General features: G+C 70.7%; 54 protein-coding genes and 1 tRNA gene (1 of these 55 cut by a window edge). 41 read left to right on the top strand and 14 right to left on the bottom strand.

What is annotated here, in order from left to right; translation table 11 throughout:
* Together AB0O53_RS20060 and AB0O53_RS20055 are read left to right on the top strand one after the other, a co-directional pair.
* Nucleotides 1–471: the final stretch of an FtsW/RodA/SpoVE family cell cycle protein gene (locus tag AB0O53_RS20060; protein WP_365197099.1), read on the top strand. Its footprint begins 900 nt before the window's first position; only the last 471 of its 1371 coding nucleotides appear in the window; the start codon falls outside the window, past its left edge; its stop codon occupies nt 469–471.
* On the top strand, nt 468–1937 hold the full coding sequence (locus tag AB0O53_RS20055; RefSeq protein WP_350987914.1) for a penicillin-binding transpeptidase domain-containing protein: 1470 nt from the start codon (nt 468–470) through the stop codon (nt 1935–1937). The genes AB0O53_RS20060 and AB0O53_RS20055 overlap by 4 nt, the downstream gene beginning before the upstream one ends.
* Before the next feature lie 20 nt (nt 1938–1957).
* On the opposite strand, the gene AB0O53_RS20050 is transcribed toward AB0O53_RS20055, so the two are convergent.
* A complete protein-coding gene (locus AB0O53_RS20050) occupies nt 1958–3070 on the bottom strand; it encodes a ferritin-like domain-containing protein (protein WP_365197095.1) in 1113 nt (370 codons plus the stop codon).
* 168 nt (nt 3071–3238) lie between these two features.
* Here AB0O53_RS20050 and AB0O53_RS20045 point away from each other — a divergent pair, with 168 nt between their 5' ends.
* The 3 genes from AB0O53_RS20045 to AB0O53_RS20035 all read left to right on the top strand — a co-directional run bounded on the left by AB0O53_RS20045 (nt 3239) and on the right by AB0O53_RS20035 (nt 5312).
* Nucleotides 3239–4168 carry an AurF N-oxygenase family protein gene (locus AB0O53_RS20045; protein ID WP_365197092.1) on the top strand — a complete coding sequence of 310 codons (930 nt, stop codon included), beginning with the start codon at nt 3239–3241 and terminating at the stop codon, nt 4166–4168.
* Nucleotides 4169–4315: 147 nt separating this feature from the next.
* Nucleotides 4316–5029 carry a TetR/AcrR family transcriptional regulator gene (locus tag AB0O53_RS20040; RefSeq protein ID WP_030854022.1) on the top strand — a complete coding sequence of 238 codons (714 nt, stop codon included), beginning with the start codon at nt 4316–4318 and terminating at the stop codon, nt 5027–5029.
* A gap of 10 nt (nt 5030–5039) precedes the next feature.
* Nucleotides 5040–5312 (top strand): DUF8847 domain-containing protein, encoded by a 273-nt coding sequence (locus AB0O53_RS20035; protein ID WP_350987911.1) that lies wholly within the window; start codon nt 5040–5042, stop codon nt 5310–5312.
* A 286-nt stretch (nt 5313–5598) separates the two neighbouring features.
* Here AB0O53_RS20035 and AB0O53_RS20030 read toward each other — a convergent pair whose 3' ends face one another.
* From AB0O53_RS20030 to AB0O53_RS20020, 3 genes are all read right to left on the bottom strand, one after another.
* Nucleotides 5599–6837, bottom strand: coding sequence for a histidine kinase dimerization/phospho-acceptor domain-containing protein (locus tag AB0O53_RS20030; RefSeq protein ID WP_403140061.1), 1239 nt, complete (start codon nt 6835–6837; stop codon nt 5599–5601).
* 119 nt (nt 6838–6956) lie between these two features.
* Complete coding sequence (locus AB0O53_RS20025) at nt 6957–7787, bottom strand: hypothetical protein (RefSeq protein WP_350987910.1); 831 nt, start codon at nt 7785–7787, stop codon at nt 6957–6959.
* Between the two features lie 178 nt (nt 7788–7965).
* The gene (locus AB0O53_RS20020; RefSeq protein WP_365197088.1) at nt 7966–8598 is read right to left on the bottom strand and encodes a hypothetical protein; all 633 of its coding nucleotides are present in this window, start codon (nt 8596–8598) and stop codon (nt 7966–7968) included.
* Between the two features lie 201 nt (nt 8599–8799).
* Here AB0O53_RS20020 and AB0O53_RS20015 point away from each other — a divergent pair, with 201 nt between their 5' ends.
* On the top strand, nt 8800–9726 hold the full coding sequence (locus tag AB0O53_RS20015; protein ID WP_365197085.1) for a nuclease-related domain-containing protein: 927 nt from the start codon (nt 8800–8802) through the stop codon (nt 9724–9726).
* A 95-nt stretch (nt 9727–9821) separates the two neighbouring features.
* Here the strand turns inward: AB0O53_RS20015 and ku are convergent, their stop codons facing one another.
* Complete coding sequence (ku, locus tag AB0O53_RS20010; protein WP_350987907.1) at nt 9822–11030, bottom strand: non-homologous end joining protein Ku; 1209 nt, start codon at nt 11028–11030, stop codon at nt 9822–9824.
* Nucleotides 11031–11061: 31 nt separating this feature from the next.
* On the opposite strand from ku, the gene ligD reads away from it, so the two are divergent.
* Both ligD and AB0O53_RS20000 read left to right on the top strand, forming a co-directional pair.
* A complete protein-coding gene (ligD, locus tag AB0O53_RS20005) occupies nt 11062–11958 on the top strand; it encodes a non-homologous end-joining DNA ligase (RefSeq protein WP_350987906.1) in 897 nt (298 codons plus the stop codon).
* Nucleotides 11958–12893, top strand: coding sequence for an ATP-dependent DNA ligase (locus AB0O53_RS20000; RefSeq protein ID WP_350988412.1), 936 nt, complete (start codon nt 11958–11960; stop codon nt 12891–12893). The genes ligD and AB0O53_RS20000 overlap by 1 nt, the downstream gene beginning before the upstream one ends.
* A 78-nt stretch (nt 12894–12971) precedes the next feature.
* Here AB0O53_RS20000 and AB0O53_RS19995 read toward each other — a convergent pair whose 3' ends face one another.
* Nucleotides 12972–13367, bottom strand: coding sequence for a DUF6479 family protein (locus AB0O53_RS19995; protein ID WP_350987905.1), 396 nt, complete (start codon nt 13365–13367; stop codon nt 12972–12974).
* A 76-nt stretch (nt 13368–13443) separates the two neighbouring features.
* Complete coding sequence (locus AB0O53_RS19990) at nt 13444–14427, bottom strand: XdhC family protein (RefSeq protein ID WP_365197081.1); 984 nt, start codon at nt 14425–14427, stop codon at nt 13444–13446.
* Nucleotides 14428–14791: 364 nt separating this feature from the next.
* Between AB0O53_RS19990 and AB0O53_RS19985 the strand changes: the two genes are divergently transcribed.
* The 3 genes from AB0O53_RS19985 to AB0O53_RS19975 are packed head-to-tail and all read left to right on the top strand — an operon-like array spanning nt 14792 to nt 17288.
* Nucleotides 14792–15202: a hypothetical protein gene (locus AB0O53_RS19985; protein ID WP_365197078.1), complete on the top strand. Its 411-nt coding sequence runs from the start codon at nt 14792–14794 to the stop codon at nt 15200–15202.
* A complete protein-coding gene (locus AB0O53_RS19980; protein ID WP_365197075.1) occupies nt 15199–16677 on the top strand; it encodes a hypothetical protein in 1479 nt (492 codons plus the stop codon). Before AB0O53_RS19985 ends, AB0O53_RS19980 begins: the two co-directional genes overlap by 4 nt.
* Nucleotides 16674–17288 (top strand): hypothetical protein, encoded by a 615-nt coding sequence (locus AB0O53_RS19975; RefSeq protein ID WP_350987901.1) that lies wholly within the window; start codon nt 16674–16676, stop codon nt 17286–17288. The genes AB0O53_RS19980 and AB0O53_RS19975 overlap by 4 nt, the downstream gene beginning before the upstream one ends.
* A 529-nt stretch (nt 17289–17817) precedes the next feature.
* Here AB0O53_RS19975 and AB0O53_RS19970 read toward each other — a convergent pair.
* The 6 genes from AB0O53_RS19970 to AB0O53_RS19945 all read right to left on the bottom strand — a co-directional run bounded on the left by AB0O53_RS19970 (nt 17818) and on the right by AB0O53_RS19945 (nt 26485).
* Nucleotides 17818–19974: an AIPR family protein gene (locus AB0O53_RS19970; protein ID WP_350987900.1), complete on the bottom strand. Its 2157-nt coding sequence runs from the start codon at nt 19972–19974 to the stop codon at nt 17818–17820.
* A 1210-nt stretch (nt 19975–21184) separates the two neighbouring features.
* Nucleotides 21185–22933 (bottom strand): ATP-dependent nuclease, encoded by a 1749-nt coding sequence (locus AB0O53_RS19965; protein ID WP_365197070.1) that lies wholly within the window; start codon nt 22931–22933, stop codon nt 21185–21187.
* A 350-nt stretch (nt 22934–23283) separates the two neighbouring features.
* Nucleotides 23284–23736, bottom strand: coding sequence for a cytidine/deoxycytidylate deaminase family protein (locus tag AB0O53_RS19960; RefSeq protein ID WP_365197067.1), 453 nt, complete (start codon nt 23734–23736; stop codon nt 23284–23286).
* Nucleotides 23733–24416: a RibD family protein gene (locus tag AB0O53_RS19955; RefSeq protein ID WP_365197065.1), complete on the bottom strand. Its 684-nt coding sequence runs from the start codon at nt 24414–24416 to the stop codon at nt 23733–23735. Before AB0O53_RS19955 ends, AB0O53_RS19960 begins: the two co-directional genes overlap by 4 nt.
* A gap of 41 nt (nt 24417–24457) precedes the next feature.
* Nucleotides 24458–25876 (bottom strand): helix-turn-helix domain-containing protein, encoded by a 1419-nt coding sequence (locus AB0O53_RS19950; protein ID WP_365197063.1) that lies wholly within the window; start codon nt 25874–25876, stop codon nt 24458–24460.
* A 231-nt stretch (nt 25877–26107) separates the two neighbouring features.
* The gene (locus AB0O53_RS19945; protein ID WP_158754300.1) at nt 26108–26485 is read right to left on the bottom strand and encodes a winged helix-turn-helix domain-containing protein; all 378 of its coding nucleotides are present in this window, start codon (nt 26483–26485) and stop codon (nt 26108–26110) included.
* A 786-nt stretch (nt 26486–27271) separates the two neighbouring features.
* Between AB0O53_RS19945 and AB0O53_RS19940 the strand changes: the two genes are divergently transcribed.
* The 14 genes from AB0O53_RS19940 to AB0O53_RS19875 all read left to right on the top strand — a co-directional run bounded on the left by AB0O53_RS19940 (nt 27272) and on the right by AB0O53_RS19875 (nt 38643).
* A complete protein-coding gene (locus tag AB0O53_RS19940; protein WP_365197060.1) occupies nt 27272–27574 on the top strand; it encodes a hypothetical protein in 303 nt (100 codons plus the stop codon).
* Nucleotides 27571–28215: a GGDEF domain-containing protein gene (locus tag AB0O53_RS19935; RefSeq protein WP_365197057.1), complete on the top strand. Its 645-nt coding sequence runs from the start codon at nt 27571–27573 to the stop codon at nt 28213–28215. Before AB0O53_RS19940 ends, AB0O53_RS19935 begins: the two co-directional genes overlap by 4 nt.
* Nucleotides 28215–29303 carry a conjugal transfer protein gene (locus AB0O53_RS19930; RefSeq protein ID WP_365197054.1) on the top strand — a complete coding sequence of 363 codons (1089 nt, stop codon included), beginning with the start codon at nt 28215–28217 and terminating at the stop codon, nt 29301–29303. Before AB0O53_RS19935 ends, AB0O53_RS19930 begins: the two co-directional genes overlap by 1 nt.
* Nucleotides 29303–29686: an RRQRL motif-containing zinc-binding protein gene (locus AB0O53_RS19925; RefSeq protein WP_365197050.1), complete on the top strand. Its 384-nt coding sequence runs from the start codon at nt 29303–29305 to the stop codon at nt 29684–29686. Before AB0O53_RS19930 ends, AB0O53_RS19925 begins: the two co-directional genes overlap by 1 nt.
* Before the next feature lie 28 nt (nt 29687–29714).
* Nucleotides 29715–29990 (top strand): hypothetical protein, encoded by a 276-nt coding sequence (locus AB0O53_RS19920; RefSeq protein ID WP_365197047.1) that lies wholly within the window; start codon nt 29715–29717, stop codon nt 29988–29990.
* 97 nt (nt 29991–30087) lie between these two features.
* Nucleotides 30088–32313, top strand: a complete 2226-nt coding sequence (locus AB0O53_RS19915; protein ID WP_365197044.1) for a cell division protein FtsK — start codon at nt 30088–30090, stop codon at nt 32311–32313.
* A 140-nt stretch (nt 32314–32453) separates the two neighbouring features.
* Entirely contained in the window at nt 32454–32705 is a 252-nt protein-coding gene (locus AB0O53_RS19910; RefSeq protein ID WP_365197041.1) for a hypothetical protein, read from the top strand.
* A 23-nt stretch (nt 32706–32728) separates the two neighbouring features.
* Entirely contained in the window at nt 32729–32923 is a 195-nt protein-coding gene (locus tag AB0O53_RS19905) for a hypothetical protein (RefSeq protein ID WP_030768821.1), read from the top strand.
* A gap of 11 nt (nt 32924–32934) precedes the next feature.
* The gene (locus AB0O53_RS19900; RefSeq protein ID WP_365197038.1) at nt 32935–33384 is read left to right on the top strand and encodes a hypothetical protein; all 450 of its coding nucleotides are present in this window, start codon (nt 32935–32937) and stop codon (nt 33382–33384) included.
* A gap of 11 nt (nt 33385–33395) precedes the next feature.
* Nucleotides 33396–33902: a hypothetical protein gene (locus tag AB0O53_RS19895; protein WP_365197035.1), complete on the top strand. Its 507-nt coding sequence runs from the start codon at nt 33396–33398 to the stop codon at nt 33900–33902.
* Nucleotides 33903–33986: 84 nt separating this feature from the next.
* The gene (locus AB0O53_RS19890; protein ID WP_365197032.1) at nt 33987–35969 is read left to right on the top strand and encodes a DUF3987 domain-containing protein; all 1983 of its coding nucleotides are present in this window, start codon (nt 33987–33989) and stop codon (nt 35967–35969) included.
* Between the two features lie 336 nt (nt 35970–36305).
* Nucleotides 36306–36497, top strand: a complete 192-nt coding sequence (locus tag AB0O53_RS19885; RefSeq protein ID WP_078892742.1) for a helix-turn-helix transcriptional regulator — start codon at nt 36306–36308, stop codon at nt 36495–36497.
* The gene (locus tag AB0O53_RS19880) at nt 36494–37960 is read left to right on the top strand and encodes a tyrosine-type recombinase/integrase (RefSeq protein ID WP_435886662.1); all 1467 of its coding nucleotides are present in this window, start codon (nt 36494–36496) and stop codon (nt 37958–37960) included. Before AB0O53_RS19885 ends, AB0O53_RS19880 begins: the two co-directional genes overlap by 4 nt.
* Nucleotides 37961–37992: 32 nt before the next feature.
* Nucleotides 37993–38643 (top strand): hypothetical protein, encoded by a 651-nt coding sequence (locus AB0O53_RS19875; protein ID WP_365197029.1) that lies wholly within the window; start codon nt 37993–37995, stop codon nt 38641–38643.
* A gap of 136 nt (nt 38644–38779) precedes the next feature.
* Here the strand turns inward: AB0O53_RS19875 and AB0O53_RS19870 are convergent.
* A tRNA-Arg gene (locus tag AB0O53_RS19870) sits at nt 38780–38851 on the bottom strand.
* Between the two features lie 82 nt (nt 38852–38933).
* Here AB0O53_RS19870 and AB0O53_RS19865 point away from each other — a divergent pair.
* The 16 genes from AB0O53_RS19865 to AB0O53_RS19790 all read left to right on the top strand — a co-directional run bounded on the left by AB0O53_RS19865 (nt 38934) and on the right by AB0O53_RS19790 (nt 57337).
* Entirely contained in the window at nt 38934–39431 is a 498-nt protein-coding gene (locus AB0O53_RS19865; protein ID WP_350988410.1) for a response regulator, read from the top strand.
* A 73-nt stretch (nt 39432–39504) separates the two neighbouring features.
* Nucleotides 39505–40482, top strand: coding sequence for an ArgS-related anticodon-binding protein NrtL (nrtL, locus tag AB0O53_RS19860; RefSeq protein ID WP_365197026.1), 978 nt, complete (start codon nt 39505–39507; stop codon nt 40480–40482).
* Nucleotides 40483–40501: 19 nt separating this feature from the next.
* Nucleotides 40502–41893: a diaminopimelate decarboxylase gene (gene lysA, locus AB0O53_RS19855; protein WP_350987898.1), complete on the top strand. Its 1392-nt coding sequence runs from the start codon at nt 40502–40504 to the stop codon at nt 41891–41893.
* 127 nt (nt 41894–42020) lie between these two features.
* On the top strand, nt 42021–43310 hold the full coding sequence (locus tag AB0O53_RS19850) for a homoserine dehydrogenase (RefSeq protein WP_350988408.1): 1290 nt from the start codon (nt 42021–42023) through the stop codon (nt 43308–43310).
* 6 nt (nt 43311–43316) lie between these two features.
* Nucleotides 43317–44387 carry a threonine synthase gene (gene thrC / locus AB0O53_RS19845; protein WP_350987897.1) on the top strand — a complete coding sequence of 357 codons (1071 nt, stop codon included), beginning with the start codon at nt 43317–43319 and terminating at the stop codon, nt 44385–44387.
* A gap of 337 nt (nt 44388–44724) precedes the next feature.
* Nucleotides 44725–45651, top strand: a complete 927-nt coding sequence (thrB, locus tag AB0O53_RS19840) for a homoserine kinase (RefSeq protein ID WP_350987896.1) — start codon at nt 44725–44727, stop codon at nt 45649–45651.
* 432 nt (nt 45652–46083) lie between these two features.
* A complete protein-coding gene (rho, locus tag AB0O53_RS19835) occupies nt 46084–48168 on the top strand; it encodes a transcription termination factor Rho (RefSeq protein WP_365197021.1) in 2085 nt (694 codons plus the stop codon).
* Nucleotides 48169–48530: 362 nt separating this feature from the next.
* Nucleotides 48531–49637 (top strand): LCP family protein, encoded by a 1107-nt coding sequence (locus AB0O53_RS19830; protein WP_365197019.1) that lies wholly within the window; start codon nt 48531–48533, stop codon nt 49635–49637.
* A gap of 217 nt (nt 49638–49854) precedes the next feature.
* Nucleotides 49855–50073, top strand: a complete 219-nt coding sequence (rpmE, locus tag AB0O53_RS19825) for a 50S ribosomal protein L31 (protein WP_030008686.1) — start codon at nt 49855–49857, stop codon at nt 50071–50073.
* A 127-nt stretch (nt 50074–50200) separates the two neighbouring features.
* Entirely contained in the window at nt 50201–51280 is a 1080-nt protein-coding gene (prfA, locus tag AB0O53_RS19820; RefSeq protein WP_350987893.1) for a peptide chain release factor 1, read from the top strand.
* A gap of 47 nt (nt 51281–51327) precedes the next feature.
* Nucleotides 51328–52173, top strand: a complete 846-nt coding sequence (gene prmC, locus AB0O53_RS19815) for a peptide chain release factor N(5)-glutamine methyltransferase (RefSeq protein WP_046776165.1) — start codon at nt 51328–51330, stop codon at nt 52171–52173.
* A gap of 49 nt (nt 52174–52222) precedes the next feature.
* Nucleotides 52223–52870, top strand: a complete 648-nt coding sequence (locus tag AB0O53_RS19810; RefSeq protein ID WP_030853587.1) for an L-threonylcarbamoyladenylate synthase — start codon at nt 52223–52225, stop codon at nt 52868–52870.
* Entirely contained in the window at nt 52867–53499 is a 633-nt protein-coding gene (locus AB0O53_RS19805) for an arsenate reductase/protein-tyrosine-phosphatase family protein (RefSeq protein ID WP_136232545.1), read from the top strand. Before AB0O53_RS19810 ends, AB0O53_RS19805 begins: the two co-directional genes overlap by 4 nt.
* A gap of 262 nt (nt 53500–53761) precedes the next feature.
* A complete protein-coding gene (gene glyA, locus AB0O53_RS19800) occupies nt 53762–54991 on the top strand; it encodes a serine hydroxymethyltransferase (protein ID WP_365197014.1) in 1230 nt (409 codons plus the stop codon).
* Between the two features lie 104 nt (nt 54992–55095).
* Entirely contained in the window at nt 55096–56442 is a 1347-nt protein-coding gene (locus tag AB0O53_RS19795; protein WP_209441480.1) for an MraY family glycosyltransferase, read from the top strand.
* Between the two features lie 457 nt (nt 56443–56899).
* The gene (locus tag AB0O53_RS19790) at nt 56900–57337 is read left to right on the top strand and encodes a Cg1360 family ATP-synthase-associated protein (RefSeq protein ID WP_350987891.1); all 438 of its coding nucleotides are present in this window, start codon (nt 56900–56902) and stop codon (nt 57335–57337) included.
* The last annotated feature ends 72 nt before the right edge of the window (nt 57338–57409 follow it).

Raw genomic sequence — 57409 nt, 5'->3', positions numbered from 1 at the left:
GCCTCCATCGAGCGCGGCGAGGGCCCCGGCCAGCTCGCCCAGTCCCTCTTCGCCTTCGGCGCCGGCGGCCTCCTCGGATCCGGCCTCGGCCACGGCCAGTCCTTCCTCATCGGGTTCGCCGCCAAGTCGGACTTCATCCTCGCCACCGCCGGCGAGGAGCTCGGGCTTGTCGGCCTCACCGCGATCCTGCTCCTCTACGGGCTCCTCGTCGCCCGCGGATTCCGCGCCGGCCTCAACCTGCGCGACCCCTTCGGCAGGCTGCTCGCCACCGGCCTCGCCTCGATCGTCGCGCTCCAGGTGTTCGTCATCGCGGGCGGCGTCACCGGGCTGATCCCGCTCACCGGCATGGCCATGCCCTTCCTGGCCCAGGGCGGCTCCTCCGTCGTCACCAACTGGATCATCGTCGCCCTGCTGGTCCGGCTCAGCGACAGCGCGCGCCGGCCCCGTCCCGCGCAGGAGGCGGCCGAGTGATCCGCTACATCCGCTGGTGCGCGTACTTCTGCGCCCTGCTGCTCCTCGCCCTGCTGGTCAACGTCGCCCGCGTGCAGGTCTGGGAGTCCGCGTCCTACGGTGCGAACCCGGCCAACAAGCGCACCGCGATCGAGCGCTACGCCGAGCCGCGCGGGGACATCCTCGTCGACGGGCGCCCCGTCACGGGCTCCCGCGACAGCGGGCAGCTGCTGCGCTACGAGCGGACCTACGCCGACGGCCCGCTCTACGCGCCCGTCACCGGCTTCTCCTCGCAGACCTACGGGACCAGCTTCGTCGAGCGCGCCGAGGACGCCGTCCTGTCGGGCACGGACCCGGGGCTGTCGGTGTTCCCGCTCTGGTACGACCTGGCCCGCGGCCGCCCGGCCGGCGGGAACGCCGCCACCACCGTCCGCGCCGCCGTGCAGCGGGCCGCGTACGCCGGACTCGGCGGCAAGCGCGGGGCGGTGGCCGCCCTCGAACCGGCCACCGGGAGGATCCTCGCGCTCGTCAGCAGCCCCTCGTACGACCCCTCCGTGCTCTCGGGGACGGGTACGAGGACGAAGGCGGCCTGGACGGCGCTGAACGAGGACCCCGCCCGGCCGATGCTCAACCGGGCACTGCGCGAGACGTACCCGCCCGGCTCCACCTTCAAGATCGTGACGGCGGCGGCGGCCCTCGACGCGGGCGTGGTCACCGACGTGGACGCGCCCACCCGGACCCCGGACCCCTACCCGCTGCCCGGGACCAGCACCCTGCTGCCGAACGCGGCCACGGGCTGCGAGGACGCCTCCATGGCCGAGGCCGTGCAGTGGTCGTGCAACACGGTGATGGCGAAGATCGGGGTGCAGGTCGGGCTGCGCGGCATGGTGGACGCGGCGCGCCGCTTCGGCTTCAACACGGAGGGACTGCGGGTGCCCTCGTGGGTGTCCCGGTCGAACTTCGACACCGACATGAGCCGGGACCAGCTGGCCCTTTCCTCGATCGGCCAGTTCAACACCACGGCGACACCGCTGCAGATGGCGATGGTGGCCGCGGCCGTCGCGAACGGCGGTGAGATCGCCTCCCCGTACCTGGTGGAACGGACCACCCAGGACGACGGTTCCCCGGTCCGGCGCGGGGACCGGCGCAGTCTCGGACGGGCGATGAACCCGGCCACCGCGCTGCGGATGCAGGAGCTGATGGTGAAGGTGGTGGAGAACGGCACCGGCAGGAACGCGGCGATCCCGGGCGCGGTGGTCGGCGGCAAGACCGGCACCGCCCAGCACGGCGTCGGCAACGCGGGGACCCCGTACGCCTGGTTCATCTCCTGGGCCCGCACCGAGGGCGCGGCGCTGCCGGCGGTGGCGGTCGCGGTGGTGGTGGAGGACGCGGCGGCGAACCGGGGCGACATCAGCGGCAACGGCGCCGCGGCCCCCATCGCGCGGGCGGTGATGGAGGCCGCACTGCGCGCGAAGCCCTCGGAGTAGGGCGGTCCGGCGGGGCGGGTTCAGCGGGAGGTGTCGGTGCCCTCCCGGATGGCGGCCTCCACCTCGGCGACCCGCTCCGACTCCTCGGCCGCGAAGCGCTCGCGGTCCAGGGCCTCGGCGATCTCCTCGTCCTGGCTCATCAGCAGGTCCAGGTTGGAGTCGCCCATGTGGAAGACGCCCAGGTCCACGTAGGCCCGCTGGAGCCGCTCGCCCCACAGCCCGATGTCCTTCACGCACGGCACGATCCGGCTGAACAGCAGCTTGCGGAACAGCTGCAGGAACTCGGACTGTTCGCTGAGCCGCGCCGCCTCCTTCGCCGGGACGCCGAAGTTCTCCAGCACCTCCACCCCGAGCAGCCGGTCCCGCATCAGGTAGCAGCCCTCGATCACGAACTCCTCGCGCTCGCGCAGCTCCGCGTCCGTCAGCTGCCGGTAGTAGTCGCGCAGCGCCATCCGCCCGAACGCCACGTGCCGGGCCTCGTCCTGCATCACGTACGCCAGGAGCTGCTTGGGCAGCGGCTTGGTGGTCGTGTCCCGGATCAGGCCGAAGGAGGCCAGCGCCAGCCCCTCGATGAGCACCTGCATGCCCAGGTACGGCATGTCCCAGCGGGAGTCGCGCAGGGTGTCGCCGAGCAGCCCCTGGAGGCTGTCGTTGACCGGGTACAGCATCCCGACCTTCTCGTGCAGGAAGCGCCCGAAGATCTCGGCGTGCCGGGCCTCGTCCATGGTCTGCGTGGCCGAGTAGAACTTCGCGTCGAGGTCCGGGACGGATTCGACGATGCGGGCCGCGCACACCATCGCGCCCTGCTCGCCGTGGAGGAACTGGCTGAAGTTCCAGGCGGTGTAGTGCCGGCGCAGCTCGCCCCTGTCCTTCTCGGTGAGCCCGGCCCAGTGGCGCGTCCCGTACAGCGGCAGGGCCTCGTCGGGGGTGCCGAGCGGATCGTGCGGGTCCACCTCGATGTCCCAGTCGATGCGCTTGGCGCCGTCCCACTGCTTGTCCTTGCCCTTCTGGTAGAGGGCCAGGAGCCGCTCGCGGCCGTCGTCGTACTCCCAGGTGAAGCGGGCGGAGCCGGAGGCGGGGATCTGCCACACGGCCTCGCCCGGGTCCTCGGTGTAGAGCTCGTGCGTCGACACTGACGCCCCCTCGTCTCGCGTACTGCCGTGCAGGACCGGACAGTTGGCAGCGTCACACGTTGGTAGACGCGGGGTCAACAAGTCGTGCGCGGGGGATTGACGACCTTGCTGACAAGCAGTCTCATAAGTGGTGACCGCCGGTAACTCGACGACGAGGTGTCCGAAGCCATGACGACCGTGACCGAACGAGCCGCGCTCAGGGACGCCCTCGGCCTCCTCAAGGACCGGGAGCAGATCGCCGAGCGCCTGCTCGAATCCTCGGCCAAGCACTCCTTCGACCCCGACAAGGAACTCGACTGGGACGCCCCCATGATCGAGGGGAAGTACTACTGGCCGCCCGAGCTGCTCTCCCTCTACGACACCCCGATGTGGAAGACGATGGGCGAGGAGCAGCGCATCGACCTCTCCCGTCACGAGGCGGCCGCGCTCGGCTCGCTCGGCATCTGGTTCGAGATCATCCTCATGCAGCTGATGGTCCGCCACATCTACGACAAGTCGCTGACCAGCAAGCACGTGCGCTACGCGCTCACCGAGATCGCCGACGAGTGCCGCCACTCCATGATGTTCGCCCGCATGATCCAGAAGAGCGGCAGCCCCGCGTACCCGGTCTCCCGCCTCAACCACAACCTCGCGCGGATCCTCAAGACCGTCTCCACCACCCCCGGCTCCTTCGCCTGCACCCTCCTCGGCGAGGAGATCCTCGACTGGATGCAGCGCCTGACCTTCCCGGACGAGCGCATCCAGCCGCTGGTCCGCGGCGTCACCCGGATCCACGTCATCGAGGAGGCCCGGCACGTCCGGTACGCCCGTGAGGAACTGCGCCGCCAGATGCTGACGGCCCCGCGCTGGGAGCAGGAGCTCACCCGGATCAGCTGCGGCGAGGCCGCGCGCGTCTTCTCCCTCGCCTTCGTGAACCCGGCCGTCTACGACAACGTGGGGCTCGACCGCCGCGAAGCGGTCGCCCAGGTCCGGGCCAGCGGCCACCGCCGCGAGGTCATGCAGACCGGAGCCAAGCGGCTCACCGACTTCCTCGACGACATCGGCGTACTGCGCGGCGTCGGCCGGAAGCTGTGGCAGAGCTCGGGGCTGCTGGCGTAGGAGACGGGGACGGTACACGAGCCGGGGATGGCGCACGAGCCGCGGATGGCACAGGAGCCGGGGATGGCGCAGGACGGGCCCGGGGGATCGGGCCGGGACTTCGCGGACGGCGGCCGCGGGCGGCCGCCCGCGGGCTACCCTGCGGTCATGACCGTACGCGCGTACCGCCGGCTGAGCGTCGAGGAGCGGCGGGCCCAACTCCTCGACGCGGCCCTCTCGCTGTTCGCGCACCGGGCCCCGGAGGAGGTCTCGCTCGACGACGTCGCGGAGGCCGCCGGGGTCTCGCGCCCGCTCGTCTACCGCTACTTCCCCGGCGGCAAGCAGCAGCTCTACGAGGCGGCCCTGCGCTCGGCGGCCGACCTCCTCGAACTCTGCTTCGCCGAACCCCAGCAGGGCCCCCTGACCCGGCGGCTGTCCCGGGCCCTCGACCGCTACCTCGCGTTCGTCGACGAGCACGACACCGGCTTCGCCGCCCTCCTGCAGGGCGGCAGCGTCGTGGAGACCTCCCGCACGACGGCGACCGTCGACGGCATCCGGCGGGCCGCGGCCGAGCAGATCCTCCTCCACCTGGGTGTTCCGGCGCCCGGGCCCCGGCTGCGCATGATGGTGCGCACCTGGATCACGGCGGTCGAGGCCGCCTCCCTCATATGGATCGACGAGGGCAAGCAGCCCGAGGTCGACACCCTCCGCGACTGGCTGCTCGACCAGTTCATCGCCCTGCTGACCGCCACCGCGGCCACGGATCCGGAGACCGCGGCGGCCGCCCGGGCCGCCCTGGCCATGGAATCGGCGGACGGGCCGGTGGGGGACCTGGCCCGGCGCGTGATGCCGGTGGTCTCCGAGGCCGCCCACCTGCTGTGACACTGGTGGGGTGAGAAGCGAACCGACCCCGTTCGAGGGCGGCCCGATGGACGGCCGGGTCCTCCCGGTCCTGACCGGCCCGACCGGACACCCGCCGAAGTGGTACGAGATCCCCGTCCCGACGCCGGACGGCCCGCCGACGGTGCTGCTGTACGAACGCGTCCCGGCCGGCTACTCGAAGCGGCTGGGCCTGCAGAAGGGCTGGAAGTACGCGTTCCGTCCCTCGGGAACCAAGCCGCGACCCCGCTGGCCCTGGACCAGGACCCCCCGCCCCCAGGACTGACCCCGAAGCCCCGCCCCGCGCCCCAGGGCCTGACCGGGTACCCGGGCCCCGTGACCCTGGAGGTCGGGGCCCGGCTCCGGGATCAGGCCCCGTACCTCGGCCGCGGCTCGGGCTCCGGCCCCCGCCCCGACCCCTGGGGGGGGGCAGGCCCCGGCCTCGTGGTCAGGCCCCGTGCCCCAGTGCCCGGCCCCAGTGCCCGGCCCGGCCGCGGCTCCGGGCCTTGGCCCCGGCTCCGGGCCTTGGCCCCCGCCCGACCCCCAGGGGTCGGGCGGCGCCGAACCCTCCGCTAGGAGCCGGGCAGGGTGAGGACCGCCAGGCCGCCGCCACCCTCCGCGGAGCGGAAGCGCAGCGTCGCGCCGATCGCCTCCGCCTGGCCCACGGCGATCGTCAGGCCCAGCCCGTGCCCCTTCCCCCCGCTGCGGAAGCGCTGCGGGCCGTGCGCCAGCAGGTAGTCCGGGAAGCCGTCCCCGTGGTCCCGTACCGTCACCACCTGCCCGTCCACCGTCATCACCACCGGCTGCCGGCCGTGCTGATGGGCGTTGGCCACCAGGTTCCCCAGGACCCGCTCCAGCCGGCGCCGGTCCGTCTCCACGTGGGCGTCCCGCAGGACGACCACCTCCGTGTCCGTCCCCGAGGCCCGCACCACGCGCCGGGCCAGCCGCCCCAGCTGGTGCAGGTCCGTCTCCACCGCCTCGCTGCCCGAGTCCAGCCGGGAGATCTCCAGCAGGTCCTCCGTCAGCTGCCGCATCGTCCGGACCCGTTCGCGCACCAGCTCGGTCGGCCGGCCCTCCGGCAGCAGCTCCGACGCCGCCTGCAGTCCGGTCAGCGGCGTGCGCAGCTCGTGCGCCACGTCGGCCGTGAACCGCCGCTCGCTCTCCAGCTTCGACTGCAGGCTCCCCGCCATCGTGTCCAGCGCCCCGGCCACCGTCGCCACCTCGTCCTGGCGCCGCGACGGGTCCTTCGTCCGCGGGTCGTCCACGCGGGCGTCGAGGTCGCCCTGCGTGATCCGCCGGGCCACGGTCGCCGTCTGGTGCAGCCGCCGCGTCACCCGCGTCACCGCGAAGGCGCCCACGAGCAGCGTCCCGCCGATCGCCAGCACCGACGACCCGATGATCGCGTTGTCCAGTCCGCTGATGGTGCGGGCGCTCTGCCCGTAGTCGATGCCGGTCGCCAGGGCCCGGCCGTCCGCCGGGCCGGCCGCCCACATCGTCGGGCGGCCGCGGTACTCCGCCACGACCGTCCCCCGCTGCCCGCCGGCCGCGAGCGCCCGCAGCTCCGGCGGCAGGCCCACCGGGTCCAGTCCGGAACCGGGCGGCAGGGGCTCGCCCGCCTCGTACCGGTCCGTGACCTCGCTCAGCCTGCCCAGCGCCTTCTCCCGCGCCGTGGCCACGGTCTGGCGGGTCACCTCCACGTGCACGAGCGCGCCGAGCACCGCTGCCAGGGAGCAGCACATCACCGCGATGAAGCAGGCCGACTTCCAGGTCAGCGTGGCCGTCCAGGAGGGCAGCCGCGGTCGCAGCCGCAGGAGCCGCACCAGCCGTGACCGCCGCCCGGTCCGCCCCAGGTGCCCGCCCTCGCTTCCGCTGTCGTTGTCGCTCCCGCTCCCGTTTGCGTTCCCGTTTGCGCTCCCGCCCCCGCGCACGGTCACGGCCGGTCCGCCCGGGGGCCGTCGCCGGGCCCGGCACCCGTCCCGGGCCCCGGACCGCCCCCGCTCCCCGCGCCGGGTCCGGGACCGCGGTCCTCCGGACCCCGGGGGCCCGCGGGCACCCGTACGATCTGCTCCCGCGTCGGCAGCATGGTGCGCTGCTTCTCCTCCCAGGACCAGGCGGTGATCAGCTCGTAGCCGCGGTTCCCGCTGGGCACCCGCAGCACGACGTCCCGCCCGGCCAGCTCCACCGAGACGACGGTCTGCGTGGTCGCCATGATGCGGTTGAGCCGCCCGTCGCGGTCCGCCGTGTAGACCCGTACGGACATCATCTTGTCCGGGAACTCGATGCCCACGATCAGCTCGTCCTTGCCGTTGCCCGTGAGGTCCCGGTAGTACGGCGCCAGCACCGGGCACGACTCGGGCTCGGCGGCCCCCTTCGTACAGGTGTTGATCGCGGCCGCCGTCTCGGCCGGTATCCCGTCCGCCCCGGTCCTGGCCTTCGGATGGGCCCGCAGCTCCGCCTGGACGAGGGCCACCGGGTCGACCGCGTGCACGTCCTCGTCGCGGACGGGCGGGATCCCCTTCACGTACTCGGGCGGGGCGCCGGCCGGATCGGCCGGCGGTACGGTCGCCCCCAGGCGGTCCGGCCACAGGTGTACGGGCCCGCTCGCGGTCGCGGTCGCCCCGGCGCCGACCAGCCCGCCGGTGTCGCCGCAGCCCGCGAGCAGCGGAAGCGCGGCGATGGCCAGCAGCGGGGCGAGGACGGGACCCGGACCCGGGGAGCGGGAGCGGCGGCGCGCGCAGCCGCCGGAAACGAACCTCTTCACGGCCCCCCTGTTCACAGCCCCCGTGCCCTTCTGCGCGCGTTACGACGACGGTCGATCGCATCCACCATATGCGGAGATGCGCCCCTTTTGCCCCGGCCGACCGGCGAGGGCCGGAGTGCGGGCGGGCACGGGCCGTCCGTACGCACGGCCCACGGGCCGGCGGGCGGGCGGACGTCGGTCAGCCGTCCGTGCGTCCTCGGCGGAGCATGGCGAAGCCGAGCCCGGCCGCACCCACGGCGGCGATCCCGCCGCCCGCGGCGAGCAGCAGCATGCCGTCGCCCGGCCCGTCGGCCAGAGTACTCAGCCGCCGGCCCTCGGCGGACGTGGCCTCCAGAACGCGGGTGTCGCCGGCGGCGGCCCGCCGCTCGGCCGAGACCGGGACGATCTGCCCGTCGCGCGTGCCGGTCTTGTGCCCGTCGCCCGCGACGGCGTGGCCACCGTCCTGCGCGGGGGCGTCGCCCGCCCAGGACGTCAGGCGCCCCGCAGAGTCCAGGGCCGCGTGCAGGTCGCCGGAGCCGCCGACGTCGGTGACCCCGTCACGGCTGGTCAGGGTGGTCGCCCTGGCGCCGTCCGCGGCCAGGATGTCGGCCTGGTAGGCACCCTTGGCCGTCCGGTAGACCTTCGCCGTGGACACCCCGTCGGCCAGCGAGAGGCTCTTGACCAGGGTCCGCTGCGGGGCCGAGGAGTGCGCGGACGAGGCCGCCGGCACCCCTTCGGCCAGCGCGGCGGCGGTGGGCAGCGCCAGCAGGCTTCCGGCACAGGCGGTCACGGCGGCGGCGCGAACGAGAGTGCGGCGGCGGACGGTGCTCACGGGGAGTCCTTCTGGCTGGTGTGTCGGTGTCCCGGTCGGGGCCTGGTGTCTCCAGGTGCGACAAACCTAGGGGGCGGCCGTTGCGGCGACACCCCGTTCATGTAACAGCGAAGTCGCAAGGTTCCGTCGGAGTCGTTACACAACCGAGGGATTGCCGTGCGGCGCCCCGGCTGCTCACATGGACGGCGGGGGTGAGGGTGAATGCGCGGACTCAAGGTACTGCCCAGCGGCCGGCCCGGCCGCGGCCGACTGTACGTCAACTTGCCCGACGGGCGGGCGGTCGCCTGGTACGACCGCCAGGCCAACCGGATCAGCGTTCTCGCGGACGACCACCGCGAGGCCGTCCTGGCCGCGCTGCGGCCCTACTTGAGCGGCACGGTGTCCATCGGGCCGCCACCGGTCCCCACGGCGGCCGACCTGCGGCGCCTCGCCATGTCGCCGGACGCCGACCTGGCTCCGAACCGCCCCGGCGAGACCCTGCTGGCCGAGCTGGAAGACGGCACCGCGGGCACCCGGTCCCGGCACCGCCTGCGGCAGGACCTGACCGCGCAGCAGCGCATGGGCGACGCCTTCGACGCACTGGAACCGGAAGGCTGGCGGACCCTGCACTGCGTCCCGCTCCCGGGCTTCGGCCGCATCGACCACCTGGTGATCGGCCCGGCCGGGATCTTCTGCGTGCGTACGATCCCGGGGCGGCGGCAGCGCGCGGTCGTCGGCGACCTGCTGCTCACGGTCGGCCGCGCCGAACCCCGCCCGGATCCGCGGTGGATCCGCGGCGCCGCGGCCCGTGCGACCGCGCTCCTGGACGCGAAGGTCACCCCGGCCCTGGCGGTGGTCGACGCCTCCCGCCTGGAGGCGGCCCCGACGGTCCGCGACATCCGCATCCTCCAGCCGCCGACCGCGACCCCGGACCTCGTGGCCTCCCCGACGGCCCTCAAACCGCCTGATGTCGAAGCCCTGTTCGCCCAGGCCCGCGACACCCGCACCTGGCTGCCGCCGACCCGGCCGACCTCGCCGGCCCGGTCGGCCCCGTCGATCCCACCGATCCCGGTGCCCCGCCCCCGGCCCGCTCCGGCCCCACCGGGCTCCGGGGCGCGGGGTCCGGGGCGGACCCCCGGGAAGCGCTGAAGGGGCGCTGAAAGGGCGGAGCGGGGGAGGGGGCGCCGCGGGTCCCCGCCCCGGCCCCGGCCGTCCCCGCCCTTCTGCGGCCCCGGTCGCGTGCCTCAGGCGGAGGCCCGCTTCCGCGGCGACGCGCCCTTCTTCGCCCCCGCGGCCGTACCGGCCTTCTTGGTGCCCGCCGTCGAAGTCGCCTTGCTCGCGGTGGATTTGGCCGCGGCCGACTTCGCGGTGTTCGACTTGGCCGCGGTCGACTTGACCGTTCCCGACTTCGCCGTCCCGGGCCCGGCGGCGGTGGCGGACTTCTTCTTCGACGTGGTCTTCGCGGCCGCCGTGGTCTTCTTCGCCGAAGCCGCCGTCGACTTCTTCCCGCCGACCGCCTTCGGCGCGGCCGACGTCTTCCGCGCCGCCCCGCCCCGCCGCCGCATGGGCGTGACCTCGGCATCCGTCCCGGTCCCGGGCCCGCTCTCGGTCGCGCCCTCCGCGGACGCTTCGCCGGTCCCCCCGCCCCCGTACCCGCCCTCGCCCTCGCCCTCGCCCCGCGATGCCTTCGCCGCCCGCACGCTCTTCTCCAGCGCCGCCATCAGGTCGATCACCTGCCCGCCGGCCGGCTCCACCGTCGCCTCCGCCGGCTCGAACGCCCCTCCCGCCTTCGCCGCGATCATCGCCTCCACGGCATCCCGGTACTCGTCGTGCAGCGAGGCCAGCTCCACCTCGCCCAGCGTCGCCATCAGCGCGTCCGCCAGGTCGAGTTCGGCGTCCCGCACCGTCACCTCCACGTCCGGAGCAACGCCCTCCGGCACCCGGATCTCGTCCGGCCACAGCAGCCCGTGCATCGCGATCACGTCGTCGACGACGCGCAGCATGCCCAGCCGCTCCCGCCCCCGCAGCGCGAACTTGGCGATCGCGACCTTCCGACTCCGCTTCAGCGCCTCCCGCAGCAGCGTGTACGGCTTCGCCGCCGTCGCTCCGTTCGCCGCCAGGTAGTACGCCGCGTCCATCTGCAGCGGATCGATCTCCTCGGCGGGCACGAACGACATGATCTCGATCGTCTTCGCCGTGGCCAGCGGCAGCTGCGCCAGGTCCTCGTCCGTGATCGGGATGACGGACCCGTCCGCCTCCTCGTACCCCTTGCCGATCTCGGCGCCCGGCACCTCCTCGCCGTCCAGCTCGCACACCTTGCGGTAGCGGATCCGGCCGCCGTCGGCGAGGTGGATCTGACGGAAGGAGATCGAGTGGCTCTCGGTGGCGTTCACGAGCTTGATCGGAATGCTGACGAGGCCGAAGGAGATCGCTCCGTTCCAGATGGATCGCACGGTTCCTCCTGTTTCGTGGCAGTCTCATCGTATGACGCCGATCACATTGGTGGAGGGCCGTCGCATCGCGCTCAGCAACCTCGACAAGGTCCTCTATCCCGAGACCGGCTTCACGAAGGGCGAGGTGCTGCACTACTACGCCACCGTCGCGGAGCCCCTGCTCGCCCAGATCCACGACCGGGCGGTGTCCTTCCTGCGCTATCCGGACGGACCGGAAGGCCAGCTGTTCTTCACCAAGAACCCGCCGCCCGGCGCACCCGACTGGGTGAGGACCACCCCCGTGCCCCGCTCCGAGGACCCTTCCGCCGAACAGGTGGTCGTCGCCGACATGGCCACCCTCATGTGGTCCGCCAACCTCGTCGTCGAGTTCCACATCCACCAGTGGCCGGCCGGCAGCCCCGCCGTCGCCGACCGCATGGTCCTCGACCTCGATCCGGGGGCGCCCGCGTCCGTCGTCGAGTGCAGCGCGGCCGCCCTGTGGCTGCGCGAGCGGCTCGCCGCCGACGGCCTCGACGCCCACGCCAAGACCTCCGGCTCCAAGGGCCTGCACCTCGCCGTGCCCCTGGAGCCGACCCCGTCCGCGCAGGTGTCCGCGTACGCCAGGCAGCTCGCCCAGGAGGCCGAGCGCGAGCTCCCCGACCTCGTGGTCCACCGCATGGCCAAGGCCCTGCGCCCCGGCAAGGTCTTCGTCGACCACAGCCAGAACGCCGCCGCCAAGACCACCGCCGCCGCCTACACCCTGCGCGCGCGGGCCCGCCCCACCGTCTCCGCCCCCGTGTCCTGGGCGGAGGTCGAGGCCTGCCGCACCCCCGCCGACCTGGTCTTCCTCGCCGACGACATCGGGCCGCGGCTCATCCGCGACGGAGACCTCTTCGCCCCGCTGGCCGACCCCGCGCGGGGCCGCCCGCTCCCCAGGGTCCGGCCGTGATCCGCGTCGCGCTGGCCACCGCCGTACGCACCCTGCCGCGCGGGGCGGGGCTGGCGTACGAGCCGAAGTTCGACGGGCACCGGCTGGTCATCGCGCGCTCGGCGTCGGACGTGACGCTCCAGGCCCGCTCCGGGCGGATCGTCACCAGCGCGTTCCCCGATCTGGCCGCCGCCGCCCTGCGCCTGCCCGCCGGTACGGTCCTCGACGGCGAGGTGGTGGTCTGGCACGCGGGCCGCACGGACTTCGCGCTGGTGCAGCGGCGGGCGGCGGCCACCGCCGCGCGGGCCGCCGTGCTCGCGCAGAGCCTGCCGGCCTCGTACGCCGCCTTCGACGTGCTGGAACTGGCCGGGCTGGACGTACGCGCCCGCCCGTACGAACGCCGCCGGGCCCTCCTCGTCGACCTGCTCCTGCCCCTCGGCCCGCCGCTCCAGCCGGTCCCGATGACGACCGACCCGGAACTGGCCGCCACCTGGTACGAGACCCTCCCCGCCAGCGGCATCGAGGGCCTCGTCGTCAAACGGCTGGACCAGGCCTACCCGGCCGGGCGGCGCGGCTGGCAGAAGCTGCGGCACACCGACGTCCGGGACGCCGCGGTGGTCGGCTACACCGGCACCCCGCGCCGGCCGCTCGCCCTGGTGCTCGTCCTGCCGGTCGGGGACGAGACCCCGCTGGTGTCGAGCCCGCTGACGGCGGCGCTGCGCCGGGAGGTGGCCGAGGCCGCCGCCGCGCGCGGGGCCGCCGAGCCGCCGGCCACCGAGAGCGCCGCGGGGGCCGCCGACGGGGCCGCGGCCGAGCCGGCCACTGCCACCGTCACCGCCATCGGACTCGGGGAGGTCCCCTACCGCGCCCTGGACCCGCCGCTCACGGCGGAGGTCCGGCACACCTCGGCCCGGCACCCGCCGCCGGAGGTGCTGCGGCTGCGGACAGACCTCTGACCCGCGCCGGACGGCGCGGGTCAGAGTCAGGTCAAGGCCGTCGGTTCTCGGGCTGCCGGGTCTGCCGGGTCTGCCGGGTCAGGCGTGGGCCCCGCGCCCGGCGTCCGGGGGAGCCCCCGGCTGCGGGTGCGGCCCCGGCCCCTCGGGCTGCTTGTATCCGGACTCGCGCTCCTTGCGGACCTCCTCCGGGTGGCTGGAGGTGGTGGAGCCGAAGTTCCCGTAGCCCTGCATCTCGTGCGGTCTCAGGCCGCCTTCGGGAATCTCCACCTGGTCCCGCTCCTCGCGGACCTCGTAGACGGCTCCGCCGTCGGGCAGATGGGGCTGCTCCTCGGCGGCGGGGGGTGGCGGCTCCTTGGCCCGGACCAGCTGGCCCAGCTTGAAGCCGCCGAGCAGCAGGGCGACGACGGCCAATCCGATGACCGGGAACCACGCCACATCCGTGAGGATCGAGTCCACGCTCAGGATCATGTCCATACGGAGCATTTTCCCCCACAACATCCCATTACGCGCATTACAGGCGTGCCAGGGGCCGGCTGGGGTATGGAGGGCCTCAGGTATTGATCGGCCCGTCGGCGTCCCGCAGCGCACCCGCCTTGCGCGCCCCCAGCACCCCGAGGATCTCGGCGCAGATCGCCAGCGCCGTCTCCGCCGGCGTGCGGGCGCCGAGGTCGAGCCCGATCGGCCCGTGCACCCGCGCCAGCTCCGCCTCGGTGACCCCGGCCGCGAGCAGCCCCTCCCGCCGGCGGGCCGTCGTACGCCGCGACCCGAGCGCCCCGACGTACGGCACCTGCGCGGCCAGCGCCGCCCGCAGCGTCGGCACGTCGAACTGTTCGTCGTGGCTCAGCATGACCACGCACGCGGCGTCCCGGCGCGCCCCGATCGCCTCCACCGCCGGCCCGGCGGCCTCGACCCGTACCGCCTCCCAGCCCAGCAGCAGCGCCTGCCGCTCGATGACGGCGGCCAGCTCACCGCCGCCGCCGATGACCACGTACGGGGCCGACGGCTGGGCCTCGACCAGCACCAGGCCGGACTCCCCGTACAGGGCGTCCCGCCCGGCCCGCCGCGTGGCCAGCAGCTCCCCGGCCCGCCGCCCGGCATCGTCGCCCGGCACCGCGGTGGCCCGCACGACCTCACTGGACGCCTGGTCGGCGGCCTCGTTCAGCCGGGTCACCAACGCCACCCCGACGCCCTCGCCGAGCAGCTCCCACCACTCGGCGGGAATCCCCGCGAGCGGCTGGAGCAGCACCTCGGCCTGCCCGCCGCAGGTCAGCTCCGCCGCCACGGCCTCGTCCCCGGCCACGGACACCTCGCACACCCGCGCGGTGGCCCCGGGGGCCATGGCCACGGCCTCGGCGACGAGCTCGGCGTCGAACACCCCGCGGTACAGGTTGCCGACGCACTCCCCCCGCGCGTCGACGAGCACGGCCCCGGCGGGATCCCGCGGCCCGAAGCCCTGCTCGGTGACGGGCCGGGCCAGATACCCCGCCCGCCCCTCGGCCACCCACTGCCGCGCCGTCTGCACCAGCTCACGCATCGTGCCGCCCCATCCACTCCGAGCTCTCCCCGCAAAGCACCAGGTCAGCGACACCTTGCGGCCTCACCCACCACCATAGGCAGCCCCCTGCCCCGCCCCCACCCCCCAAACCCACAGCTTCCCGGCCCCACCCCTCGTACGGACCACCGGAACCGGGAGGCCCCGACACGAGCAACCGCCGTCGTCGGCACCCCATGCCCCGCAGACGAGCCGCTGCCTTCGACGAGCAGCCGCCGAGGAGTCCAACGCACCTCCTGAATCCCGACCGTTCGACGTCCGGCCCCAGCTGCGGCGTCGAACGCTTCTTCGCCAGGGGGTTGTTAGGGTGATCGCTTCCTGTTCGTGCGCCCGGGGGAGGGCATCCATGACGTTCGACGAGGAGTGGGCCGCCGCGAAGAGGAATGCGGCCACGCCCGGCGGGGCTTCGTACGACCTGGTCATCACGCAGGACGACCTGGGTGCGGTCGGGCACGAGGCATTCGTCGTCCACGGTGAACTGCGCAAGAAGTCGGACATCGCGGGCACCGGGGCCACCAGCAGGGCCGCGGCCGAGTGCTCTGCCAAGAACCTGGCCATGGGGTCTGAGCTGACGGCGACCCTCTCCACCTGGGACTCGCAGGTCAAGACGGTCCTGCAAATGTACGCGCACATCTCCAATCACCTCGACCACTCCAAGCAGGCACACGCACGTGACGACGAGGCCATTGCGGCCAGCCTGCGCCATCGGGACGGTTCGGCCATGTCGGTCGCCGAGATACAGAGGTACGTGAAGTGACCTTCACCTGGACCGACCTCATCACCCTCGACCTCGCCAGGCTGAACGACGCCGCCACGGAATGGAAGACGGCCGCGGAAGGACTCGCCGAGCTGCACACCACCGTCCGCGACGGCCTGGTCAAGAAGTCGGAGGCGGCCCAGTGGGAGGGGGCCAACGCCTCCGTGACCCGGGAGTTCGTCCGCAGTGCCGCGAAGGAGGTGGACGACCTTCGGCGCGAGGCCAAGAGCATCCACGCGGTCCTCGCCGACGCCCATGAGGAGCTGACACGGATCCAGAAGCAGGCGAAGGATCTGGCGGAGGAGGCGAGCCAGGGCAGTCCGGTCGACGAAGGTGAGCCGGATCCAGGACTGCTGGTATCGGATGCCGGAGGCGGCAGAGTCCGTGTGGAATCGTCCATCTGCGATGTGCGGGGCCCCAGCCAACGCACTCTGGACATGATCCGCTGGTACGCCGACACGCTCACAGGTCTGGTCAGCCACGCTGCCGAGGTGGACGCCGCTGCCACCCGCGCTATGCGGGCCACCCACGGCGCCGCCCCCTACGACGCCGGCCATGCCGAGTACAGCTCGCTCGACGAGGACCAACTGCCGCGAGCCATGAAGCTGGCGGCGCTGGGCGACGAGGCCAAGCCCGCCCAGCAGGCCGAGCTGCGAAGGCTCTGGCAGTCGCTCAGCCCCGATGCCCGCGCCCAGCTGTGGACGGCCCACAAGGAAGACCTGCTCGCAGCCGGGCTCTTCAACCCGTCGGTCAAGCAGGTGGCGCCCGACCGCGGATCCGGGAAGCACGGGGCGGAGGACATCGAATGGAACGACTGGGTCACCAGAACCAAGATGCAGATGCTCGTCGTCGGCGGCGACTGGGGTGACATGAACGACGCCTCGCGCCACATGAAGCACTACCTCGACAACACGGGCACCCCGATGGAACTTCCGGTCGACAAGATGCTGACGGACAACGACGGCTTCCAGGGCCATGTGGACCGCCACCACCTCCTGAACCGCGAGTCGGAATGGCGGGAGCAGGCGCTGGCGGAGTACGAGAGGAACGGTGACCGGGCCGTCGCCGTGCCGGTCGAGACACCCAACGCGGACTACTACTTCCAGGACCAGAACTGGTTCTACGCGGTCGGCGGTGTCCGTTCGAACATCACGGGGGTGATGACCGTCGTGCCGGGCGCGGACGGCAGGCCGGTGGTCGGACTCGACTATCAGGTCAACGTGTGGGACCGCTACAACTGGGACGAGGGCAAAGGCGTGACCATCGGGAAGTTTCAGATACCCGACGGCGAGCCGAGCCAGCAGCACAAGGTCGGTCTGGCGCAGGAATTCAACATGGCCGGAAGCAGTTCGGTCAAGCACTACGAGCTGGGCAGCGGGGCTGCGGTGCCCAGCCCCGACGATCCCGGGCGCGCCGGGACCCGCAGCGATCCCGGTCGCCATGGCCGGGACGGCGGAGGGGATGTCGACCGATGAGCCACCCCGAGGCACCGGCGGGCGGCGGTGGGCGAGGGAGGCCCTGGCGGCGAAGGCTCGCCGTCGGCGCCTGGGTGTTCTCGGGCCTGTGCGTTCTCGGTGTCCTCGGCACGGTCCTGATGGTCGTGTATGGCGCGGGCGAGTCGGCCGAGCGCGGCAAGGCGTGCTGCTGGGAGGAACACGCCACGCCGGAGTGGACGGCGAAGACCATGGGATTCCGCGTGCCGGAGACGGCCACCGACCGGCGGGCCGGGCTCCACACCAACGACCAGTACGACGTCGCGCTGCTTGCCTTCACCGTGACGACCGCCGAGGCCGACCGCTTCCTGGAGCCGCTGCAGCCGGAAGGCACACAGTTGGTCCGCAACACCCATCCCAAGGAGCCCGGTTACACGCGAAGCGACGGCTTCAGCCACCTCGGCCTGCCGGAGCCGGAGACCTTCGTCGAGGGAATGCGCATCGGCGGCCTCTGCCGTGGTGACAGCAAGACACCCGAAGGCCAGGCAGTACGGTTCTGCACCGACATCTACGCCCACGAGTTCGAGCCCGGCACCACGCGCATCTACCTCTGGGCCGGCAGCGACGCGGCCATGGCCAAGCCGACACCCTGACGGTGGCGCAACGAGCCACGCCGGCGGTTCCATCGCCGGTCGCCCGCGGGCCGGCGGTCTGGCCATGCCCCCGAACGGCCGGCCGGCACCTGTGCCTTCCGGCGGCGCGCGAGGTTCTCGCGGGGAGGGTGCTGACGAGCCGCCGGGCTGCTCGAAGACCAGCGCGGCGAGACTCACGCGCCACTCCCGCGAAGACGGCGAGAGAAAGAGAGAAAGCCCCGGACTCAGTGGAACTGAGTCCGGGGCTTTCTCTTTGGCACTTGCGCTGGTCAGCGGCAGTTCTCACTGACCCCTGCGAAGTGCCCCCGGCAGGATTCGAACCTGCACACACGGCTGCGGAGGGCGCTTGACGCTCAGACAAAGCAGCAGGTCCGAGGCGCGTTCGCGATCGGGCGGACGTAATCCGTCCACGGGTAGTCCACGGTTCCACAGCGTCGCGTCAAACGGCACGGTGCTGTCGGAGGCGCTCGCCGTAACCACAAACGAGGGGTCCGCGCTACGGTCGGAGAATCCCCGACCTGCTCGGCCGCTAGTCGACGTCCTTCTCTTCCTCCATACCGTCGAGGAGTCGCCGGGCAAGGATGGCGAGCGTTTCTCCGTCCTGGGTGGCCCAGCGGGCGGTGCCCTGGTTCGCGACGGGGCGACCTTCCCATTCGGCCAGCGCCCACATCCGCGCGATGAGACCGCTGGGTGAGTACGCGACGCCATCGGCGGCCCAGACGATGGGACGTGTCCGGCTGGTGTTCGTCCACTTCGCGAGTGCTCGGCGCGGATTGGCGGCGAGCCATGCGGTCAGCGCGTCCTTCTCGGGCTGCAGGTACAGGGCCAGGTGCAGAGGCGCCCCTTCCTCCAGGGCACCGCGGTCGACGATGACATGTACCGCGTTGGGCCTGCGGCGCTTGCGCGGTTTGTTCTCCTGGCGCCGGTACTTCGCGGCGGCGTCCTCGGTGTCACCGCCTTCAAGGGCTGTCAGGACCGCGGTCACGAGGTCGGCGGCCTGCCGAGGGTCGGCACACACGCGCTGGAGACTCGTTCGGGTCCCCACCTCGTCGTCCAGGACCTGCACAAGTACCGGAACGATGCGCTTGACCAGCTCGGGCACCTGCTCCTTGGCCGTGGCGGCCCACGCGAGCGACTGGTCCGGCTCACCCATGCCGGCGTCCTGGGCCAGTAGGTGCTGGAACACCAGGTGGGTGATGAAGAACGTACCGTCGTCGATGACGGCAGCCGCGCGCCCCTCGTACTGTTCGCGTTCCGTACGCAGGGCCGTACGCACCGCCCGGAGGACGTTAACGGCGTTCCAGGTTTCGTACACGCTGGGCACGGAGCGGAAGAGGGGGTCGTAGACACCGCTGCTGCCCCGTTCCCACAGCACGTCGGTGGAACCAGAGGCGACGAGCCGGGCTGCGAACCGGCTGCCGCTGTGGGCGCAGGCGAGCGCGCAGGCCGCTTCCACGACGGAGCAGCCCTCGTCGTCCTGCGGTTCGAGTTCGCTGCGCCGCACGCTGTACACAAGGCCGAGCTCGGCACGGAATTCTTCGATGAGCACCGCCTGGACGGGGTCAAGGGCGATGCGGTCACGGTCGGTGATGTGGTTCTGCCGGTTGGTGGCCTGGGTGGTGCGGTTGGCGAACTCGGTGTCCCCGCCGGTGACGATGAAACGGACGGTGATCTGGGCGAGTTCGGCGTCCTCGGAATGCTGGCTGGCCTCGATGACGGAGCGTACAGTCTGCGCGCCGTTCACCACGCTGGCGCCGTGGGCGGTGAGGCGGACGGGATAGCGTTCGGGGACCTTCTGAGACCCAAACACCGGTTCCACGGAGTCGCACAGAACCGTGACTCCGTTGTTGAAGTACCAGAATAGGGAGGGCTCGCCGGTGAGAGTGTCCACCAATTCCTTGTTGATGGGGGTCAGCCCCAGAGGGTTGCGGATGTTGCGGGCGAACAGCTCATTGCCGTGCTCGGCCCAGCTTGCGACCTCTTCGCCTTGCATGACGCCCTCGTAGGAAGGGTAGGGCGAGGTCACGCTGAACCAAGGGCTGAGCGTCGCTTCCAGCGTGACAGGTTCGCTTCGCTGATCCTTCCGGACCAACGCGTGAATCTGTGGAGCATGCAGGAAGTGGTGATCGACGTAGTCGCCAAGGGAGTTAAATTCCGCCTCGCCGTTTCTGATGACCTGCTGCACGCCCGGGGAAGGCGGCTTGGTCCCCATGAGGGCGATCACTTGGGTGATGCGGGTGCTCTTCTCGCCGATCAGTTCGTGTGCTCGCTTGGCGAGAATCTGACCGCGAGGGTTGAACTGGGCTGCCTCTCCCGAGTCGATGAGGGTCAGTCCCGCGAAGAGCTTGTGCACCGCGGTCTCGTCCGCCTTGGCCGTCCCCTCCGGGCTCCACTTTGCCTGCACGAGGTATATGTGTGAGGTCGCCTCGTCGATGGCGATCGCGTCGATCCCCTGGTCCTGGCCGCCGTCGATGACGCAGTCAGCTGCTTGCTCCCGGGTCCACCCCGTCATGATCCGCACGGCGTGCGCCGCCAGGGCGCGGGAGCGGAAGGCGGGCTTGGTCTGCTCCGGTGGCCGATTGCCGAAGTCACTCATGTCGATGAGGTCGGTGTACGTCTCGTCGAAGGCGCGCTCGGTCTGGCGGACCTGGGTGGGTATGCCCGGCTGCTGGGGGTTGGTGTTCACGGCGTTCCTGTTCGACTGGCTACGAGCGGCGAAAGCGGCAGCGGCACGGAAGTATCAACGGGGGGAGTCCAGTACCATCCACGATGGCTCGCGCGATGCCGCGTGAATTCGCCAGGCCGGTACACCAACCGGCTAGGGAACGGCAGTTGGTGGACGGTCAACGTCGGCGCCCTTCCTCTAACGAGGTCGACGAAAGTCCGCCCTGGTCCGTGCAGCGTTCCCCCGTTTGAGCAGACCTGCGCGGCCTGTCTCATGATCACTGAGATGATAGCCTTGTTCGTTGCTTTTTGTATGGCTTTCTGTGTGGCACCGCGGCCTACCTGGCCAACTCCTCAGGAGGGCGCATGCGTCTCTGGCATCGGCGCTGGTCATGGCTGCGTGGCGCCCGCTTGGTAGTTCATCTGTCCATGGATAGCCGGCTCCGGAGTCGGACAGCAGGCGGCTGAACCATGTCTTTGCGCGCTCGTATGCCCCGTCAAGATCGGAGCTGATCGGCAGCTGCTTGACGACTGAGTACCCGACGCCGAGCGCCCTGTTCAGCTGGGTATAGAGATCGCGCTTGGCTTGCAGTGCTTGATCAGTGCGCTCCTGTGCCCGTTCACGGTCGGTGCGCTGGTTCTGCTCCGCGGCCTGGTCACGACTGGCGTGCTGGCTGAGCACCGCTCCGCCCAGAGTCCCGCCCAGCGTTCCCCGACGCTAATCAGCGCGACGGCAAGCGTGGTCACGTCCACGAGATCCCCCAACCCGTCCATGGAACTGCTCGTGCAGCAGTCTGCTCGATTTTTGGGGTGGTCACCTGCGGGAACGCTCCAAGATCCCGTCCACGCCTCGTCCATAGACCTCGAAGTACGGTCGCTCCGGACGGCATCCGCCTGCACATACGCGAAGACCCCGGCTTCAGCGTTCTCGCTGATGGCGGGGTCTTTGGGCACTTCCTGCGAAGTGCCCCCGGCAGGATTCGAACCTGCGCACACGGCTCCGGAGGGCATCCGTTGACAGACCTTGACACCTCGCTGACCTGCACGAACCTGGCGTGCGGCTCTGCGTCATTGCGTTTTCACACGCTGGTCACACGACCGCAGCCAGGTCTCGCCCTTAGGAACTAGCTGCTCAGCGCCGCAAACCGGGGAGGTCGGGTTTGAGGGACTCGCCATGGCGGCTTGCCAGGTAAGGACCAGCCTCCGACCATGCCCGCTTCAGGGGACGTCGCCTAGGACCCTGCGATCGTCGACTCGATTTCCAACAGTAGGTCCCTTACTTCGGGTACGACCTCGTCTGCGCGCATAGTGCTGGCTATGGCGCGTACGGAGACATTTTTATGGCCCGAAGCTGACAGTTTCCTGTTCAGGCTCGCTAGTACCTTCTTGGGTGGGCACATGGCTATGCGCTGGGACGGGTCGGCCCAGATGCTTTCAAATTCGGGGAGGACAGTCCGGTAAACATCCATTAGATGTACCGTGGCCGAGACCATCGTTGTCTGCCTGCGGTGGACGTATTGGGCCTGGGTATCAACTTTCTGCTCAGCTACAACGTCGGCGAGCATTTGCTCAACGGATGTGAGATCCGCACCAGAAATTCGGGAAATGACAGCTGGGATTAGGAAGTAGCTCTCCAGTTCCTTCCTTTTCCACACGTGCCCGCGAATCCCGGCAGATGACAGTTCGTTATGCACGTCGAAGACTTGCTGATCGGTTCGATTGTCCCGATCTAGAATCACGTACGTTGATACTGCCTTATCCAGCAGGTTGTCATTCAACCAGGAGAATGCGCCGACATGAGTCCAGTTGTCAAAGCCCCCAAGGGGGATGACGGCGACACCTTTTTCGCCGGAGAGTTTCGCGGCACCCACTTTGCGTGCGACGATCCGGAGGGCTTTCATGTCCTGGCCCTCGACGAACAAGGCAACCTTTGAGCGTAGTGCACGCGCCACACCTAGGTTGAAACCAGACCCCAGTTGCTGACTTGCCTGATCGAACGATTTTGAATCCCGCAACGACTTGGCTCTCGTTCTGGTGCGGTCAACCCAGATCACTGAGTCCCGTCGTGACTCGGCCAGGACCTCAGGCGCATGAGTCGCCATGATCCATTGTTGCGGCTGATCCTCAAGCACATTGATGAGGCGCCTCTGAAGGTCGGGGTGCAAGAACACATCCGGCTCGTCGAGGACGATCGTTTTGGCGGCTCTATGCTTAAAGAGCTGCGTGAGGACCTGAAGCCAAATCTGGAGTCCGTCGCCCGCCCAGAAGACTTCCTTCTCTGATCGTGTCGCGGATTCAGTGAAGAACAAATCAAGTTCGGTTGACTTATCTCCAGGACTGGCGGTCAAACTAAGGGCTTGAATTTCTGGAGTGTTATCCAGGATGAACTCTACGAGGTCATCGTAGGAGCTGCGATCCGAGTTCCTGAGGTGGTAAAGCTGATTCCTGAAGTGGGAGCTTGCGAGACGTGTTGACTGATTATCGCGGACGTGCCGCTCCGTCAGCACGGCCTCGCGATGCTGTACTGGTGTCAAAGTGGGTACGACGCCGATCACGGGACTAACGGATCGAGCGGCCAGTGCGGTCGTGACGAATGAGGAATCTTTGTTCTGCAAGCAGAAGAAGGGGAGATCATCCACCGGCCAGACTGATTGCAGGGTTGCACCTGAATCGAATGATAGTGTCATCCGACTTTCTGCTTCGCGGAATTCGTGTCGGATATTCTCGCCGATGAATCCGGAAGGATTTCCGATGGTGCTGGAGAGGATATGGCCGCGCGCCCATGCGCTCCCATCCAGGATGAACCGATCGGCGCTGTTTCGCTTCCGTGCGTGATTGACCTGTTCGGCCGCAAGCCGCAATGCGGAAATGATGGTACTTTTGCCGGCATTGTTGGGGCCGACAAGTACTGACTGCTTGCCGAACTGGATGTCAAACCTGGAGAACCCTTTGAAATGGGAGAGGGTCAATTTCTTCAGCACTCGACCAGCTTAGGGCTGATCAGGCAGCCGCGGGGCGGGTTCTTGGGAAGTGCCGCTGGCAGAGGACGGTTCGGGAGGTGTTCCAGGGAACGACGAGCGCCCTGCGAGCCTCTGTCGGACGCCTTTAGCCCGAGCAAGTGCATCAAGTGCGGTTATGCCAGGGGAGCGCCCGCAGCGGGAGTCCGATCTCCTGCTCAGCTCTGCCGAAGACCTTCCTTCGGTGCTCCGCTGGGTAGGAAGGACGGGAACGCCTTCAGACCTCGGCGTCAGCCGCATCCTTCGTCTACCGTCGGGCGGCCCTATGGAGCCGCAGGTACGCCTCGTGACTTCTTGTTGCGAGGGACTCGGGCCTAACGCAGGAGGTGCGTGTTGGCCTCACGGGCGGCCTCAGCTAGATCAGGTAGTTCCACGATTTCGGCGCCCGCAGCTCGGAGGGTCTCCACGCCTACGCAGTCGGCCACCAGGAGGCTTGGCTCGCGCCAGGCGATGACCACCCGGCGGATGGGGGAGCGGAGGATGAGCTGGGTGCAGGTCAGGGGGCGGGACTTGCGTTCGGAGCAGGGTTCTAGCGTGCTGTAGAGCGTGGCGCCGGCCAGGCGGGGGTCGTCCGCCGGGAGTTTGGCCAGGGCTGATTCCTCGGCGTGGACGTGGGCGTCCGTCTCACGGGAGTAGCCGTTGGCAAGCTCCGTGCCGTCGGCGCCGACGATGATGGCGCCGACGGAGAAGGCGCCCTCGGCCGGCGGGCACTTGCGGGAGAGTTCGATGGCCCGCTCCATCCAGGTCACATCGTCGGCGTGCGTCATGCGGAGCCCTCCTGCTTCGGCAGGTAGCGGAGAAGGACCACGTCGCCGATCGTGCTGGCCTCGGCGAGGTGCATCCGGCGGGTGGAGCCTCCGGGGTAGGTGGCGGGGTTCAGGAAGCGGGGGGCGCCCGGGTCGCCGACGACCAGGGGGGCGATGGCGAGGTGAATCTCGTCCGCCAGACCCTGGGAGAGGAAAGCGGTGTGGATCTGGCCGCCGCCCTCCACCATCAGCCGCTCTATGCCGCGGGCTCCGAGGTCGTCCAGCAGGGCGCCGAAGTCGATGGCCGGGCCTGTGGAGACGACGTCCGCCAGGCCGGCGAGCCGCTCGCGGAGCTTCTCCTCGCCCGCGTCCGTGGTGTAGGCGAGCTTCTCCCCGCCGTGGTGCCAGAACTTCAGGTCGGCCTCCAGGTCTCCGCTCGCGGAGATGGTGACCTTCAAGGGGTACGCGGGCTTGCCCGAGGCGACCCGTGCCGCGCGCCGCTCCTCGCTGTTCACCAGGAGCCGGGGGTTGTCGGACCGCATCGTGCCGGCGCCGATCAGGATGGCGTCGGACTCGGCGCGCACCTGGTCCACCCGGTCGAAGTCCTCGCTGTTGCTCAGCAGCAGACGTTCGGTGCTGGTGTCGTCGATGTAGCCGTCCACGGACGTGGCCACGCTCAGGAGGACGTACGGGCGGGGCATTGGGTCTCCTTCATATGCTGGTCAGGGCGGAGGGAGCCTGTTCAGGCCTGGCGCAGTACTGCCTCGGTCAGAGCGTCCTTGAAATCGTTCACGCCAGGGACCGTACGCCATTGATCAAGGGCGCCATCGAGCTGGGCCAACTCGCGCGAGATGCGGTCGGACCCGGTCTCCTTCGCGATGGCCAGGGCCTGCAGCCCGATGGAGGCGGCCTGTTCGGCTTCGCCCGCGTGGGCCAGTGAGACGGCCTCGCGCCCCAGGTAGACCCCGCGGTCTCGGTGGAAGCCGGCGGGCAGTCGGCTGATGGCGTTCCGGAAGCCTGCAGCTGCTCCGTGGTGGTCCCCGAGGGCGGCGAGGCTGTGTGCTCGCTGCACGTCTATGTACGCGCCGTCGAGCCAGACACCCCACGGCGAGGAGGGATCCGGATCCATCGTGGCGTGCAGCTCCCGTGCGTGTTCGTACGCCCGCTGCGCCATGAGCGGGTCTTTCCGCAGAGCGTGACCGTGGGCCCCGTACGTAGCGGCCACCGCAGCGAGGCGACTCCTCGGCGCCGCGCGGCCCTCCGCGGCCTCGGCGACGTCGACGGCCTCGATCGGATCCTTCATGTCGCCAGCCAGCTGGCTGCGGCGCGCCAGGATGTACGTGGTCAGTTCGTCGTCGCCCGCCATGTGGGAGGCCTCCAGGGCCTCTCGCATCCAGTGCTGGGCGGCGCGGAAGTCCCCGAGGTCCTGGTAGAGCCAGCCGCACAGCTCGGAGTACTGGGTCTGCAGCTGGAGCAGCTGCCTGCGATCGGTGCCGCGGCGATCCGCGCGGAGTTCCTTGATGGCGGCGATCTGCTGCTGGACCGTCGGTATCACCCGATGGGGACCGAACAGGTTGTCGTTGTCGATCAGCACCCGTCGCGTTGCCTGGAGCAGCTCGATCGGGTCGGCCCCTGAGGCGATGAGATCGGATCGTGGGGCGGGGCTCGCTGCTGCTGAAAGGTCGGAGGTCGCAGCGATCGCGGCACCAGCGCCGAGTGCGCCGATCAGAGCCCTTCGAGACAGGGACACGAAGATGATCCTTCCGTCATCGGAACGTACGGGGATGGACATCCCCTCCTCCGACGGTGCCTGAGGCTCCGCTTCCCCAGCCAGGGCCACAGAGCCGTTGGCCACATGGGGCCCTCGATTAGCCACATCCCCTGTGGGGAGGGCCTCAACGCTGACCCCTTCGAGGATCGTTGCGTGGAGCCGGACGAGCGAGCCGCTCGCGCCGAGCGCGTCGTCGTACGCCCGGACCAGATCGGCGGATGCGGCCTGCCCGCCGCGCTCCACCCGGGCCATGTAGCTGGTGTTGAACAGGATCGATCGGCTGAGCTTGCCCAGCGATAAGCCCCGCTGCGTGCGCCAGGCGCGCATCTCGGCGCCGAGGTAGTGCTGAGGGCTTGCATGCGGTGTCAGATCGTTCGGTCGCTGCCCCACTCGTCCCCCCTCATGCGGCCTATGTGGCCGCCCGAGGGCGGCCACATAGCAGATCTGTCGGTCCATCAAATGCCTCGTCTACAAAGGATGCAGAGGGCGGCGACAGCCTAGCGGCGCAGGTCGGAGCCCTCCATTCGATCCGAGCGAAGGGGGCAGATTGTGGCAACGGCAGCTGATCGTGATTCCGACGCGCGCCGCGACGGTGACGCCCGGGGCGGTGTGGGGCAGGCGCTACTTCTGCTCCAGCTCCGCAACCCGCTCGCGGAGGTCGGTGACCTCACCCTGGAGCCGCGCGACCTGCTCACGAAGCTCCGCGATGGCGGCCTCGGGGCCGGCCAGCTTGGCGGCCTCGGAGGCTTCGGCGGTCAGGAACGCCCCCTTGCCCTGGTGGCTTACGGCGAGGCCGTCCGTCTTGAGCTGGCGGATGGCGTCGCGCGCCACGGTCACGGTGACGCCGTACGTCGCCTGGAGGTCCGCCAGGGACGGCAGCTTGCGAGACTCCGCGAACTCTCCGGCCGCGATCCTCCGCCGCAGCTGCTCGGCCACCTGCTGATAGGCGGGCTTGCCGGTCCACTCGACCATCTGCACCTCATGTCTCTTCGCAGTCACTGCCTCAGTGTGCCCAAGTGGCACAGGGAGAGCTAGGACTCGCCCTGCTCTTCCGCGGAGAAGTACTTGCGTAACTCTGCCTCACAGTGCACTCTGAGGCAGAGTTGAGCTTCTCCGGAAGCCCGACCTGATCGGCCGCAATTGCCGTGCAGGCAACCGCGATCGAGCCCTACTTGCCGTGCCCGGAGGGCCCTCGAAAGGGGGTCTGAAGGAAGCACTCGTTCCTTGAGAACTCAACAGCGTGCCAAGTGAGACGAGACGGGGCGTGATCCCCGTCCCCAGGGCGACGGGACGTCGCCGGCGGCCACTTCTTCCGCGTGCTGGCTCTGGAGAACACCCCTCGGGGTGCCACCCGGTACGCGCCGCCCTGCTGGCGCCAGAGCAGTGACGATGGCGCACCCGACTCTCAGGCTCGGGGCCGGCATGCCGTGGCAACGGTGCGCCGGTGAAGCCTCGCCCCTCCGGTCGGGAGGTTGCTGTGTTTCTACGACCTACGTGGGCGCTGCCCGTGCTGGACCGGTACGGCCAGCCGCGCCCCATGCGTCACCTCTGAACTGCCTCGCGACGCGGCCCGGCATCACGTCCGGTACTGCTTCGCGAGGCCTTCACACCCTCCGCAGTTCTCCATCGCTGCGGCCGGTTGCCTCTCCTGCCCGTACGGCGCGTTCGCGCCCCACGGGCAGGGGTGCGGGGAGCCGTGAGATTCGGGCTTCATTCCCGGGGCTGGTCGCCTCTCGCCAAAGACCGCGACCGCCTCGGCATCCCTTCGACTTCAGGAGAACGACGATGCGTACGTACATCGGCGGCCAGGAGGCCGTGAGCGTCGACGAGTTCATCGAACTGGCCCTCGGCACTCCGTTGGAGCTCTGGCTCGGGGTGGACGGGGAGAGCGAGGAAGAGCGCGCGGCCCGCCTGGACGCGGCCCGCGACATCCTCGCCGAATTCCCCGACCTGCCCGACGGCGTGAGCCGGGTCGCCGCCCAGGTGATCGAGGCCAACGCTCCGGAACTGTTCAACATCGCCCCGCTGGTGCGGCTGCCCGCCGGTCGTCGTCCGGCGCACAAGGGCGGCAAGGGGGCAGCGGCATGAGCCACACCCTGACCGCCCTGTCCGTCGCCTTACCGCTCGCGTCCGGCTGGTCCGTTCACAGCCTGTGGATGCGGCGCCGGATCGAGACGGCCCGCCGCGACCCGCTCACCGGCCTGTGGACGCGGGATCCGTTCGAGGAGCGTGCGCGTAAGAGCCTCGCCCGGAGGCGGCAGCTCGCCGTGCTCGTCCTGGACCTCAACCGGTTCAAGGAGATCAACGACACCCTCGGCCACGCGGCCGGAGACGCGGTCATCCGCGCGACCGGGCAGCGCCTTGGCCAGTGGGCCGAGGAGCACGCCGGCGTAGCCGGACGCCTGGGCGGAGACGAGTTCGCCGCTGTCATCCCCGGCTGCAGCATCGACAAGCTGGGTGCAAACCTCCACGCGCTCACCGCTCGACTGGACCGACCGGTGCCGTTCGGCGGACGCTCGGTCGAGGTGCACGCGTCCATCGGCGCCGCCTACTACCGCACCGGCGCCGGGGAGCTCTCCACGCTGCTGCGCCGTGCGGATGAGCAGATGTACCGGGCCAAGCAGCGCGGCGGAGGCTGGCGCATCGCACAGCGGTTGACCGTCCCGGAGATGCGGACGGTCAACGGCCGTCGGGCCGGCCGTCGCGGCACCGGCGGTGAGGCGGCGTGATGACGACTCGCAGGTCGCTGACCAAGGTGCAGAGGGTCGTCCTTACGGCCGCGTTCGTTCCCATGGTGGCCACTGGCGTCGCTGGCGGAGCGGGCACATTCAGCAACATCAGGAGCGCCTACGGCTCAGGTACGGCGATGGGAGCGGTCGCGGCCGGTGAGGGAGCGACCGCCGTTCTGGCGCTGGTCCTGCTCGGGCTGACGATGCTGGGGCAGTCCTCCCCGGGGATCATCCGGGTGGGCTTGTGGGCACTGCCCGCCGCCGCGTCGGTGATGGCCGCGATGGCCGCCGGTGACCCGGGCCGCACCGTGATCTACGCGGTGACGCCGATGGGTATGTGCGTGTCGGCCGAGGGCATGGCGTTCCTGGCCCGGCGGATCGTGGTCCACCAGGACGGCCGCGACGCCGATGCCGAAGCCAAGGCGGCCGCCACGGTGCGTGCCCTGGCCTACCACCGGGGTCGTGCCGCGAACCATCCGTCGGGTTGGGTGAGGAAGTGGTCCGACCGCACATCGTGGCGGCTGGCCCGGAGGGTCGGACTGGGCGATGCATCGCTGGGTGCCAGGCTCCTGGACGTCCAACGCGACCGGCTGACCAGCGGCGCGGATGCCGCCCTCGCCGCCATGTTCACCGGACCCGCAAACCATGATGGAACGCCTGAGTTCACCGTAAAACGGTTGGGGTCTGACCAGCACGAGTCGACCGCCGAGCCCCCGACCGCGGTCGCCGAACTGCCCTCTTCGGAGTTGGCGGACCCGGTTCCGGCCATCGAGTCAGCCGGACCGATTGAGTCGGTGCCGGTAGCCGAGCCGGTCGGGCTTCCCCAGTCGGCTCCAGCGAAGGCGGTCGCGGCCGCGGAGTCCGCTCCGCGCCGGGCGACCGGTCGGGTGCCGCAGTCGGCCCGAACGCCCCGACCGACTCGCACGCCGGATGAACTCCTCGCCGAGGCCCGGTCGGTCACGGCCGACTGGTCCGACGTCGAGTTGACCGCGGAGAGGATCCGCAAGGCGGTTCGTACGTCGTCCGCCAACGGCCGGACGCTGCGTGATGCGCTCAGGGCCGAGCGTGCCGAGCCCGAGGCAGCCTGATGACGTCGCTGACGTTCGCCAAGTGCTTCGACCCGGACGGCACCCGTTTCGGGATACCGACCTACCCGTGGCGCCTGGCTCCCGAGGGCCTGGCGACCCGCCGCCAGCTCCGCGCGGAGGGCCTGCGGCCCGGTGGCCAGCCGATCGCCGCGCAGCTTCTGCGGCCCCGGTTCCGGCGTGAGCCGCTGGTGGCGTACCTGTACCGCGTCGACCTGGCCCAACCCGTCCGGCCGATGACCGCGCGCAAGTGGGGAGCGCTCGCTCTGGCGATGCTCGCCCGCCGCACCTGCCCCCAGTGCTCCACCGACGCCGGATACGTCATCCCGGCCTCGCTCGGCATGTGCGTGCCCTGCGCCTACCCCGAAGAACAGCGCGTCGCCTGAACCTCCCGCCTCTCCAAGGAGATCAGCCATGACCACTGCTCAGCAGACCACCGCCGAGGAATCCCGCCGCCAGGAACTGAACCGCCGGCGCCGCGAGGTGCGCCGCGCCAAGGCTCGGCAGTCCAAGGCCCGTCACGCCGCCTTCGAGCTGTGCGCGTACGGCGCGTGGGACGGCGACCGCCCCCGCGCCACCGCCGCCGACGTAGCCCGCAGGGCCAACGCGATGTACGGCGCGTACCTCAAGGGCGACGACATCACCGCCGAGGAGGGCGCCGACGCGCTCGCCTGGGCCATCAGCCTCTGATCTGCACCGACCTGCCGCATGCGGGGGCCCGGACGGAAGGCCGTCCAAAGCACCGTCCGGGCCCCCTTCTCAACTCCACAGAGGGAGCAGACCCATCGTGTCTGAGATCCACGTCATCGAGCAGCCGGCCGAAGAGCCGGACCGCACGCAGAACTCCGCGGGGTCGGCGTCGGTCCTGCCGTTCCCCGCACAGAAGGGCAAGACCGAGCCGCTGGCCCCGGGCGAGGCCAGGCCGGGGGAGTGGGAGGCCGAACTCCCCGACGACCAGCCGGACCACAACGGCGAGGTCGCCGAGGGCGATCCGGTGGACCCGCCCAAGCACGAGTTCCCGCCCTCGATCGCCGAGGTCATCGAGGCCAAGGACAAGGCACGCCGGCCCGTGCTCCCGGACTGGCTGACCAGTGCCAAGCAGCGGGTCGCCGTCGCCAAGTGGGCGGCCGGCCACTACGGCCAGACCACCGCCTACCACCTGGTGCGAACCCCCGTGTACTCGGCGAAGCTGCTTGCCTACGCCCCGCGCGGCGCCTTCCGCTGGGTGGGTGCGAGCGGCCGTTGGGTCTCCGACGCCGAGGGCCTCCCGGTCCGCCTCGCCGCAGTCCGAACCGAGGACGCGGGGGAGTACCTCAAGCTCTCCCGGCAGCGGGACGCCCGGGTGAAGCTGCGCAGCATCATCGCCACCTTGGCCAGCGTGATCGGCCTCGGCGCGGCTCTGGCCATGTGGGTGCTGGCCCCGGCCTGGCTCCTGACCCTGGCCCTGATCGCGCTGACGGGAGCTCTCGGGTGGGCGGGCACGCCGGCGGACCGGCCGCTGATCGATGCGGCCAAGGTGAAGTTCCGCCACCGCAAGCTGACCTCGGACATCGTGACCCGGGCCTTCCTCGCCGCTGGCCTCACCAAGCCGGATCAGGGCATCGCCTTCCCGCAGCCCATCCGGCAGGACGGCGACGGCTGGCGCGTGGTCGTGGACCTTCCGTACGGCAAGACGTTCTCCGACGCGGTCAAGAAGCGCGACGCACTCGCCTCAGGCATCGACGTCGCCGAGACCCAGGTGTTCCTGGACCGCGATACGACCAGCTCACGCCGGGTTTCCATGTGGGTGGCCAACCGCGACCCGCTCGCCGTGCCGACCGGCCGCACCCCGCTCCTCGGCGCGGACCGCGTGGACTTCTGGAAGCCCTTCCCCTGGGGCCGCGACGAGCGCGGAGTCGAGGTCGAGATCAGCATGCTGTGGCTCTCGCTCCTCGTCGGCGCCGTCCCCCGGCAGGGCAAGACATTCTCCGCCCGCACCATCGCCCTCGCCGCGGCCTTGGACCCGTACGTCCGCCTGTACGTGTTCGACGGCAAGGCATCCCCGGACTGGCGGAAGTTCGCGATGGTCGCCCACCGCGTCGGCTTCGGCACCGTCCCGCAGAGCGGCGTGGACCCGGTCATGCACCTGGTCAACTCGCTCCAGGAGCTCAAGGCCGACGTGGAGGACCGCTACCACCGGCTCTCCGAACTCCCCCTGCACGTCTGCCCGGAGGGCAAGCTCACGCCGACCATCTCGCGGGACAAGAAGTACGGCATGCCGCTCGTGCTCTTCGTGGTGGATGAGGTGCAGGAGTACCTGATGCACCCCGTCCACGGGAAGGCCATCCTTGACCTGCTGGTCTTCCTCGCCCGCGTCGCACCGGCCGTCGGTGTCTCGGTGATGACCGCGACGCAGAAGCCCGACGACACCGCCTGCCCGTCCGTGCTCCGCGACCAGCACCAGGCCCGATTCGCCTTGCGCGTCGGCGCCTACCAGGTCTCGGAGACCATCCTCGGTGCCGGATCGTACGGCGAGGGCCTGGACGCCTCTCGGCTCCTGAAGTCCCACAAGGGAGTCGGCCTGCTCAAGGGCATGTCCGACGACGCTGGGATCGTCCGCACGTACCTGGCCGACGGCCGCGACGCGGAGACCATCCTCACCCGCGCCCAGGCCCTCCGGCAGTCGGAGGGCACGCTCTCCGGCGACGCCGCCGGAGAGGCGCCGGCCGATGCCGCGCTCGCCACGATCCTGGACGACATCGCCGCCGTCATAGGCAAGGGCGAGACCAAGATCTGGTCCGAGACCATCGTGGACCGGCTCGCCCAGCACCGGCCCGAGGTCTACGGGCCGTGGGCCGAGATGGAGCCCAAGCCCAAGGCAGAGCAGCTCACGGCAGCGCTCAAGCCGCACGGCATCGGCACCGACCAGATCGGCCGCCGTATCGACGGCAAGACCGTCAACAAGCGCGGCATCGAACGCGCCCACATCGCCAAGGCGATTACGGAGCGCAACAAGAAACGGGACGCCGGATAGCCCCACGGGGTCGCTGGTGCTAGCAGCGGACGTCGCTAGCGCTAGCGACCCCGCTAGCGGCCCGTATGTCACCTGATCAGGCCGCTAGCAGATAGCGGCCCACCTGCGGAAACCGCTGAATCCGGCCCTGGAGGCCTCTTGTGACCCTCTTCCTGCTCGCTAGCGCCTTCGCCCTACTCTTCACGCTCAGTTACGCCTGCCTGTGTGCGGCCTCGCCGTTCGGCTGCTGCCGCAAGTGCAACGGGCTCGGCTTCGCCCTCACCCACGACCGCAAGGGCAGGCCCAAGCGCGGCAAGCACTGCCGCCGTTGCGACGGCCACGGCATCCGCATCCGCGTCGGCCGCCACCTCTACAACCTGTGGGCCCGCACCTACCGGAACGGCACCCGCTGAACCCCACACCGACTGGAGTCGCCATGACCTTCACCATCTCCGCGGTCCTGCTCTTCGGGGCCGGATCCTTCTTCGTCCTCAAGTCCAAGTCCGCCGGGGCCGGAGCCGCGATGGTCCTGTTCCTCTTCGGCTTCTTCACCGCCGGGACCGGCGCCTACGAGCCCATCACCAACCTCGTGAAGTCCGCCGCCGTCGCGGTCACCGACATCGCCGAGTAGGAGGCACCGCCGTGAACCACCACACCCCCGCCCGCCGGGAGACCAACGAGACCCACCACCCGATCCCCCTCGCGCCCGCTCCGCTGGCCGTCCACCACCCGCACGCCGTCCCGGACATCCAGACCGTCCAGCTCCCGGACGGCCGCATCATCACGGGCTACGCCGTCGCCCCCACCAAGGCCCCCGAGCCCGTCCCGGAGCGGTCGGCCATCAACCCCCTCGCCATCAACATCGCCCTCGGCGGGATCGGGTTCGCCGCGGCCTGCGGCGGGCTGATGCTCATGACCACCTTCATCGCGGCCGTCGCCGCACTCATCCAGCAGCTCGTCACCCTGGCCGCCGTCATCTTCGGCGGCTTCATCGCCGCCCAGGTCCTCGGCGCCAACCACGGCCGCGGCAGCGGCGGGACGGTTGTCAACATCCGCCGGGCCGTCTTCAAGCGCAACAACTTCCGAGGGTGAAGGAGCCATCCATGTTCGAGATCCGCGTCATCTGCAGCCCGACCGAGGTACCCGAGATCACCAAGGCCCTGGCCGAGACGTTCACGACTGGGCCGGTCCGTCGGCACGCCACCCGCGACGGCGAGCACGTCCGCCTGTACGTCACCGCAGAGCAGCAGCCGAGCCGCTGGCCCGCTCCCGAGACCGCCTACGCCACCGCGCCGAGCGTCATCAGCGAGATCGGCTGGACCGCCCGAGGAGTCCGGGACTGCCTGCACGGCGTGCACGTCCGCGAGTTCTGGCTCCGCAAGGCCGCGCTCCTGGACCGGATCGCCCTCACCGACGACGACCCCGTGAGCGGCGACGCCGCCACCCTCGCCGTCGAAGCGGCCCGCCGCCTGATGGACATCGACCAGACCGCCGGCCTCGGCCCCAGCGGCTACGCCGACGGCCCGTACACCCCGGACCACCCGGACAGCATCCGCGACCCCCGCGGCTACGTCCGCCAGGAGTACGCCCTCTGGAAGCGGCACCACTAGCTGTGCCCGGGGCGGTCGCCTCTCGCCAAAGACCGCGACCGCCCCGGTTCTCCGTCCCTTCGACAGAAACAGGAGACCACCAGCATGACACCCGAACCCGAGTCGGAGCAGTACGCCTCCGTGCTGCCCCTGCGGGCAGCACCCACCGGCAGCCTGGAGCGCGTCCCGCCGCACGACCTGGAGGCCGAACAGGCCGTCGTCGGAGCTCTGATGCTGGCCCCCGAGGTCACCGCACAGGTGGCCGCGGCGATGGACCCCGCTGACCACTACCGCCCGGCCCACGAGACGATCCACCGCGCGATCCTGGACCTGCACGGTCGAGGCCAGGCCGCGGACCCCATCACCCTCGGCCACCACCTCGACCACGCCGGCGTCCTCGGCAAGGTCGGCGGACGGCCCTACCTCCACACCCTGGTGCAGGCCGTACCCAGCACCGCCAATGCCGAGTACTACGCCGGGATCGTCCACCAGCTGGCGCGCCGCCGCCGCAGCATCGAGGCCGGTACCCGCATCGTGCAGGCGGGCATGTCCCCGGACGCCACGGACGACGACCTGCGTGAGGCCCTGGCCCTGGGCGCCGAGACGATCCCCGGCACGTGGGCGGAGCCCATCCCGCTCAATGTTCAGCCCAAGCTCCCGCCCTTTCCCACACATGCCCTCCCCGGATGGCTCGCCGACTACGTCGCGGCCGTAGCCGAGGAAACCCAGACACCGCCGGACATGGCCGGAGCCCTGGCGCTCTCCGTCCTGTCCGCTGCCTCGGGCGGTCGCGCCGTGGTCCAGGTACGCGGCCGCTGGAGGGAGCCCACCAACCTCTTCGTGGTCGTCGCGCTCGGCCCCGCCAACCGGAAGTCCTCGGTCTTCGCCGCGATGACCCGCCCCCTGTACGAGGCGGAGAAAAGCCTCGTGGAGGGGGCGCACCTCACGATCGTGGAGGCGGAGGTCACCGCGAAGATGGCCCGCGAGGCGGCCGAGAAGGCCGCAGTCCAAGCGGCCAAGGCGGACGGCCCGGAGCGAGACAACCTGATCGCCGAGGCCATCGGCCTCGCCCAGGTCGCCGAAGCGCTGACCGTCCCCGCCAGCCCGCGACTCCTCGCCGATGACGCCACTCCCGAGGTCATCACCACCCTGCTCGCCGAGCAGGGCGGCAGGCTCGCGGTCATGTCCGCCGAGGGCGGCATCTTCGACATCATCGCCGGGCGCTACTCGGGGATCCCCAACATGGAGGTCTTCCTCAAGGGCCATGCCGGCGACCGGCTCCGGGTGGACCGCCGGAGCCGCGAGGAGTTCATCGAAGCCCCTGCCCTGACCATGGGCCTGGCCGTCCAGCCCAGCGTTCTGGAAGAGATCGGCAAGAACCGCGGCTTCGACGGCCGCGGCCTGCTGGCCCGCTTCCTGTACTGCCTGCCCGAATCCCTCGTCGGACGCCGGAGGATCAATCCAGAGCAGGTGCCAGCCGCCGTGGCGGCGACGTACGAGCGCAACGTGTACGCCCTCACCTTGCGGCTGGCCGAGTGGATCGACCCCCTCGTCGTCCAGCTCACCCCCGAAGCGGACCGGGCCCTGATCGCGTACGAGGAGCGGCTGGAGCCGCAGCTCAGGGCCAAGGGAGGCAGGCTCGGTCACATCGACAAGTGGGCGGGCAAGCTCGTCGGCGCCACCGCCCGCATCGCCGGACTCCTCCACCTCGCCACCCACATCGACGGTGGGCATCACGAGCCCATCACCGAAGCCACTCTGCGTGCCGCCATCGAGATCGCGGACTACTTCACCGCCCATGCGCTGACCGTCTTCGATCTCATGGGGGCGGACACCTCGCTCGCCCGGGCCCGCGTCCTGCTGACGGCTCTGGAGCACAGCGGGTGGGAGAGCATCACCCGCCGCGACCTGTTCGCCAAGCTGTCCCGCTCCGAATTCCCCACGGTCGCCGAGCTGGAGCCTGCCCTCGCGCTGCTGGAGGAGCACGGCTACCTCCGCACCGACACCCCGCCCCGGACCGGTAAGCGCGGACGTCCGCCGGCCCCTCGGTACCTCATCCACCCGAACGTCCGGGAGCCCAAGGCGTGAGCCCTCAATGGGGCTGCACCCCCTGTGCCCCGCCGCACAAACCGCAGAATCCGCAGAAACCCGCTGGTGCCCACTCTGGCCAGCGGCAACGCCCCTGCAGCGCGACAGCCGCAGAAAGCCTTGGAACTCCCGCAGAAATCAGCGCCCACGGCTGGCCTCGCCTCGCCCCACGGACTGCCACCTATTTCTGCGGAGATTCCCGAGGTTTCTGCGGCGCATGCCGACAGCACCCGAACGCCGCAGGTCAGGCCTCAGATCCCGGTATTTCTGCGGATTCTGCGGTTTCTGCGGCGCCCCGCCGTCCCGTAGCTCAACCACCTGCCCCGTGGAGGAACAGTGGCCGCACCGCGTGACGAGATGTTGACCATCCCCCAAGTCGTTGAAGAGATCGGCGTACCTCTGGCCACGTTCTACCGCTGGCGGCAGCTCAGGAAGGGCCCCAAGGCCATCAAGCTCCCGAACGGCTCGGTGCGAATCCGGCGCTCTGAGCTGGAGCGCTGGATCGCAACCCTGGAAGAGGCCGCGTGACCAACCGCAAGACCGTGAACGTGCCGAGCCCCCGCAAGAGCGGGGGCCCGGCCCCCACGGCAGAACTCACCCTGACCACGGATGTCCGGATCTGGAAGATCAGCAAGCTTTCGAGCAAGTCGGCTCCCTATCAGCTGCGCTGGGTCGTGGCCGGGCAGGTTCGGCACGCGACGTTCGCCACCGTGGCGCTCGCTGAAAGCCGCCGCTCGGAACTCTGGAACGCGATGACGAAAGGGCAGCCTTTCGACGTCGACTCGGGCTTGCCGGAATCCGAGGTCCGGAAAGCCGCCGCCAAAGAGAACGTCCGCCCCGATCCCACCTGGTGGGAGTTCAGCCGCGAGTACATGGCGGTCCGGTGGCGGACCGCTGCGGCGAAGACCCGCGAGGGGCTGGCGGACAGCCTCGCCACAGTGGCCATCGCGATGATGGGCGACGGCGCCAAGGCGCCCACCCCGGAAGAGGTGCGGCTGGCAGTGCGCTGGGCCGTCGTACCGGCCCACAAGGGCGAGGAGCCTCCACCGGAGCTCGTGAAGCCCTGTACGTGGCTCTCGCAGCGCTCCCGGCCTCTTTCGGACCTGCAGGACCCGCGGGTGCTCCGGGACGTCCAGTACCGGCTCTCCTTCAAGCTGGACGACACCCCGGCGGCGGGGGAGACCTACAAGCGTCGCCGCCGCGGCTTCAACACCGCCATGGAGTACGCGATCGAGTCGGGCTACCTGGAGGCCAATCCCCTGGCCGGGGTGAAGCGGGCCGGTCCCAAGGGCGGCGACGCGGTGGACCCCAGGGTTCTGGTCAATGCCGTCCAGGGCAGCCAGCTTCTGACCGCCGTCTCCTATGTGGGCTCCGTCCACCGCAACCGCGGGCGGCGACTCGTCGCGTTCTTCGCCTGCCAGCTCTACGCGGCGATGCGGCCGGCGGAAGCGGTCGGCCTGAGGGAGCAGGACTGTCACCTGCCCGAGAAGGGGTGGGGCACGCTCACACTCCGCGAGACGCTGCCGGTATCCGGCAAGAGGTGGACCGACTCCGGGAAGCGCCACGACAAGCGTGGCCTCAAATCACGCGAGGCCAAGGCGGACCGGCCAGTGCCCATTCCGCCGATCCTGGTGGCGATGCTCCGCGAGCACATCGAGGAGTTCGGCACGGCTCAGGGCGGCCGGCTCTTCGCCAACGAGCGAGGCGGCGTGTTGGGGACGTCCAGCTACTGGAGGGTCTGGCAGGAGGCACGGGCATTCGCTTTGCCTCCCGATCGGGCCGCCTCGCCGCTCGCGCGGCGGCCGTACGACCTGCGGCACACCTGCATCACGAACTGGCTGAACGCCGGAGTCCCGGTCGCCGAAGTCGCCCGCCGTGCCGGCAACTCGCCCGAGGTCATCCACCGGCGCTACGAAGGCTGCATCGACGGCCACGAGGAGCTGAACAACGCGAAGATCGCGAAAGCCATGGGATGGACAGAACCCCTGTGACCACGAGGAATGGCTCACACTAATCTGCGCTCATGCGACAAGTGGCGAGCCGGTTAGGGCTGTTGGGGATCCTGTTGGTCATATCCGGGTGCGGCGGCCGGCAGACGACGACCACGACGGGGTCCGTAACCACGACGGTGGTGCAGGACAGCCAGTGGGTCACTGCGGCGATCTCTGCCGGAGCCGTGCTCATCAGCTCGGCCGCCGCGGCCTGGATCACCCACTACTTCACCGGACGGACCGAGGGGAGGAGGCAACAGCACGCCGACGCCCTGGAGGCCGCGAAGCGCGACCATGAGGCCAAGCTGGCCCACGAGCAGCGCATTCGCGAGCAGGTGATCGCCACCTCTACGACCATCTCGAAGATGCTCCAGGACTTCCGGGCGAAGATCGGTGAAGCGACGGAAGCCGCGGACACCTTGGCCGCCACGCTCCTGTACGACGAGTGTGCCGCCGTCGTCCGCCGGCACCATGACGACGCCCTGCCCGTCATCGAGGTCATGCCAGACCTGGAGCTCCGGCGGAGGGCCAACGCCGTCTTCGATGCCTACGGGGAGTGGGCGGCCGGCACTGCTGAGGCGCTGTCGAATCTCACGAGGCGGCCGGATGCCGCTGGGCTGGATGGGACGCGCGAGCAGTTCTACGAGCGGGCCCGACGGGTGATCAGCGATGCGTCCGACTGACGCGTGGCCCACACGCTCCTCACACGGGAGCAGTGCGTAGCAACGACAAAGGCCCGGACTCAGTGGGACTGAGTTCGGGCCTTCATGCTTGGCACTTCAGCTGGTCAGCGGCGTGATCGCGCTGTCTTTGCTGGAGTGCCCCCGGCAGGATTCGAACCTGCGCACACGGCTCCGGAGGCCGTTGCTCTATCCCCTGAGCTACGGGGGCGTGTCGCTTGTGGTGCGGCGACGGGTTGAACACTACCAGCTTCCGCAGGGTGATCAGGAACCGTTTTGCGGGGGACGGGGGAGTGGGTCGCCCGCACGGGGTGGAAGTGGCAAAAACCCGGACGCGGGGGCCCGCGCCGACCTACTCTCGAGTTGTGCCAGGCGTCTCTGGCCGGGTCCTCGTTGTCGACGACAACAAGGTCATCCGGCAGCTGATCAAGGTCAATCTCGAGCTGGAGGGCTTCGAGGTCGTGACCGCGAACGATGGTGCCGAGTGCCTGGACGTGGTGCACCGGGTGTGTCCCGATGTGATCACCCTTGATGTGGTCATGCCGCGGCTGGACGGGTTCGGGGCCGCCGCGCAGTTGCGGGCCGATCCGCGGACGCGCGACGTGCCCGTCGCCATCGTCAGCGCCTGCTCGCAGCAGGAGGTCGAGGCCGGGATTGCGGCCGGAGTCGACGCCTTCCTCGCCAAGCCGTTCGAGCCCACCGAGCTCGTGCGCGTCGTGCGCCGGCTCGCCGAGCGCAAGGACCGGCGCGACGGGAGGAAAGGGGCTCCCGCCGGGAGAGGGCGGGGCTGAGCCCGGCACGGGCCGCTGTTCACATGGCGAAACCCTTCGTGGGATGACCGGGGGTCTCGCCTAGGCTGGTCCCGTGACCCCCGCAGACCTCTCCCGTTGCGTCGTACGCGCCGTGCGCCGCGCCGTCGCCGACGGGGAGCTCGCAGGTGCGGTCGCGCCCGAGCGGGTCGTCGTCGAGCGGACCCGGCCCGGCGGGGTGGGGGACTATGCCACCCCCGCCGCCTTCCAGGTCGCCAAGGCCGCCGGACGCCCGCCCCGTGACGTGGCCGACGTACTGGCCCGCCGGCTCGGGGCCGAGCCCGGCATCGAGCGCGTCGAGGTCACCGGAGCCGGGTTCCTCAACTTCGTGCTGCCCGCCCCCTCCGCGCCCGTGGTCATAGCCGACGCGATCGGCCGGGATGTCCGTGGCCGGGCAGCCCGCGTCGTTCCCGCCGACGAGAGCGAGCCGGGCGGCCCCGGGCTGCGCGAGCGCGTCGTGCGGCGGAGTGTCCTGCGGCTCCTGAGCGTCCAGGGCGACGCCACCGAGCCCGCGCCCCCGGCCGTTGCCCCCGTGGCCCCCGTCGCCGGGCGCGACGGCGACGTCGTCGCCCGCTACGGGGCCGACGCCGCCTGCTGGGCGATGCTCGCCACGCCCGCCCGCGAGACCCCTTCCTTCTCCGACGCGCAGCTGCTCGTACAGGGCGAGGCGAGCGAGTTCTTCCGGGTGCGCTACGCCCACGCGCGCAGCCGTGCCCTCCTGCGCAACGCCGAGCAGCTGGGCTTCCGCCCGGAAGCGGGCGAGGTCGACGACGCCCCCGCCCTGCTGCGCCTCCTCGCCGACCACCCCCTCGTCCTCGAGGCCGCCGCGCACCACCGCGCGCCCGAGCGGCTCACCCGGCACCTGGTCGAGCTGGCCGACGCGCTGCTCGACTTCCAGTACCGCGTACTGCCCCAGGGGGACGAGAAACCCTCGGCCGCCCACCGCGCCCGGCTGGCACTCGCCGAAGCCGCCGGGACGGTGCTGGCCGGCGGCCTGGCCCTGCTCGGCACGGACGCACCCGAACGCCTATGAACCGCGAAGAGAGAAACCGATGAGCCGTTCCGCGCACCCCGCCGGGCCCCGCCACGCCGACGTCCTGCCCGAAGGGCACTACTCCCCGCCGCCCGCCGACCTGAACGCGCTCGACGAGAAGGTCTGGGCCCGCACCGTACGGCGCGAGGACGACGGGGTCGTCTCCGTCGGCGGCATCGAAGTCACCCGGCTGGCCGAGGAGTTCGGGACGCCCGCCTACTTCCTCGACGAGGACGACTTCCGGGCCCGCTGCCGGGCCTGGGCGACCGCCTTCGGCAAGGACGCCGACGTCTTCTACGCAGGGAAGGCGTTCCTCTCCAAGGCCGTCGTGAAGTGGCTGAAGGAAGAGGGGCTCAACGTGGACGTGTGCTCCGGCGGGGAGCTGAGCACCGCCCTCGCCGCCGGGATGCCCGCCGCGCGCATCGCCTTCCACGGCAACAACAAGTCCGAGGCCGAGATCCGCCGGGCCGTCGAGGAGGGGGTCGGGCGCATCGTGCTCGACTCCTTCCAGGAGATCGCCCGCGTCGCGCACATCGCCCGCGAGCTCGGCGTGCGCCAGCCGGTACAGATCCGCGTGACCGTCGGCGTCGAGGCGCACACGCACGAGTTCATCGCCACCGCCCACGAGGACCAGAAGTTCGGCATCGCCGTCGCGGACGGGTCCGCCGCCGAGGCCGTGCGCCGCGCCCTCGGGCACGACTCGCTGGAGCTGCTGGGCGTCCACTCCCACATCGGCTCGCAGATCTTCGACATGGCCGGCTTCGAGGTCTCCGCCAAGCGCGTCGTGCGGCTGCTCGCCGCCGTCCGCGACGAGCACGGCGTCGAACTGCCCGAGATCGACCTCGGCGGCGGCCTCGGCATCGCCTACACCTCGAACGACGACCCGCGCGAGCCGCACGAGATCGCCAAGGCGCTCACCGAGATCGTGGCCCGCGAGTGCGAGAGCGCCGGTCTGCGCGCCCCCCGCATCTCCGTCGAACCCGGCCGCGCGATCGTCGGCCCGACCGCGTTCACGCTGTACGAGGTGGGGACGATCAAGCCGCTCGAAGGGCTGCGCACCTACGTCAGCGTCGACGGCGGGATGTCCGACAACATTCGTACGGCCCTCTACGACGCCGAATACTCCATCGCGCTCGTCTCCCGTACGTCCGACGCCGAGCCGATGCTCGTGCGCGTCGTCGGCAAGCACTGCGAGAGCGGTGACATCGTCGTGAAGGACGCGTTCCTGCCGGCCGACCTGGCGCCCGGCGACCTGCTCGCCGTGCCCGCGACCGGCGCGTACTGCCGTTCCATGGCCAGCAACTACAACCACGCGCTCCGCCCGCCCGTGGTCGCCGTGCGTGACGGACAGGCGCGAGTGATCGTTCGCCGCGAGACGGAGGAAGATCTCCTGCGACTCGACGTCGGATAATGAAATAGGTGTCTCACTCAATGGACCGAAGATGGAAAGTGCTGTCCATTGAGTGAGACTGGTTCACACCCCGCGCGCAAACCGTGCGCGGGGTAATGATGGAAGATCGAAAGGCGTAGGTCGAATGATGCGTACGCGTCCGCTGAAGGTGGCGCTGCTGGGCTGTGGAGTGGTCGGCTCAGAGGTGGCTCGCATCATGACGACGCACGCCGACGACCTCACGCAGAGGATCGGCGCGCCCGTCGAGCTCGCCGGCGTGGCCGTGCGCCGCCCCTCCAAGGTGCGCGAGGGCATCGATCCCGCGCTGATCACCACCGACGCGACCGCCCTCCTCAAACGCGGTGACATCGACATCGCCATCGAGGTCATCGGCGGCATCGAGCCGGCCCGCACCCTGATCACCACCGCCTTCGAGCACGGCATCTCGGTGGTCTCCGCGAACAAGGCGCTGCTCGCCCAGGACGGCGCCGCGCTGCACGCCGCCGCCGAGCAGGCCGGGCTCGACCTGTACTACGAGGCCGCCGTCGCCGGCGCCATCCCGCTGATCCGCCCGCTGCGCGAGTCCCTCGCCGGCGACAAGATCAACCGCGTGATGGGCATCGTCAACGGCACGACGAACTTCATCCTCGACAAGATGGACTCGACCGGCGCCGGCTACCAGGAGGCGCTCGACGAGGCCACCGCCCTCGGGTACGCCGAGGCCGACCCGACCGCCGACGTCGAGGGCTACGACGCCGCCGCCAAGGCCGCGATCCTGGCCGGCATCGCCTTCCACACCCGCGTCCGCCTGGACGACGTGTACCGCGAGGGCATGACCGAGGTCAGCGCCGCGGACTTCGCCTCCGCCAAGCGGATGGGCTGCACCATCAAGCTCCTCGCCATCCTGGAGCGCGCCGCGGACGGCGAGTCCGTCACCGCCCGCGTCCACCCGGCGATGATCCCGCTCAGCCACCCGCTCGCCTCGGTCCGCGAGGCGTACAACGCCGTCTTCGTCGAGGCGGAGGCCGCCGGGCGGCTGATGTTCTACGGGCCCGGTGCGGGCGGCGCCCCGACCGCGTCCGCGGTCCTCGGCGACCTCGTCGCCGTCGCCCGCAACAAGCTCGCCGAGGCAACGGGGCCCGGCGAGTCGGCGTACACCCAGCTGCCGGTCAGCCCCATGGGCGACGTCGTCACCCGCTACCACATCAGCCTCGATGTGGCCGACAAGCCGGGCGTCCTCGCCCAGGTGGCGACGACGTTCGCGGAGCACGGTGTGTCCATCGACACCGTCCGCCAGCAGGGCAAGGACGGCGAGGCCTCCCTCGTCGTCGTCACCCACCGCGCCGCCGACGCCGCCCTCTCGGGGACCGTCGAGGCGCTGCGGAAGCTGGACACCGTGCGCGGTGTCGCCAGCATCATGCGTGTTGAAGGGGAGTAAGGACCCATGAGCAGCAATCGCACCCACCAGTGGCGCGGCATCATCGAGGAGTACCGGGACCGCCTGCCGGTGACGGACACGACTCCCGTGGTGACGCTCCGCGAGGGCGGCACTCCCCTCGTCCCCGCGCAGGTGCTGTCCGAGCGCACCGGCTGCGAGGTGCACCTCAAGGTCGAGGGGGCGAACCCCACCGGGTCCTTCAAGGACCGCGGCATGACCATGGCGATCACCAAGGCGAAGGAGGAGGGCGCGAAGGCGGTCATCTGCGCCTCCACCGGAAACACCTCCGCCTCCGCCGCCGCCTACGCGGTGCGCGCCGGGATGGTCTCCGCGGTGCTCGTGCCCCGCGGCAAGATCGCGCTGGGCAAGATGGGCCAGGCCCTCGTGCACGGCGCCAAGATCCTCCAGGTGGACGGCAACTTCGACGACTGCCTGGACCTCGCCCGCGCGCTGTCCGACAACTACCCGGTGGCGCTGGTCAATTCCGTCAACCCGGTGCGGATCGAGGGCCAGAAGACGGCCGCGTTCGAGATCGTCGACGCGCTCGGGGACGCCCCGGACGTGCACGTGCTGCCGGTGGGTAATGCGGGCAACATCACCGCGTACTGGAAGGGGTTCAAGGAGTACAAGGCCGACGGCCTGGCCTCCCGTACGCCCCGCGTGTGGGGTTTCCAGGCCTCCGGTTCCGCGCCCATCGTGCGCGGCGAGGTCGTCAAGGAGCCGCACACCGTCGCCACCGCGATCCGCATCGGCAACCCGGCGTCCTGGGACTACGCCCTGCAGGCGCGGGACGAGTCGGGCGGCTTCATCGACGAGGTGACGGACCGCCAGATCCTTGCCGCCTACCGGCTGTTGGCCTCCCAGGAGGGCGTCTTCGTCGAGCCCGCCTCGGCGGCGTCCGTGGCCGGTCTGCTCAAGGCCGCGGAGCTGGGCCTGGTGGACCCGGGTCAGCGGATCGTGTGCACCGTCACCGGCAACGGTCTGAAGGACCCCGACTGGGCGGTCGCCGGCGCTCCGCAGCCGGTCACCGTTCCGGTGGACGCCGAAGCCGCCGCGGTGCGCCTCGGCCTGGTCTGACCGCACGACCGTGTGAGCCGGGTTCCGGAGGTTCCCCGAGTGCCGTGACGGCACTCCCGGGGCCCTTCGGAACCCGGCAACTCACCTCGTACGACGACAAAAGTGCGGCCGAAGCGGGTCCAACCCGGTCGAAGCCCGCGACACGCATCGTGCGCCTCCTGTGCGCCCTATGTCGCGAGAGAACCTTCCTTCGATACGCTGTACTTACATCCGCCACCGCGCATATGACTGCGGTGCTGCCCCGAGGGCCTTCGGGTGTCGTACGTTCTCCAGTACATTCACAGCGAGCCAGCGAAGAGCGAAGTCCTCGCACAGTCACAAGGAGTGTCATCGGACGATGGCCGGTCCAGCGTTCCGCGCCGCCGCCGTACGGGTGCGCGTCCCCGCCAGCAGTGCCAACCTCGGCCCCGGGTTCGACGCTCTGGGCCTGGCCCTGGGGCTCTACGACGACGTCGTCGTCCGGGTGGCCGACTCCGGCCTGAACATCGACATCGCGGGCGAGGGCGCCGACACCCTCCCGCGGGACGAGAGCCACCTGCTCGTACGCTCCATGCGCACCGCCTTCGACCTGCTGGGCGGACAGCCGCGCGGCCTGGAGGTCGTCTGCGCCAACCGGATCCCGCACGGCCGGGGCCTCGGCTCCTCCTCCGCCGCCATCTGCGCGGGCATCGTCGCCGCCCGCGCGGTCACCATAGGCGGCGAGGCGAAGCTCGACGACGCCGCGCTCCTGGAGCTCGCCACCGAGATCGAGGGTCACCCCGACAACGTCGCCGCCTGTCTGCTCGGCGGGTTCACGCTGGCGTGGATGGACGGGGGCAGTGCCCGGGCGATCCGGATGGAGCCCGCCGGGTCCATCGTTCCGGTGGTCTTCGTACCTTCCCGGCCGGTCCTCACGGAGACGGCGCGCGGCCTGCTGCCGCGCACCGTCCCGCACGTGGACGCGGCCGTCAACGCGGGTCGCGCCGGCCTGCTCGTGGAAGCCCTGACCAGGCGTCCCGAGCTGCTGCTGCCGGCCACCGAAGACCGGCTCCACCAGGAGTACCGGTCCCCGGCGATGCCCGAGAGCGTGGCACTCGTCAACCGACTGCGGGCGGACGGCATCCCCGCGGTCATCTCCGGCGCGGGCCCCACGGTCCTCGCGCTGGTCGACAACGACGCGGCCGACAAGGTCGCGCAGCTCGCGGGCGAGGGATGGGCGGCCAACCGGCTCGCCCTCGACGCCGCGGGCGCGAGCGTACTTCCGCTGGGAACCCAGGGCGGCTAGGTCCTGCTCTTCGAGCAGGACCAGTCGGCCAGGGGCGGGCGGCCGGGGCAGGCCGCCCGCGCGGAAGCGCGCGATTGCCGGTGATTGAGAGGGGGAATATCTATTGGATCCGGTAGTGTTAGTCTCAAGTGCGCATCGGAAGCCGCCATGGCTCGGTGCTCAGTGTCCCCATCCGGGACCACATTTCTTCCGGGAGCCTCCCCGACTGCTTTGATCGCTTCCAGCAGTTTCGAGCACGCTCCGGAATCGGCGTGATTTTCCCACGCTTTCAGCTCGGGGGCTTCTCGCCGGAACCCACGCACGTTTTCTTTCCGCCGTATCTCTATCGGCGGACCACCGCCCCGGCACGGTCCACACCTAGGACCGTCGTCGGACAGCACAACCGGTCGCCGAGCCAGACAGGCCGACGTCCGCTCCAGGGAAGGACCCTTCGTGAGCGACACCACCGATCTGATGGGCGCTGCCGACACCTCTGTCGACACCAGTGCCCCCGCCGCGGGCGCCGCGCCCAAGCGTCGACGCACCGGCACCGGCCTTGACGGCATGGTCCTCGCCGAGCTGCAGCAGGTCGCGTCGGGCCTCGGCATCAGGGGCACCGCGCGGATGCGCAAGAGCCAGCTGATCGAGGTCATCAAGGAGGCGCAGGCGGGCAGCGGTGCCCCCAAGGCCGCCGCCTCCGCCACCGCGGACACCGCCGAGGCCAAGCCGAAGCGCCGCGCCACCAGCAAGGCCCGTACGACCGCCGCCGACGCCGCGGCGGAGGCCCCCGCGGCCCCCGCCGAGAAGCCCGCCGCGCAGGCGCAGATCGAGATCCCGGGCCAGCCGGCCAGCGAGGACGCCCCGGCCGGCGAGCGCCGCCGCCGTCGTGCCACGGCCCCCTCCGGCAGCCCGGAGGGCTCGGCCCCCGTCTCCGTACAGGTCGAGCAGAAGGCCGACACGGCCACCACCGCCGCGCCCGCCGAGCCCAAGGCCGAGGCCGCCACCGCGGTCTCCGCCGGCCAGGCCCAGGGCCAGGACGGCGAGGGCCGCGGCCGCCGCGACCGCCGGGAGCGCGGCGACCGCCAGCGCGACCGCCGCGACCGTGGCGCCAAGGCCGACGAGCAGGGCCAGGGCGGCCAGGCCCAGGGCCAGCCCGCGCAGGGCGGCCAGGGCGGCGGCCGTCAGGACCGCGCCGACCGTCAGGACCGCCAGCAGCAGGGCGGCCGCGGCCAGGGCCAGGGCCAGGGCCAGGGCCAGCAGGGACGCCAGGACGCCGGTCCGCAGGACGACTTCGACGACGAGGGCGGCCGCCGCGGCCGTCGCGGCCGCTACCGCGACCGCCGTGGCCGCCGTGGCCGCGACGAGTTCGCGCCGAACGAGCCGCAGGTCGCCGACGACGACGTGCTGATCCCCGTCGCGGGCATCCTCGACATCCTGGACAACTACGCGTTCATCCGGACCTCGGGCTACCTGCCCGGCCCCAACGACGTGTACGTCTCCCTCGCCCAGGTCCGCAAGGCGGGTCTGCGCAAGGGCGACCACACCACGGGTGCCGTGCGCCAGCCCAAGGACGGCGAGCGCCGCGAGAAGTTCAACGCCCTGGTGCGCCTCGACTCGGTGAACGGCATGGCGCCCGAATCCGGCCGCGGCCGACCGGAGTTCCAGAAGCTGACGCCCCTGTACCCGCAGGACCGGCTGCGCCTGGAGACCGACCCGGGCGTGCTGACCACCCGCATCATCGACCTCGTGTCGCCGATCGGAAAGGGCCAGCGCGGCCTGATCGTGGCCCCGCCGAAGACCGGCAAGACCATGATCATGCAGGCGATCGCCAACGCGATCACCACGAACAACCCCGAGTGCCACCTGATGGTCGTCCTGGTCGACGAGCGTCCGGAAGAGGTCACCGACATGCAGCGGTCGGTCAAGGGCGAGGTCATCTCCTCGACCTTCGACCGTCCGGCCGAGGACCACACCACCGTCGCCGAGCTGGCCATCGAGCGCGCCAAGCGTCTCGTCGAGCTGGGTCACGACGTGGTCGTCCTGCTGGACTCCATCACCCGTCTGGGCCGCGCGTACAACCTCGCGGCGCCCGCCTCCGGCCGCATCCTGTCCGGTGGTGTCGACTCGACCGCGCTGTACCCGCCGAAGCGCTTCTTCGGTGCCGCGCGCAACATCGAGGACGGCGGCTCGCTGACCATCCTGGCCACCGCGCTGGTCGACACCGGCTCGCGCATGGACGAGGTGATCTTCGAGGAGTTCAAGGGCACCGGCAACATGGAGCTCAAGCTCGACCGGAAGCTCGCCGACAAGCGCATCTTCCCGGCCGTCGACGTCGACCCGTCGGGCACCCGCAAGGAGGAGATCCTCCTCAACGCGGAAGAGCTCGCCATCGTCTGGAAGCTGCGCCGGGTGCTGCACGCGCTGGACTCGCAGCAGGCGATCGAACTGCTCCTCGACAAGATGAAGCAGACGAAGTCGAACGCCGAGTTCCTGATGCAGATCGCGAAGACGACCCCGTCGGGCAAGAACGACGACTGAGGTCCGTCGGCCGGCGTCCCGCGCCGGCCGTGAGGCATCGCCACAGCAGCCCCCGCCGCACGCCGCGGCGGGGGCTGCCGTGCTTTCCGGCGGTGCCCGGAGCGGTCCGGGAGGGTGGCCGGGCCCCGTGCGAGCTTTCCCACATCGCACCCCTGGCGGAGCCTCCGCCGCGCGCCCCGAAACCGCAGGTGAAGGACTCGTTACAGAAAGCTTTGTCCTGTTTCGGGCGGAACTGGCGGCGGTACGGGGGGTTGCGGCGGCCGTGGAACCCTTCAAGGCATTCGCCCGTCTGTGTCAGAGGGCCCGCGGGGTGGAAGGCGGGCCGGTACGGACCGGGAGACGCACTCAGGACTGAGGAGACCATGACCGAGGACACCAAGGGCCGCGGCCGGCGCGCCGCCGGCCGGCGCCGACGCAAACCGGCGCCGCGCCGCAGGGCCCTCGTCATAGCCGCGTGGAGCGCCGCAGCGGTGGTCCTGCTGGGCGGGGCCGGCCTGGGCTGGTTCTACTTCAAGCTCAACGGCAACCTGAAGACGGTCGACATCGACCAGGCGCTGGGCACCGACCGCCCGGCCAACGTCGACAACGGCTCGATGGACATACTCGTCCTCGGCTCCGACTCCCGCGGCGGCTCCAACGGGGAGTACGGCCAGGACGACGGCGGCTCCGCCCGCTCCGACACCGCGATGATCGTCCACCTGTACGAGGGCCACCAGAAGGCCAGCGTGGTGTCCATACCCCGCGACACCATGACCGCCCGCCCCGAATGCGCCGTGGCCGGCGGCAAGGGGAAGACCGACCCCGGCGGCCGGCGCAAGCAGTTCAACGAGGCCTACACGGTCGGCGGCGCCGCCTGCGCGGTCAAGACGGTCGAGAAGATGTCGGGGATCCGCATGGACCACTACATCGAGGTCGACTTCACCGGCTTCAAGAAGATCATCGACACCCTGGGCGGGGTCGAGGTCACCACCACCAAGCCGATCAAGGACGACTACAGCCACCTCGACCTGCCGGCCGGCCCCAACAAGCTGAACGGCGAGCAGGCCCTCGGCCTGGTCCGCACCCGCCACGGCGTCGGGGACGGCGGCGACCTCGGCCGAATACAGCTGCAGCAGGCCTTCATCAAGGCCCTGATCAAGCAGGTCAAGGGCGTCGGCGTGTTCGACAACCCCAAGAAGCTCCTCGACCTCGCCGATGCCGGGACCAAGGCGCTCACCACCGACAGGGCGCTCGGCGACGTGAAGTCCCTCGCCGGATTCGCCCAGGGCCTCCAGGGCATCGACGCCGGCGACATGCAGATGATCACCCTGCCCGTGACCACGGACGCGCTCGACGCGAACCGCGTCGTGCCCCTGCAGAAGGAGTCCACGATGGTCTGGGACGCCCTGCTGGCCGACCGGCCGATCCCCGCGGAGGCCACCGCGAACTCCGCCGGGGACAAGAGCACGGCCGGGAGCGTCGTCCAGTAGACGGGGGTCAGGGGGAGTCCGCGGGAGTGCGCGGAGCCTGCCTCGACGGGCCCCGCGACGGGTCCAGGAATAGACCGGGACCCCCTCCCGTTGAGGGGGATGTCCTCAGAATTTTGACAGGCAGCCCGGTCCTGGCAGACTGGTCTGTCGGCCCCGGTTCACGCACGTAGCAATTCGGCTCCTGCGACCCGGCGCCCTCCCGAATCTAGGAGACACCTTGAAGCGCGATGTTCACCCCGAGTACGTCGAGACCGCGGTCAGCTGCACCTGCGGCGCGTCGTTCACGACCCGTAGCACCCTGACCGAGGGCACCATCCGTGCCGAGGTCTGCTCCGAGTGCCACCCGTTCTACACGGGCAAGCAGAAGATCCTCGACACCGGTGGCCGTGTGGCCCGCTTCGAGGCGCGCTTCGGCAAGGGCGCGGCCAAGAAGTAGCGCGACCCAGGCGCCGGTCTCCGGCCGCCCCCTGTCCACTCGGGGGCGGCCGGACCGGCGCCTTTGTCGTCGTTCGAGCCCGTCACCCCGTGCAGTCCCCCCGCACTTTCACCACAGGAGTCCCCCGATGTTCGAGGCGGTCGAGGAACTGGTCGGCGAACACGCCGACCTCGAGAAGCAGCTCGCCGACCCTTCGGTCCACTCCGATCAGGCCAACGCGCGCAAGCTGAACAAGCGCTACGCGGAGCTGACCCCGATCATCGCTACCTTCCGTGCCTGGAAGCAGACGGGCGACGACATCGAGACGGCGAAGGAGTTCGCGGTCGACGACCCCGACTTCGCCGCCGAGGTCAAGGAGCTGGCCCAGCAGCGCGAGGAGCTCACCGAGAAGCTCCGCCTGCTGCTCGTCCCGCGCGACCCCAGCGACGACAAGGACGTGCTCCTGGAGGTCAAGGCGGGCGCGGGCGGCGACGAGTCCGCCCTGTTCGCCGGCGACCTGCTGCGCATGTACCTGCGCTACGCCGAGCGCGTCGGCTGGAAGACCGAGATCATCGACGCCACCGAGTCCGAGCTCGGCGGCTACAAGGACGTCCAGGTCTCCGTCCGCACCAAGGGCGGCAACGGCGCCACCGAGCCCGGCCAGGGCGTGTGGGCCCGCCTGAAGTACGAGGGCGGCGTGCACCGCGTCCAGCGCGTTCCGGCCACCGAGTCCCAGGGCCGCATCCACACCTCCGCCGCCGGCGTGCTCGTCACCCCGGAGGCCGAGGAGGTCGAGGTCGAGATCAACGCCAACGACCTCCGCATCGACGTGTACCGCTCCTCCGGCCCCGGCGGCCAGTCCGTCAACACCACCGACTCGGCCGTGCGCATCACGCACATCCCGACCGGTGTGGTCGCCTCCTGCCAGAACGAGAAGAGCCAGCTCCAGAACAAGGAGCAGGCCATGCGCATCCTGCGGTCGCGCCTGCTGGCCGCGGCCCAGGAGGCCGCCGAGCAGGAGGCGTCCGACGTGCGCCGCAGCCAGGTCCGCTCCGTGGACCGGTCCGAGAAGATCCGTACGTACAACTTCCCGGAGAACCGGATCTCGGACCACCGCACCGGCTTCAAGGCCTACAACCTGGACCAGGTGCTCGACGGCGACCTCGACGCGGTCATCCAGGCCTGCGTGGACACGGACTCGGCGGCCAAGCTCGCCGCCGCGAACTGACCGAAACCCGCTTCACCCCCCGTACGACAGCAGCCCGGAGGACCAGCGTGAACTTGCTGCTTGCCGAGGTGGCCCAGGCCACCCAGCGGCTGGCCGCCGCCGGCGTGCCCTCACCGCGCTTCGACGCGGAGGAGCTCGCCGCCTTCGTGCACGGCGTCAAACGGGGGGAACTGCACCACGTCAAGGACGCGGACTTCGACGCCCGCTACTGGGAGGCCGTCGCCCGCCGCGAGGCGCGCGAGCCGCTCCAGCACATCACCGGGCGCGCCTTCTTCCGGTACCTGGAGCTCCAGGTCGGGCCCGGGGTCTTCGTACCCCGGCCCGAGACCGAGTCGGTCGTGGACTGGGCCATACAGGCCGTCCGGGCGATGGACGTCGTCGAGCCGCTGATCGTCGACCTGTGCACCGGATCCGGCGCGATCGCCCTGGCCATGGCCCAGGAGGTGCCGCGCTCGCGCGTGCACGCGGTCGAGCTGTCCGAGGACGCCCTGCGGTGGACCCGCAAGAACGCCGAGGGCTCCCGGGTCACCGTCCACCAGGGCGACGCCCTGAGCGCGCTGCCCGAGCTCGACGGCCAGGTCGACCTGGTGATCTCCAACCCGCCGTACATCCCGCTCACCGAGTGGGAGTACGTGGCGCCCGAGGCCCGCGACCACGACCCGGAGATGGCGCTCTTCTCCGGCGAGGACGGCCTGGACACCATCCGGGGCCTCGAACGCACCGCCCACCGGCTGCTGCGGCCCGGCGGCATCGTCGTCGTCGAGCACGCCGACACCCAGGGCGGCCAGGTCCCGTGGATCTTCGCCGAGGAGCAGGGCTGGGCCGACGCGGCCGACCACCCGGACCTCAACAACCGCCCGCGCTTCGCCACCGCCCGCAAGGCACTGCCGTGACCGGCGCGACGACCACCGCCACCACCCTGCTGCACGAGGAGGCCCGCTGATGGCCCGGCGATACGACTGCAACGACGCGACGGACCGCAAGACCGGTCTGCGCGAAGCCGCATCCGCCGTGCGCCGCGGCGAGCTCGTCGTGCTGCCCACCGACACCCTCTACGGGATCGGCGCGGACGCCTTCAGCCCCGAGGCCGTGCACGACCTGCTCGCCGCCAAGGGACGCGGGCGCGGCATGCCCACCCCGGTGCTCATCGGTTCCCCGAACACCCTGCACGGCCTCGTCACGGACTTCTCCGAGCAGGCCTGGGAGCTCGTCGACGCCTTCTGGCCCGGCGCGCTGACCCTCGTCGCCAAGCACCAGCCCTCGCTGGCCTGGGACCTGGGCGACACCCACGGCACCGTGGCCGTGCGCATGCCGCTGCACCCCGTCGCCATCGAGCTCCTGACGGAGGTCGGCCCCATGGCGGTGTCCTCGGCCAACATCTCCGGTCAGCCGGCGCCCGAGGACTGCGACGCGGCGCGCGAGATGCTCGGCGATTCGGTGTCCGTCTACCTCGACGGCGGTCCGACGCCCGGCATCGAGCCGTCGTCGATCGTCGACGTCACGGGGAAGGTGCCCGTGCTGCTGCGGGAGGGGGCGCTGAGCGCCGACCAGCTGCGGGAGGTCGTACCCGACCTCGAGGTGGCCCCGTGAGCCCTGAGGGGCGTGGCATAGCAGGGGGAAGCACTTTCCGCATACTCCACGTCAGCACGGGCAACGTGTGCCGCTCGCCGATCACCGAGCGGCTGACCCGGCACGCCCTCTCGCACCGCCTCGGCGGCCCGGTCGGCGGCGACCTCATCGTGGAGAGCGCCGGGACGTGGGGCCACGAGGGCGCCCCGATGGAGGCGAACGCGGCCGCGGTGCTGGAGGACTTCGGCGCCGACGCGTCCGGGTTCACCGGCCGCGAACTGCTGGACGAGCACGTCATACGCGCCGACCTGGTGCTGACCGCCACGCGCGACCACCGTGCGCAGGTCATCTCGATGGGGCATTCGGCGGGGCTGCGCACCTTCACCCTCAAGGAGTTCACCCGGCTGGTCCGGGCCATAGACCCGGCCACGCTGCCGCCGCTGGACGACGGCATGGCGGAGCGGGCCCGGGCGCTCGTACGGGCCGCCGCGGCGCTGCGCGGCTGGCTGCTGGCGCCGTCGCCCGACGCGGACGAGGTCTACGACCCGTACGGCGCGCCGATCACCTTCTTCCGCTCCATCGGCGACGAGATCAACCAGGCGCTGGACCCCGTGGTGACGGCCCTGACGGGCGTGACGGCCCGCCGCTGACCCCGGCGGCCGGAGGCCGGCGCAGCGGGCCGATGCCCGGGAGGCCCTCCGGGGCCGAGCGGTGCGAGGAGCGCGTCGGGGAGGTGCTCAATCAGGCGCTGGACCCCGTGGTGACGGCCCTGACGGGCGTGACGGCCCGCCGCTGACCCGTCGCGGCCCCGCGGGGCGGGGGCGGGCCCGGCGGGCGGGAGGCGTCGGCAGGGCGCCGTGGGGGCTGCGGGCCTACAGTGGCTGGTACCCGGTACCCCCCTGGAGTCGCGCCATGAGCGTCATCACCCAGCCCACGGACCTGCTGCGCCGGCAGGACCCGCAGATGGCCGACGTACTCGCCGGGGAGGGCCGCAGGCAGGCCGGCACGCTGCAGCTGAGCGCCGCGGAGAACTTCACCTCGGCGGCCGTCCTGACGGCGCTGGGGTCCCCGCTCGCCAACAAGTACGCCGAGGGCTACCCCGGCGCCCGCTACCACGGCGGGTGCGAGTACGCCGACCTGGCCGAGCGGATCGCCGTCGAGCGGGCCACGGCGCTGTTCGGTACCGAGCACGCGAACGTGCAGCCGCATTCCGGGTCCTCGGCCGTCCTGGCCGCCTACGCGGCGCTGCTGCGGCCGGGGGACACCGTCCTGGCGATGGGCCTGCCGTACGGGGGACACCTCACGCACGGCTCGCCCGCCAACTTCTCGGGCCAGTGGTTCACCTTCGTCGGGTACAGGGTCGACGCCCGGACGGGCCTCATCGACTACCGGCAGGTGCAGGACCTCGCCCGGGCGCACCGGCCCAGGGCCATCGTGTGCGGGTCCATCTCCTACCCCCGCCACCCCGAGTACTCGGCCTTCCGGGAGATCGCCGACGAGGTCGGGGCGTATCTGATCGCCGACGCCGCGCACCCCATCGGGCTGGTGGCCGGCGGGGCCGCGCCGAGCCCGGTGCCGTATGCCGACGTCGTCTGCGCGACCACGCACAAGGTGCTGCGCGGGCCCCGCGGCGGGATGCTCCTGTGCGGCGCGGAGTTCGCCGAGCGCATCGACCGGGCGGTGTTCCCCTTCACCCAGGGCGGCGCCCAGATGCACACCATCGCCGCGAAGGCGGTGGCCTTCGGAGAGGCGGCCCGGCCGGCCTTCGCCACCTACGCCCACCGGGTGGTCGCCAACGCCCGAGTGCTGGCGGGCGCGCTGGAGGAGCGCGGGTTCACCCTCACCACCGGCGGCACCGACACGCACATGATCACCGCCGACCCGGCGCCGCTCGGCGTGGACGGCCCGACCGCCCGCGGCCGGCTGGCCGCCGCCGGGATCGTGCTGGACACGTGCGGGCTGCCGTACGGGGACCAGCGGGGCGTCCGGCTGGGGACGGCGGCCGTGACCACCCAGGGGATGGGGGAGCAGCAGATGCTCCGGATCGCGGAGCTGTTCGCCGCGGCGCTGCGCGGGGAAGCCGCGCAGACACGTACGGAGGTCGGCGAACTCACGGCAGGATTTCCCCCTTACGGGGAGTAAAAGGGACAAGAGGGGTGTAGTGGAACCGGTATACCGACCCCTCGCGTCCTCGATGGAGGGGACATCGCAGCTAATGTGTGGGGCTGAGATGGCCGGCGATACATCTGGGGCAGCCAGTGCGTGAATATCTGCTGACGCTTTGCGTCACGGTCGCGGTGACCTACCTGCTGACCGGGCCCGTGCGGAAGTTCGCGATCGCGGCCGGGGCCATGCCGGAGATCCGCGCCCGCGACGTGCACCGCGAGCCGACGCCGCGCCTCGGCGGGATCGCGATGTTCGGCGGCCTGTGCGCGGGCCTGCTGGTCGCCGACCACCTGCAGAACCTCAACGCGGTCTTCGAGAAGTCGAACGAACCGCGTGCGCTGCTCTCCGGCGCCGCCCTGATCTGGCTGATCGGCGTACTGGACGACAAGTTCGAGATCGACGCCCTCATCAAGCTCGGCGCGCAGATGATCTCCGCCGGCGTGATGGTCATGCAGGGTCTGACGATCCTGTGGATCCCGGTCCCCTTCATCGGCACGGTCCCGCTCACCCAGTGGCAGGGCAACCTGCTGACGGTGGCGCTCGTGGTCATCACCATCAACGCGGTGAACTTCGTGGACGGCCTCGACGGGCTGGCCGCGGGCATGGTCTGCATCGCCGCCGCCGCCCTCTTCCTGTACGCGTACCGGATCTGGTTCGGCTACGGGATCGAGTCCGCGGCCCCCGCGACCCTCTTCGCCGCGATCCTGATGGGCATGTGCCTGGGTTTCCTCCCGCACAACATGCACCCCGCGCGGATCTTCATGGGCGACTCCGGCTCGATGCTGATCGGCCTGGTGCTGGCCGCCGCGGCCATCTCGCTGACCGGCCAGGTGGACCCGGACGCGCTGGCCCTGTTCGCCGGCGGTGAGCGCAACGCGACGCACGCGATGCTGCCCGCCTACATCCCGCTGATCCTGCCGCTGACGGTCATCGCGATCCCGATGGCGGACCTGATCCTGGCCATCGTGCGGCGTACGTGGAACGGCCAGTCGCCGTTCGCGGCCGACCGCGGGCACCTGCACCACCGGCTGCTGGAACTCGGCCACTCGCACAGCCGCGCGGTCCTGATCATGTACTTCTGGTCGGGCCTGATCGCCTTCGGCACCGTGGCCTACTCCGTGCACTCCACCGCGATGTGGATCGTGCTGGTGATCGCCGTACTCAGTGCGGTGGGCCTGTTCCTGCTGCTCCTGCCGCGCTTCACGCCGCGCACCCCGGCCTGGGCCGAGCGCCTGGTCCCGCCGCGCTACCGGCACTCCGCACGCGCGGCCGAGGCGGCGGCGGAGGCGGCCGCGCAGGACGCCTCGGGCGCCGAACCCCAGCCCGCGAGGCCGATCGCCGCAGGCGTCTCGGGCGTCAACGGCGCGACCGCCGTGGGCCCCCGTTCGCGCTTCCCCGAGCGGCGCAAGGCCGAATCCACGCGCTGACATTCCGGGCGAAAGGCGCTCCCCGTTCCCGGGGTGCTCCGGCCGTCCCGAACGGCCAAAAGGGACATTGTCTGCTGATCTGATCGATGGTTTCATCGGTGCGGGCCCGTGCGGAAGCAGGGGCCCGCACTGCTGTGCGGGGTCAAGCCTGCGCGCGCGTAAGCCCCGATCGTGCTCGGGATGACGCTCGCAGTTTCCACCCCAAAGCCGCACTACCAGACATTCCGGCGGGGTGGGGTGCACACACGCGCAGGGTCACTCTCATGTGTGACAGTCGGCACACCTAGCAGGTAAAGCTCTCATCAAATAGTTTGTGATACCGTTCACTAAACCCGGCGACAGAGCCGAAGGACCGTAGTGCGACGGTCCTCGGCCCGAGGTTCTCTCTCGGACCGGGCTTACGCTCGTCCCGTACGAGTCCAGTGCCTGCCCCCACCACCACGCGGAGCAAACCGCCATGCGGTCAGATGACGTCCGATCCCTCCTGCAAGCCGCCGTGCCCACGGCCATCGCCGGCGCACTCGCCGCGTTGATCAGCGGGCTTGTCGTCGGCAGCAAGGGTGTGGTCGGAGCGGTCGTCGCGACGCTGGTCGTGATCCTGTTCATGGGCATCGGATTCGTCGTTCTGCAGCGCACGGCGAAATCGCTTCCGCACCTCTTCCAGGCCATGGGGCTCATGCTCTACACGGCCCAGATCCTGCTGCTTTTCGTCTTTGTCGCAGCGTTCAAGAACACGACGCTGTTCAACCCCAAGGCCTTCGCCATCACGCTCGTCGCCACCACCCTGGTGTGGATCGCCGCGCAGACGCGTGCCCACATGAAGGCCAAGATCCTTTACGTCGAACCGGACTCGGTGAAGGGCGACAAGCCCGAAAATCCGGGATCGAAGTCGTGAAGGGTAGGGCCGGGATAAGTGGGCGTTCGAGATCCTGCTATCGTCCGGTGCCAACTGCGGCATTGCGGGCGC

Origin of the sequence: Streptomyces erythrochromogenes, assembly GCF_040684695.1 — a bacterium.
In the GTDB taxonomy this organism is placed as follows: Bacteria; Actinomycetota; Actinomycetes; order Streptomycetales; family Streptomycetaceae; genus Streptomyces; species Streptomyces erythrochromogenes_C.
The sequence above is the reverse complement of the archived record's forward strand: the minus strand, read 5'-3'. Positions and strand labels throughout refer to the sequence as shown.

What these genes read in the sequence shown, in the direction of transcription:
- AB0O53_RS20045 (WP_365197092.1), top strand. Translation starts at nt 3,239, where the DNA reads ATGACGACCGTGACCGAACGAGCCGCGCTCAGGGACGCCCTCGGCCTC.
- AB0O53_RS20040 (WP_030854022.1), top strand. Translation starts at nt 4,316, where the DNA reads ATGACCGTACGCGCGTACCGCCGGCTGAGCGTCGAGGAGCGGCGGGCC.
- AB0O53_RS20015 (WP_365197085.1), top strand. Translation starts at nt 8,800, where the DNA reads ATGCGCGGACTCAAGGTACTGCCCAGCGGCCGGCCCGGCCGCGGCCGA.
- ligD (WP_350987906.1), top strand. Translation starts at nt 11,062, where the DNA reads ATGACGCCGATCACATTGGTGGAGGGCCGTCGCATCGCGCTCAGCAAC.
- AB0O53_RS19995 (WP_350987905.1), bottom strand. Translation starts at nt 13,367, where the DNA reads ATGGACATGATCCTGAGCGTGGACTCGATCCTCACGGATGTGGCGTGG.
- AB0O53_RS19990 (WP_365197081.1), bottom strand. Translation starts at nt 14,427, where the DNA reads ATGCGTGAGCTGGTGCAGACGGCGCGGCAGTGGGTGGCCGAGGGGCGG.
- AB0O53_RS19985 (WP_365197078.1), top strand. Translation starts at nt 14,792, where the DNA reads ATGACGTTCGACGAGGAGTGGGCCGCCGCGAAGAGGAATGCGGCCACG.
- AB0O53_RS19975 (WP_350987901.1), top strand. Translation starts at nt 16,674, where the DNA reads ATGAGCCACCCCGAGGCACCGGCGGGCGGCGGTGGGCGAGGGAGGCCC.
- AB0O53_RS19960 (WP_365197067.1), bottom strand. Translation starts at nt 23,736, where the DNA reads ATGACGCACGCCGACGATGTGACCTGGATGGAGCGGGCCATCGAACTC.
- AB0O53_RS19955 (WP_365197065.1), bottom strand. Translation starts at nt 24,416, where the DNA reads ATGCCCCGCCCGTACGTCCTCCTGAGCGTGGCCACGTCCGTGGACGGC.
- AB0O53_RS19940 (WP_365197060.1), top strand. Translation starts at nt 27,272, where the DNA reads ATGCGTACGTACATCGGCGGCCAGGAGGCCGTGAGCGTCGACGAGTTC.
- AB0O53_RS19935 (WP_365197057.1), top strand. Translation starts at nt 27,571, where the DNA reads ATGAGCCACACCCTGACCGCCCTGTCCGTCGCCTTACCGCTCGCGTCC.
- AB0O53_RS19930 (WP_365197054.1), top strand. Translation starts at nt 28,215, where the DNA reads ATGACGACTCGCAGGTCGCTGACCAAGGTGCAGAGGGTCGTCCTTACG.
- AB0O53_RS19925 (WP_365197050.1), top strand. Translation starts at nt 29,303, where the DNA reads ATGACGTCGCTGACGTTCGCCAAGTGCTTCGACCCGGACGGCACCCGT.
- AB0O53_RS19920 (WP_365197047.1), top strand. Translation starts at nt 29,715, where the DNA reads ATGACCACTGCTCAGCAGACCACCGCCGAGGAATCCCGCCGCCAGGAA.
- AB0O53_RS19905 (WP_030768821.1), top strand. Translation starts at nt 32,729, where the DNA reads ATGACCTTCACCATCTCCGCGGTCCTGCTCTTCGGGGCCGGATCCTTC.
- AB0O53_RS19895 (WP_365197035.1), top strand. Translation starts at nt 33,396, where the DNA reads ATGTTCGAGATCCGCGTCATCTGCAGCCCGACCGAGGTACCCGAGATC.
- AB0O53_RS19890 (WP_365197032.1), top strand. Translation starts at nt 33,987, where the DNA reads ATGACACCCGAACCCGAGTCGGAGCAGTACGCCTCCGTGCTGCCCCTG.
- AB0O53_RS19875 (WP_365197029.1), top strand. Translation starts at nt 37,993, where the DNA reads ATGCGACAAGTGGCGAGCCGGTTAGGGCTGTTGGGGATCCTGTTGGTC.
- lysA (WP_350987898.1), top strand. Translation starts at nt 40,502, where the DNA reads ATGAGCCGTTCCGCGCACCCCGCCGGGCCCCGCCACGCCGACGTCCTG.
- AB0O53_RS19850 (WP_350988408.1), top strand. Translation starts at nt 42,021, where the DNA reads ATGCGTACGCGTCCGCTGAAGGTGGCGCTGCTGGGCTGTGGAGTGGTC.
- thrC (WP_350987897.1), top strand. Translation starts at nt 43,317, where the DNA reads ATGAGCAGCAATCGCACCCACCAGTGGCGCGGCATCATCGAGGAGTAC.
- thrB (WP_350987896.1), top strand. Translation starts at nt 44,725, where the DNA reads ATGGCCGGTCCAGCGTTCCGCGCCGCCGCCGTACGGGTGCGCGTCCCC.
- AB0O53_RS19830 (WP_365197019.1), top strand. Translation starts at nt 48,531, where the DNA reads ATGACCGAGGACACCAAGGGCCGCGGCCGGCGCGCCGCCGGCCGGCGC.
- prfA (WP_350987893.1), top strand. Translation starts at nt 50,201, where the DNA reads ATGTTCGAGGCGGTCGAGGAACTGGTCGGCGAACACGCCGACCTCGAG.
- AB0O53_RS19810 (WP_030853587.1), top strand. Translation starts at nt 52,223, where the DNA reads ATGGCCCGGCGATACGACTGCAACGACGCGACGGACCGCAAGACCGGT.
- glyA (WP_365197014.1), top strand. Translation starts at nt 53,762, where the DNA reads ATGAGCGTCATCACCCAGCCCACGGACCTGCTGCGCCGGCAGGACCCG.
- AB0O53_RS19790 (WP_350987891.1), top strand. Translation starts at nt 56,900, where the DNA reads ATGCGGTCAGATGACGTCCGATCCCTCCTGCAAGCCGCCGTGCCCACG.